The organism is Armatimonadota bacterium, from assembly GCA_020354555.1.
Classification (GTDB): Bacteria; Armatimonadota; Hebobacteria.
Window position 1 is genome coordinate 3,186,864 of sequence record CP070648.1, and the last position, 47,703, is coordinate 3,234,566.

Genomic DNA, 47,703 nt, shown 5'->3' on the forward strand with positions numbered 1-47,703 from the left:
CGACCGGGAGAACATCACGGTCACGCGCGAGGGCGTGGACGAACGTTTTCTTGCCCCGGGCCCCACCGACCCGCCGCCGGGCTGGCCAGACAGCTATGTGCTCTACGTCGGCAGCCTCGCTCCCCGCAAGAACCTCGCCTCGTTGCTCGAGGCTTACGCGGGGGCGCGGGCACAGGGCGTCCAGGAGCCGCTCGTGCTGGCCGGCGCCGGGGCGCCCGACTACGTGGCTGCGCTGCGCAGCGAGGCTGTGGCGTTGGGCATTATCGAGGATGTGATCTTCTCCGGCTACCTTGCGGACGATCTTCTTCCCGCTGCGTACGCGAACGCGCGCGCTTTCGTTTACCTCTCGCTGGACGAGGGCTTCGGGCTGCCGATTCTCGAAGCGATGGCGTGCGGTACTCCGGTGATTGCCTCGGCTTCATCATGCTTCCCGGAAATAGTCGGCGATGCCGGCGTGCTCGTCGAGCCGCGCGACGTTCAGGCGCAAGCGCGCGCGCTGGTCGAATTGCTGACCGATGAGAGCAAGCGACAGGAGCTGGCGGCGAAATCGCGCGAGCGCGCTCGCCAGTTCTCGTGGCGCGACGCGGCAGCACAGACGCTCGACGTGTACCTCAGGGCCAGCGGCGAGAGGTAGCCGTTCAGACCGGGACGCGCTTTCGGCGCGATGAACGACCGCGCGGTGCTGGCTACTGACCCCGCCCAACTCACAGGCCCGGAACGCTTCGGACACGCGGCGATTCTTGCCTGCCGCCGCGAGCGCTGGTATAATATCGGGCAGATCTCACCCGCTGGCGGCGAGGCAACGCCTCGTCCGTGCGCCTGGATCGAATCATCCATGTTCCGTCAACGCGCCCTTACCGCAGCCATAGGGCTGCCTCTGCTTTATGGCCTTCTGTTGCTCGACGGCTTCGAGTGGGCCTTCGGCCTGCCACTACTCGCGGTCGCCGTAGCGGTGTCTGTGTTCGGCGCGGATGAGTTCCGGCGCATGCTGCGCAATCGCGGTCTGCATCCGCCCGACGACATGGGCAAGATGATGGGCGCGCTGCCGCCTCTCTTCCTGTACTTCTATCACTACGACTACAATGACACGGTGCTGCTCATCCTCACGTTGATCATCGTAGTCGATGTGCTCATGCTCGCCCTCGCCCTCATCAGCGATATCAGCCGCCGCATGTCCGCGCGCTCCAAGCAAACAGCCCGGCAGCAACCCGCGCAGCAAGATCGCAGGGGCCCAAAGGAACAAGGACCACCACCGCCAGGCGGGACCCTCGGAGCCTTGCGTGACTTCTGCGCTATCGCGCTCGGGTCGCTGTACGTCGGCGGCCTGATGTCATATCTGTTGTTCCTCCGTCGCGTGGATGACGCCATCGCGCCGCCGTGGGCAGTCTGGCCGGTCGCCCTGCTCATTGCCGCCGTGTGGCTCGCCGATACCGCAGCGTTCGCCGCCGGCAAGCTTCTCGACGGCCCGAAGCTGTGGCCGCGGGTCAGCCCTGGCAAGACCATCGCGGGCACGATCGGCGGCATCGCCGCGTGCGCCGTCGTTTTCCTTGGTGCCGCCGCTGCCGGCGTTTTCGGCGGTCAGTTCTCGATCGGTCTCGGCCGGGCTGTGTGCCTGGGCGGGCTGATAGGCGCCGCCGGCCTGGGCGGCGACCTCGCCGAGTCCGCCATCAAGCGGTGGGCTGGGGTCAAGGATTCCGGCACCATCGTGCCCGGCCACGGCGGAGTCCTCGACCGGTTCGACAGCCTGCTGTGGGCCGCACCCGTGTTCTTCTACGTCCTCGCAGCGCTTCGTGGAGCACTGTAGCCGCGATTATCCAAGATGAGGTCGAAGTCGCCGCATGCTGCGCGGCCGCTCTCATGAACAGCCGTGCGCAGTCGGCCCCGCGCCACGAGAAGCCAGAGGAGCGGACCGGTTGCGCATATGGATGATGCAAGCCAGGCAATGACCGCCACCGCAATCTCGATTCTTGGTTCGACCGGCTCGATCGGGCGGCAGACACTGGAGGTCGTCGCGGCGTCTTCCGACCGCTTCCGCGTCGTCGCACTGGCAGCCGCGCGTAATGTGGAGGCACTGGCGGAACAAGCGCGCCGGTTCAAACCCGCTCTCGCGGCGGTGCTTGACGAGTCGCGCGCCGAGGAACTGGCTGACCGGCTGCACGGCACCGGCGTCCGCGTTGCGGCAGGCGAAGAGGGCCTGCGTGAGGTAGCGACGCTCCCTGATGCCGCTGTGGTCGTCGGCGCCGTTTCGGGCATCGCCGGCCTCGGCCCGGTGCTGGCGGCGATTGACGCGGGGAAACGTCTCGCCCTCGCCAATAAGGAACCCCTCGTCGCCGCCGGCAGCATCGTCATGTCACAGGTGCGGCGCTCCGGCGCCGAGATCATCCCGGTTGACAGCGAGCACAGCGCGCTCTTTCAGTGCCTGCTGGGCCACCGTCGCGAAGACATCAGGCGGCTCTTTCTCACTGCCTCCGGCGGCGCGCTCCGCGACCTGTCGCTGCAGGAACTCGAGGCCGTGACGCCCGGGCAAGCCCTGGCCCACCCGACGTGGCAGATGGGTCCTAAAGTGACGGTGGATTCCGCGACCCTGATGAACAAGGGGCTTGAGGTCATTGAGGCCCATTGGCTGTTCGAGGTCGCGGTGGAGCGCATCGAGGTCGTGCTGCATCACCAGAGCATCATCCACTCGCTCGTCGAGTTCGCGGACGGCGACACTCTCGCCCAACTCAGCCGGCCCGATATGCGCCTGCCGATTCAGTACGCGCTCGGCTACCCGGAGCGCGTTCCCGCACGGTGGGGCGCGTTGGAGATCGCCGAACTCGACGGCCTGACTTTCGGCCGAGTGGACATGGAACGCTATCCGTGCCTGCGGCTCGCCTATGAGGCCGCGCGACGCGGCGGCACGGCCCCTGCTGCCATGAACGCCGCCGACGAGGTAGCGGTCGAAGCGTTCCTCGCGGGGAGGATCGGCTACCTCGACATCGCACGGTTGATCGAACGGGTCCTTGATCGCCATGCGCCCGGGCCGGCTGATGTCCTGCAACAGGTCGTCGCAGCCGACAGTGAGGCGCGGAAGCTGGCCCAGGCCATTCGCGACGAGTTGGCGAGCCGCTGACCATGCGAGTGGCGCGTGCGCCCAAATGACGTGCTCGGGCACACAAAGGCGCCGGTTAATGGTATAGTCATATGTGTGACCCCCCGGGGTGGGGTGCGCTGTGCGCGGCGCCGGACTGCGTCGCCCGGCAGCGTGTGATGAGTCATCCAGGCCAGGGGCGCACTGATTTTGCGTGCCTCCATGTGACCCCTGGGGGCGAGACGAACACATGATGTTTTCCGGTCCTATGTCGATCGTACTCACCGTCGCTCTCTTTGCCCTTATCATCGTGTTTCACGAGTTCGGGCACTTCGTCGCGGCGAAGCTCGCCCGCATCCCGGTGTACGAGTTCGCTCTCGGCTGGGGGCGGCCGGTCCTGCTTTCATTCAAGTGGCGCGGGACACAGTACTCCTTGCGGCCCATTCCCGTCGGCGGCTACGTCCGCATCGCGGGCATGGAACCCGAGGAGGATGTCCCCGACGGGTTCGACAAGAAGCCCGTGTTCTCGCGGCTGGCGGTTATCGCCTCCGGATCGGGCATGAATTTCGTCCTCGCCATTATCCTGTTCTGGGTCATGGGAGTCGTCTTCGGTACGGTCGTCGGGCATACGACCGAGATCCGCCGCGTCATGCCTGGCACCCCAGCGGCCGCCATTGGGCTTCAGCCCCGCGACGTGCTGATTCACGCCGAGCCGGTCGCCCTTGTCGAGAAGATGCCGGAGGTCATGCCGGTTGCGACGCCGCCGAAGAAGATGAAGCTCGATGATCTGCGCGAGGTCATCAGCGAGCGCCCCGACATGCCCATCAGGCTCGTCACGCAGCGCGGCGACACGTACCTCGCATACCGCATCGTACCGCGTCCCGAGGAGGAAGAGGGCCTCGAAGAGCTGCCCAACGGCAAGACCCGCATCGTGACCCGCACGGTCGGACTGATTGGCGTCGTCTTCGTGCCGATCACGGAGCCGAAAGGCTTCATCGAATCGGTCGCCGACGGCTTCACCGAGGTGTATTTCACCACGAAGACGATGGTCATGGCTCTCGCGTGGATGATTATCGGCAAACTCCCGGCGGCTGTCGGAGGGCCCGTGCGCATCGCCGACATCATGGCGGACGCGCTCGCGGTGGGGTGGGGGCCGTTTCTGCTGTGGTCAGCGCTCATCAGCGTCAACATTGGAGTCATCAACCTGCTGCCGATACCCGCGCTCGACGGTGCCAGGATCGTCTTCATCCTCATCGGTGGCGTTCGGCGGCGGCCTATTGACAAGCGCAAGGAAGCGATCGTGCATTTCGTCGGCTTCGCGCTGCTCCTGCTCTTTCTGGCCTTGGTGACCTTCAAAGACGTCATCGTCCTCATCGAGAAGCGGTTCGGGTGACGGCAATGCGTTCGGCGCGCCGGGTAGAGGTGGGCAGCGTTCCTATGGGCGGCGGCGCCCCCGTGTCGCTCCAGTCCATGACGAAGACCGACACCCGCGACGTCGAAGCGACGCTGGCGCAGATCCGCGAACTGGAGCAGGCGGGCTGCGACCTCGTGCGCGTAGCCATACCGGACGAGGAAGCCGCGCGCGCCTTCGCACGCATCAGGCACGGGACGCAAGTCCCGCTCATCGCCGACATCCACTTCGACCACCGCCTGGCGCTCATCGCCCTCGAAAGCGGAGTGGACAAGCTGCGGCTGAACCCCGGCAATATCCGCAAGCCGGAGCAGGTCCGCGCCGTCGTTCGGGTCGCGCACGAGCGGCGCGTCCCGATCCGCGTCGGCGCCAATCTCGGCTCGCTGCCGCCTGACGTGCGCGCCAAGCACCGGAACGCGCTCCACGAACCACAGGGAGCTGCGCAGGCGCTGTTCGAAGCCGCGATGCAGCACGTACGCATCCTCGAGGATCTGGGCTTCGGCCACATTGTCCTCTCGCTGAAAGCGTTCGACGTGCCGACTGCCATCGGGGCCTACCGTCTGGCAGCGCGGGAAACAGATTACCCGCTCCACCTCGGCGTCACCGAAGCGGGGCCGCCCCCGGCAGGCACGGTGCGCTCGGCGGTGGGCATTGGCGCGCTGCTCGCTGAGGGAATCGGGGACACGATTCGCGTTTCACTGTCGGCGCCTCCGTTGGAGGAGGTCCGAGTCGGCCGCGAGATTCTGCGCGTGCTGGCGCTGCGGCCGGGCGGCGTGACGATTGTGAGCTGTCCGACATGCTCGCGCTGTGGCATGGATGTACAGGCGGCCGCGCATGAAGTGGAGCGGAGTCTGCGCTCCCTGGACGACCGTCTGCGCCGAGAAGCCCGAGAGCTGCGCGTGGCGGTCATGGGATGCGCCGTCAATGGCCCCGGCGAAGCGCGCGATGCCGATGTGGGGATTGCCGCGGATTCCCGCGGGGCCGTGCTGTTCAGCCGCGGTGAAGTCGTCGGCCGTCTTGATCCGGATCAGGCCGTGGCCACGCTCGTCGCGGAGGCTGAGCGTCTAGCTGGCGAACCCGTCCAGCCCTGACCCGCACGCTCCACGGCTCGCCCTCCTACAGAGCGAGGGCGACCAGAAGCGCGACCCCCAGCGCGGCGAGCGGCACCAGCACCGTCACCACGAAGATCTCCTTGTACGCATCCCGGTGTGTCATGCCCATGACGGCGAGCGTCGTGATGACGGCGCCGGAGTGTGGCAGCGAGTCGAGGCCGCCCGAGGCGATGGATGAGATTCGATGGAGCAGTGCCGGATCGACTCCGAGCCGTACGTAATCCGGTCCGAGCGTCTCCATGAAGATCCGCAGGCCCCCTGAAGCCGAGCCGACGAGCCCTGCGATGACGTTGACCGAGAACGCGGCGGAAACGAGCGGAGGAAGCTTAACCCCCATCACGAAATCGCCGAACATAGTGAACGCAGGCACTGCGGCGACTACCGCTCCGAACCCGATCACCGCGCTGGTATTGATGAGCGGCACGGCGGAATTCGCCGCCCCCTGGGCGAGCGTCGCGTTGGGCGCTTTGAGGCGGCGCCAGAATACCACTACCCCGACGACGCAACCCGCCGCAAGGCCGACGTTCACCCATGCCAGCGGCGGCTTGAGGGGCAGCAGCGAGGCGGTCACGATAATGCCGACAACCACCGCGAGCGGCACGAGTGACACGAGCCAATGCGGCATGTCCCGCGGATCCAGGTCGAGGCTGGCGACCTCGTCAGCCGGTCCCGGAACGAAGCCGTCCCCCGTCCGCGCGGCCTTGCGCCCTTGCCACCTGAGGTACGAGTATCCCAGAAAGAACATGACGATTGCCGCCACAATGCCGACTGCGGGAGCAGCGGTAGCGGGGGTTCCGAGGGCTTGCGATGGGATGATGTTCTGGATCGCGGGAGTTCCCGGCAGAGCCGTCATGGTAAACGTACCCGCGCCCAAGGCGAAGGCCCCCGCGAGCAGACGCTTGGGAAGGTTCGCGTGCTTGATCAATGCCAGCCCGAGCGGATACACCGTGAACACGAGGATGAAGACGTTCACCCCACCGTAGCTCAGGATGGCGCACGCGAGAACGCTGATAAGGAGCGCGTTGCCTGCCCCGAGCTTGCGCGACAGCACGTACGCCACTGACGTCGCCGCGCCGCTGTCGCCCATGATCTTACCGAAGATCGCTCCAAACAGGAACAGCAGGAAGAACGCTTGCACGAAGCCGGCCAGGCCCTGCGCGTACGAACCCATGAGCGCGTCGTCAAGCGACAGGCCGTTGGCCAGCGCTACCACGGCCGCACACGCCACGGAGATGATGAGAATGCTCACGCCGCGTAGAGCAAGGTAGATGAGAATCGCCAGAGCCGCTAGCACACCTATCATGCCGAGCATCGCCGCCTCCTTGTCGGATTCGGATAGCCTGGATTGGGGGTGGACACGAAACGCGGTCCGCGGGGACACGAACCCCCAGAAAACGCCACGCACCGTCGCGGGTGTCGGTTCGGCCGCCTCGTGGGCGCGCACCTGCGATGCCAATCGAGGATTGGTGAAGCTTCGCCGTTTCCATGCGATGCCCTGCCGCCTGCCCGACTTTGATTTCGTCAACATGCCGAGAGCAGCGCCCCGCGGGCAGGTCGCCGCGTTGACAGCATCACGTGTGCCCGGATATACTGATTGACAGGGTCCTGGTGGTGCTAGCGATACCCCGAACCGGGAAATCGTGCTCAACGACCTCATCCCACGGGAGTCTCGCGTGCCCCTCACAGCTTCACAGGAGAGGTGGCCGAGTGGACGAAGGCGCTCGACTCGAAATCGAGTATCCCGCTAACCCCGGGATCGTGGGTTCGAATCCCACCCTCTCCGCCAAGGAAGACCATCCGCGAATGCCGCAGGGCCCGTCGCCGAGCGCCTGAACCCCCACGAGCAATCTGTCCGAGCCGCTGCCGCTGCGAGTGGTTTCCGATGCGTGATCCGCCCCGCGCGCGCTGGGACAGGTCGTACGTATCCCATTTATGCCGCAGTTTGTGCAATCCACGACACAGTGTGAACTGCAGCGCACACATCCTGGATTGACTCGGCGTATCCAGTGCGGTAACGTTGGCGGTGGACAAGATACTGGAGGGCCTCCTCTGGACATCACTGTAGGCCACTCGCACGAATCGCAGCACTGAGTTAGCTCCCCAAAGCCGAGCGGAGTGACGCACCGCTCGGTGTCAGCACCCTCCACTGCGGCGCCCGGCCCGCGCACCGGGCGCCGCCCTCTTTTCGGTCTCCAAGGCACCCATCCCGGCAGCGGTCGTCTTGCGCCATGCCGGACGGCCCAACGCGCCGACGCAGTAGTCACACCCGCAGCATGTCGCCCCCGCATGCCTCACCGCACGAGCCCCGTGTCCGAGCCAAGCGAAACAGGGGTTTGCGGAATCATCTGTTTGTGGTATAATGCACGGCGACTCGGATGCGGCTGGCCTCTCGCTGGAGGTTTCTGTGGCCGTTTGCGGCCACAGCAGAGGAGGGAGCGATGGAGAAGCTGACAGAACGCCAGAAAGGCATACTGCGCGCGATCCACGAGATATACCAGGAAACCGGGGCCCCGCCGACGGTACGCGAGCTGGGCCAACGCGTCGGCCTCAGCTCGAGCTGCACCGTCCAGCGGCACCTGGACGCCCTGGAGCGGAAAGGCTACATCCGCCGCAACCGCACCAAGGCGCGATCCGCCGAGATCATCCGCAGCCCGGATCCTACGATGCTCCGGCGACCCAGCGTCAACGTCCCGCTCGTGGGCCAGGTGGCAGCCGGCCGGCCCATCCTCGCGGAGGAGAATATCGAGGAGGTCTATGCCTTCCCGGCTGACCTGGTCAGCGGGCAGGATACGTTCATGCTTCGCGTCAAAGGCGACAGCATGAAGGAGGACGGGCTATTCGACGGCGACCTGGCGGTCGTGGAGAAGCAGTCATCGGCGGACAACGGCGATGTCGTGGTTGCTCTGCTCGACGACGAGGCGACCGTCAAGCGGTTCTATCGGGAAAATGGACGCATCCGCCTGCAGCCCTCCAACTCGACGATGGAGCCGCTTTTCGTCGAACCCGACCGCGTCGCCGTCATCGGCAAGGTGATCCTCGGCCTGCGCCGGTTCTGAGCCCGCTCAGGTCTGGGGTCCAGGCTGGCGATGTGTCGCCGCACCGGGATGCTGGGGCAGGTTCTGGATCGCCCACGCCGAAGACATCTGTGTTGAGGCGAACTAAATGGGGGAGGACCGCGCCGCATTCCGTCTCTTCCGTCCTCTATCAATTGGCTTCTCTGATCCGCCATCCCGTCCGGAGGGGTGTCCGAGTGGTTGAAGGAGGCGGTCTTGAAAACCGCTGACCGAGCAATCGGTCCGGGGGTTCGAATCCCTCCCCCTCCGCCATCCTGACATGAATGTGTCGGAATGGCGGCAATGTCGGAGGCTCTGGCCTGGCCGAGTTCCGTCTTTGGCCGCGGCAGGCGCTGAGTGACTTGGCCGCGATCGCGGGGAATGCGTTTCCCGCGGCCCTTGTTGCGCTCGGACTCTCCTTGCCCTTGGCGGCGCGGCTCGACGAAGTCTACGGCGAGACCGTTTCCGAACCGCTGGAGCTCATATCGTGAGCCCTGTTAGGAACGCGGCGCCGACACCGTGACATCGAAATGACTCGGTGGCTGACGTGTCACTCCGGCCGCGGGACGCGCGCGACGCGCCGGGCATCGCCGCTGTCAGGCTGGAACGCCCAGGTCTCCCACGCCCGAGGCGTGAGCACGGTGATCGCGATCGCGCTGCCGGTCGGGTACCACGCCGGCATGCCCAGAATCCGACCCTCCGGGAGCTTGCCGTACAGCGGCACTTCCTGAGGCGCAGTCCCCTCCGCAATCGCTGCCTCGACATCCGCGGCGTAGAAATGACCGTTCATCATGTAAGCGAGCCGCTTGCCGTCGGGCGAGAACGCCGGGGCAGTGTATTCGAACGCCTTGGCGAATTCGAGCGGCATATGGTGGACGGTCTTACGAACTGCACCGTCCGGGCTCACGAGGATCACGTTCAACCCGACCGCCGCGTCCACGGGCCGCGAGTGCCCAGGCACTTCGCGTACAGCGCGCTGCATTTCCAGGACCGCGATCCAGCGGCCTGTGGAATCCCAGGCGGGCGCCATGAGCAATGAGTACTTGGCATCGTCCTCGACGTCGCGCATTATGGTCTTGGCCTCGCCGCCAGCAACAGGAACCACGACCAGAGCGTGCACTTCGCGCGACTGCTCGTCCTTCTGCCAGCCGGCGAGGGCAAGCTGCTTGCCGTCCGGACTCCATGCGCCCCCTTGGAATGAGAGCACTCCGAGACCAATCGGGCTCACGGATGCATTCCCCACAGCCACGACCGACGCGCGATAGCCCTGGTACGTGCCTGCCACGCCGGGGAAGGTCACATCCCCTGACATGGCGGCGAGGATGCGCGAGCCGTCGGGCGACCAGCTGGACAACCAGGCGACGTCAGACTCAAACTCCACTCGTCGGACATCGCCGTTCCCCCGGGCATCGGCGAGCCACAGCTCTTTCCCCTGTTGTCCATCCTGCTCCGAGCTGCGGAGGAAGGCAATGACCTCTCCGTTCGGCGACCACAATGGCGCTCGGCCGTCCGCCACGCGCACCGGCTCGCTTTCCTCTTCGCCCAACCGCGCCACGTAAACGGCATCATCGTAGATGTATCGCAACTGACCGAGCGTCCCATCGAGTTCCTCAACCTCGGCGCTGCGGCTCGTGGCGAACGCGATGCGACTGCCGTCCGGCGACCACGACGGCGTGTCCCAGGCGCAGCCGGCGTGGTGCGCGGCCGCCGCGAGCAAGAGCATAGTCCCAAACACATACGGCATGCGACAACATCGAATCATAAGCCTCACGCTGCTCCTTTCACTGAAGGGCCCTTGATTCGGCGACCGCGCGCCCTGTCCCTCTCGGAATGCCCGGTGCTTCCGGTCAACTCCGCGCAGGAAGCGCAAGGGAATGCCGGCCACGGCGTGAAAATAGCTGTCGGGGGGCGCGGGGAGGTGGGAGCGATGTTCCAAGCGATGAGAACCGCCGCAATGATCTGTGCAGTCGCGATCGGAGGAAGCGTGATGACGACGCAAGGGTACGGCTATGACCGGCCGGCAGGCAGCGTGCACGGCAGCCGGTCGCCGGTGGTGGCGCTCAACGGCATTGTCGCCACAAGCCAGCCATTGGCGGCACAGGTCGGGCTGGACATCCTGAAGGCCGGTGGCAACGCAATTGATGCCGCCGTCGCCGTTGACGCGACGCTGGGCGTCGTGGAGCCATCCAACTGCGGCATCGGCGGCGATCTGTTCGCAATCATTTGGGACGCAAAGACACAGAAGCTCTACGGGCTGAATGCCTCTGGTCGGTCGCCCTACGCGATGAACGCCGATGTGCTCAAGGAGCGCGGCCTGGATGCCATCCCCGCGCATGGGGCGCTCGGCTGGTCGGTGCCCGGATGCGTGGACGGGTGGGATCAACTGCTTAGACGCTTCGGCACGAAGAGCCTGGGCGAGCTACTCGCGCCGGCGATCCGTTACGCCGAGGCAGGATTCCCCGTCAGCGAGATCATCTCCGGCGACTGGGTGGAGGACGAGGCGATGATCCGCGAGCGGGCGAGCATGGCTGCGACATATCTGGTGGACGGACATGCGCCGCGAATGGGGGAGGTGTTCAGCAATCCGGCGCTTGCCGCGACCTATCGGTTGCTCGCCGACGGCGGCCGCGACGCGTTCTATCGCGGCGAGATCGCGCGGCGCATCGTCGCATACTCCGAGAAGATGGGCGGGCTCTTCACCATGCGCGATTTCGAGGATCACGCCTCGACGTGGGTTGACCCGGCAAGCACGACGTATCGCGGGTACACCGTCTGGGAGATCCCGCCAAACGGCCAGGGGATTGCGGTGCTGGAAATGCTCAATATCCTCGAGGGCTTTGACGTCGCGTCTCTGGGGCACAACTCCGCGGAGTACCTGCACTTGCTCATCGAGGCGAAGAAACTGGCGTTTGCGGACCGGGCGCGATACTACGCCGATCCCGAGATGGCGGAGGTCCCGATCGCCCAGCTCGTCGGCAAGGAATATGGCGAGCGGCAAAGAGCGCGCATTGATCCGAATCGCGCCGCGCTCGTCGTGCCGCCGGGGGACCCGTATGTCGTGGCTTCGGGGGACACCGTGTACCTGACGGTGGTGGACAAGGATCGCAACTGCGTGTCCCTGATCCAGAGCATCTTCTGGGGCTGGGGCTCGGCGGAGGTGCCGGACAACATGGGCTTCGCGCTCCAGAATCGCGGCATGTCCTTCTCCATGGATCCCGAGCACCCGAATTTCGTGCAGCCGCATAAGCGGCCGTTCCACACCATCATCCCCGCCTTCGTGACCAAGGACGGCAAACCGTTCTTCTCCTTCGGCGTCATGGGCGGCGATATGCAGCCGCAGGGGCACATGCAGGTCTTGTGCAACCTCATAGACCACGGCATGAACGTACAGGAGGCGGGCGACGCCGCGCGCTTTCGCCATTCGGGTTCGGCACAGCCCACCGGAGGCGACATGACCACGGGTGGCCAGGTCACCGTCGAATCCGGAGTGCCGGCCGCGGTGTGCGAGGCGCTGAAGGAAAAGGGGCACAACGTCAGTGTCAAAGCGGGCGGCTACGGGGGCTATCAGGGGATACTGGTTGATCCCGAGACGGGCGTATTGCACGGCGCCACCGAGGCGCGCAAGGACGGCTGCGCCGTCGGGTACTGATGAGGACGTTTTGACGCCCCTGACGCGGCATTGCGTATGGGCCTAATCCTCGCCATTGACCAGGGCACCACAGGGACGACCGCCGTCGTCGTGGGCGATGACGGCGCGGTGCGCGGCACCGGTTACGCGCCCGTGGTGCTGAGCTATCCTCGCCCAGGCTGGGTCGAGCAAGACGCGGAGGCGATATGGGATTCCGTCGCGGCCCCGGTGCAGAGCGCGCTCGACGGCGCCCGCGCGAAAGGCCCCGACCTCGCCGGCGTTGGAATCACAAACCAGCGCGAGACAGTCGTCCTTTGGGAGCGCGCAACCGGTCGCCCGGTCCTTCCCGCCATCGTGTGGCAGTGCCGCCGCACGACGGATATCTGCCGGCGTCTTCGGGCCGAAGGCCATGAGCCGCGCATCGCAGAGAAGACCGGCCTCGTTCTCGACCCATACTTCAGCGCCACGAAAATCCAGTGGGCGCTGGAGGCGCACCCGGAACTGCGGGCTCGATCTGCACGCGGAGAGATCCGCGCGGGCACGGTTGACTCGTGGCTGATCTGGAAGCTCTCCGGCGGATCGGCACACGTGACCGACGCGAGCAATGCCTCGCGCACGATGCTCCTCGACATCGGCAAGGCTGAGTGGGACGATCAACTTCTCGCGACGTTCGGCGTGCCGCACGAGATATTGCCCCAGGTCGTCGCGTCGAGCGGCGTCATTGCCGAGACGGCAGACACGGATGTGCTGCCGGCCGGCATTCCCATCGCCGGTATCGCGGGCGACCAGCAGGCGGCGCTGTTCGGCCAGGGGTGCTTCAGTCGTGGACTGGCCAAGAACACCTATGGTACGGGCTGCTTCCTGCTCTTGAACGCCGGCCAGTCGCGGCCACCCGGTGTGCCCGGGATCCTGACCACGATTGCGTGGCTCGTGCGCGACCAGCCGACCTATGCCTACGAAGGCAGCGTGTTCATCGCGGGGGCGCTGCTCCAGTGGCTGCGCGACGAGATGGGCATCATCTCCGACGCGGCGGAGAGCGATGCGCTGGCTCGTTCGGTTCCCGACACGGCCGGTACGTATATCGTCCCGGCGTTCGTCGGCCTGGGCGCGCCCTATTGGGAGCCGGCGGCGCGCGGCACCATAGTGGGCCTCACGCGAGGTACCTCGCGCGCGCACATCGCCCGCGCCGCGCTGGAGGCGATAGCTTACGAGGTGCGTGACCTCGTCGAAGCCATGACTGCCGCCCCGGAGATGCGCCTCGCCGAGCTACGCGCGGACGGCGGGGCGGCGGCAAACGACTTCCTGCTGCAATTCCAAGCCGATATCACGGATGTGCCCGTACAACGTGCGGCAACACTTGAGGCGACATCGCTCGGCGCAGCCTATCTGGCGGGCCTGGGCGTCGGTGTGTGGCAGTCGCTTGAGGCGCTGAGCGGCCTGTCGCGGCCAGCGCGCCGGTTCGAGCCGGCGATGGATGCGGCGCAGCGCGGAGGGCTGGTGGCCGGGTGGCGGCGCGCGGTGCGCACGGCGCTGGCATGGGCGCAAGCGGAGCCGGCCCGGGGGGAAGCGATGTCCTCACCGCCTTGATTCGACGCTCGTCCGCCAGGCTTCGGGGAGGAAGCGCTCGAAGCCTGCTCGCGGAGCCCTGGCAGCATAGTCGAAACGCGCCCAGCCGGCCGCCCAAGCAAGCGCCTGGGGTATTTACAAACGAGCGGAAATTTGCTATAGTTCGCGCCGGTGGCAAGCAAGCCGCCAGGCAGAAGGCAGTTGAATGCAGGCGCAGTTGGTCAGCCCCGCTGGCCTCCGGCTTGTGGTTCACGCCCTCGGAAAGGAGGCCAGTAGACATGGCCACGGGTAAGGTCAAGTGGTTCAATGATGCCAAGGGCTTTGGCTTCATTGAGACCGCGGACGGCGACGTGTTCGTCCACCACAGCGTGATCGAATCCGACGGCTTCCGCTCTCTTCAGGAGGGCCAGGAGGTAGAGGTCGAGATCGGTCAAGGCCCCAAGGGACTCAAGGCCCTGAAAGTGCGTCCGCTCTAATCCTCGACTAGGCAAGCTGTGGGACCAGGCCCCGGAGAGCAAGCGTACTCCGGGGCCTACTTGTTTCCAGGGCGCGCCGACCCAGGGCGCGCCGCGGATTCTCCGGTCCGGTGCGGAGCGACGCGATGGGCGAAAGCCGCACGTCCAGCCCGGCGATATGGTCGGGTCAGAGAAAGGAGCCGCTATGAAGACCGTTTTCGAGTCCGCTCGTGAGACTCCCGTGCGCCACGAGTCGCAGGCCCTCGTCGCAGGAGGCGGTCTCACGGGTGTCTGTGCGGCAATCGCCGCGGCTCGCGCCGGGGCGCGCACTTTGCTGGTGGAACACAGCCATATGCTCGGCGGCGTCGCGACGGCGGGCCTCATGGCCTCCTTCAACAATCGTTTCATCGCCGCCGATGGAACGCAGGTCGTGTGCGGGATCCCGGGCGAGATCGTTGACCGGTTGGTCGAGCTGCGCGGCGCGCGTCCCGATTGGCGTCGTCCCGATCTGCCCCATCTCCCGTTCGACCCTGAGCTGCTTCAGGTCGTACTCATCAGGCTGCTGCGCGATGCCAGCGTGCACGTCCTGCTCGGCACGACTGTCGCCGCCGCTCGCGACGAGAACGGCGTCGTCGCTGTCATACTGGAAGGCAAGGCGGGGCGGGAAGCGGCCCTGGCGGACGTTGTCGTGGACGCCACCGGCGAGGCCGTGATTGCGGCGCACCTCGGCGCGGACTGCGGGGAAACGCCTCCGGCGAGCGCCAGTCTTGAGTTTCGGATGGCGGGCGTTGATCTGCCTGCCTTCTTCGAGCACTTCCGCCAGCATCCCGAGGACTTCGCCGAGGACTACGACCTCGCCACGGAGTTCGAGGAGTTCGCGCGCAACTGGTCGGAGTTGGGGGTCTTCCACCTGCCCCACGGCGGCGGCGTCCGCATGCGTCCCATCCAGGACGCTATTGCTCGCCGCGAATACTGGAAGGAGCGCGGGCTGGCACACGGACTGGACGCATTCGGGTTTTACGCCACCGCGGACACGGATACTGTTATCGTCAACAGCAACTTCTACACTCTCGACAGCCTGGATCCGAGCGACCTGTCGAACGCGATCCAAGACGCGCGCGAGCGCTGCATTGAGACTGCGGACCTGTTGAAGCGCGTGATGCCGGGGTTCGAGCAGGCCTATGTGGTTGCCACCGCGCCCGAGCTGGGGGTACGTATCAGCCGCCGTATCCGGGGCCGCGCGACTCTGACACGCGAGCAACTGCAAAGGGGCGACACGTTCGAAGATGTGGTCGCTGTGCAGCCCCGGCTGCACAGCATCGCACACGGCGAGCGCCGCGTGGACGGCACCTCCGAGCTGCCTTACGGCATCATGCTGCCGCGCGACGTGGCGAGAATCCTGGTTGCAAGCGGGAAGACGGTGTCCACAGAGCCGCGGGGGGTGGTGCGGGCAATGGTCAGTTGCATGGCTCTCGGGCAAGCGGCGGGCGCCGCGGCGGCGCTGGCCGGTGCGGCCGGTGCTTCGCCGTCAAACGTGCCTATCCGGCGCATTCAGCAAGAGCTTCTCGACCAGGGCGCGTATCTGGGGCCCGAGGATCGCCTGGCGGAGTTGGGCTTGAAGTAGCCGCGGACCGGTTCGCATAACTGCGTGCCGAGGGGCGCCGGCTGCGAACAGGCTCCTGAATCACAGATAGTCCGCGACGCGCTTGACCTGCCGATCCCGGCTTGCGTCAATGGCGGCGAATAGCATCGCCGCGCTCCTAATGTTGTCGCGCAGCGACGTCTCGGGCTCCGGCCCGCCATCCAGCCAATCGAGGAAGTCGCGGATGATCGTATGGTGGCCCGACGGGTCGGCGGGAACCGACGGCACCTCCTCGACCTGTTCTCCGTCGCGAATAACGCGCACCACGCTGTCGGCATCCAGTACGACCGCACCGTTCTCGCATTCCGCGCGGTAGTACTCCTGGTGCCACGAGTTACTGACGCCTGCCTCTGAGCAGTTACCCTCATAGCATGCCCTGGCGCCATTGCTCATGTCCATGACGTAGAGCCCGGTCGAATTGCCCTTGAAGCTGCTCCACTCCGGGTTCCAGCCGATGCCGGCGATTGTCTCGCAGTCGGCGCCGCTCAGGTTGCGCATCATGTCGAGGTGGTGCACGCCGCCCTCGACGAGCAGCGCGTCGGCTATCTCGTGTCGGAAAGCCGCGCCCCAGGAGCCGTACTCCCGGTAGTCGGCGGCGAAGCGCGCCATGAGGTAGTTGAGCCGGCCCAGGCCGCGGTCGCGCAGTGCATGGCGAAAAGTGAGCATGCGCTGTGTGAACCGGTAGTTCTGCGTCACCGCCATCTTCAGGCCGCTCTCCGCGACGGCCTGGTATATCTCGCGCGTTACCTCGAGCGTGTCTGAGATCGGCTTCTCCGACAGAATGTGGATGCCGTGCTCGACTGCCAGCATCACCGCGTCGCGGTGCACCGCCGGGGGTATGACGACGGCGCAGAAATCGGCATCCACCCGGCCGAATGCATGCCGCATGTCCGTGAATCGCTGATCGGCCGCGAGGCCAAGCGCGTCACCCGACTCGCGCAGCGCCCGTTCGTTGATATCCACCAACGCCGCGACTTCCACGCGGTCCTCGAGGAACGGTTGAATGAAGTTGTTGATCCACGAGCGGGCGAAGCCGCCCGCACCCACCATCAGCAATCGCCTTTTCATCCCGGGTTCTCTCCTCTACTCACTGCGGGCTTGCGCGGGAGTGCGGCGCACGCGATGGTCGCCTGATGTCCCGGAGGAAGTATCGCACGCCGATGGCGGACTGGGCTCAGGCCACCGCGCCTTCCGCTGCCGACACCCGCAGCCTGCGGTACGCGCCTGCGGCTTCGAAGATCACCACGCCGGCGAGAACGAGCAGGACGACGCACGCGATTGCGAGGGTCCACTGTACTCCGCTCGGGCCGAAGAAGAACCCATAGGCCTGATACGCAAGCGCCGAGACCGTAATGCAAGTCATAACCATCGCCGGCACGAGCGTGTAGCCCGCAGGCTTGCGAATCCCTACGAGGTACGCCGAAATCACGAGCAGCGCGAGCGCCGCGATGAGCTGGTTCGCCGCGCCGAAGACTGGCCAGATCACCTGCCACTTGTTGCTGTAGCCCAGCCAAAGGGCCGGCCCCACCGTGACCAGAGTCGCACCGACGCGGCCGCCCACCTGTGGCACGTACTCGCCGATGGATTCTCTAATGATGAAGCGCGCGAGCCGCGTCGCCGTGTCGAGTGTAGTCAGGATGAACGTCTTGAGCATAATCATGCCGAACAACGTCGCCGCCGTCGCGGTAATGATGGGCAGGGACGCCACCAACGTGCCGTAGCCCTGTCCGAAGGCCACCATCCAGCCCTTGTCGCGCACGACGTCCTGCAGCACCGGCTGTCCCGGCAGCGCCGTTCCCTGCCACGCGAGACCTGCGCTGACGGATATGAGCGCCACGATGGCAAGCACCCCTTCGACGATCATCGCCCCATAGCCGATGCGTTTGCCATCGCGCTCGCGGTTGAGCTGTTTCGACGTCGTGCCGCCGGCGACGAGCGAATGAAAACCGGAGATCGCGCCGCAGGCGACGATGACGAAGAGCATCGGGAACAGCGCGTCGCCTCCGGCGCTGAACTGAGTGTAAGCCGGAGCGCTGATTGTGCGTCCGCCCACCATGATGCCGCCGATGCCGAGCGCGAGGCCAATGTAGAGCTTGTAGACGCAGATGTAGTCGCGCGGCTGAAGCAGAAGCCACACCGGGAGCACGGAAGCGAGCGCGCCGTAGGCTATGAGAATGCCGAACCACACCATGAGCGCGGTTTGCTCCGACAGCGAGGCGGGCAGCGAGATCGGGTGGAGGTAGCCGATGTAGATGGCGATGAAGTTGGCGCCAACCGCGAACAGCGTCGCCACCGCCAGGTTGACGCCGAACCTGCGGCTGACCCACCCGAAGAGCATGGCGATGAATATCAGCGAGAAGCTCGGTATAACCATCTGCGGCGCGGCGATGAGAGTGCGTGCGCCCGAGATGCCGAACACGGCGATGATGAGCACCAGCGCGGCCCACAGGAAGGCGGAGAAGATGAGGCTGGCGCGAGTGCCCATCGTGCGCTCCGCGACCTCCGCAACCGACGCCCCGCGGTTGCGCACCGACATCATCAGGCTCAGGTAGTCGTGCACCGCGCCCATGAAAACACAGCCGACGACGATCCAACCGGCTACCGCCATCCAACCGAATTGCACCACCGCCAGCACGGGACCGATGATAGGCCCGGCACCCGCGATCGAGGCGAAGTGATGCCCGAATAGCATGGCCGGCCTGCATGGAACGAAATCAACGCCGTCATTGACGTCGTGCGCCGGTGTCGCCGTATCACTGGGTTCAACGATGCGCCGTTCTAGGAAGCTTCCGTAGAAGCGGTAGCCGAGGTACAGGAAGACAATGGACAGGCCACACAAAAGGGGCGCGCTCATGGCACTCTCCGGGTAAACGTGACGCGATAGGCCAAGGCCTGCGCCAGTTTAGCAAGCCGTCGCTCGATGGTCAAGCGCGGTGTGCACGGGGCGTGACCTCAGAACCCCAGGATTGCGGGGAGAGAACTCCTCTCCTTTAAGGGAGAGGAATAAGGTGCGGGTGACAGGATATTGCCGCACACGAAAAGCGTCCGCAAGGTGCGCGCGAGCGCGCGCAGAACATAGGCGCCGTGAGCGAGTTGACCCCTATCGAGTGGCATGACGACCATGTGAGCATCCTGGATCAGACGCGCCTGCCTGGGCAAGTGGCCCACCTCGAGGCCCGTCAGCCGCAGGACGTCGCCGACGCCATATGCAGCATGAGCATTCGCGGCGCGCCCGCCCTGGGCGTGGCAGCATCCTTTGCCGCCGCGCTGGCCGCGGTTAACGCGCGCTCTCTTGACCTGGAACGGGCCCGCGCGAACGTGGATCAAGCGATCGCCTTGATCCGCTCGACCAGGCCCACGGCGCGCAACTTGTTCTGGGCGTTGGAACGAATGCAGGCGTGTGCCGCCTCGGCGCGCGATGCGAACGAACTGGCGGAGTCGCTTGTCCGCGAGGCACTTGCCGTTCAGCAGGAGGACCTGGAATCATGCCGGAGCATTGGCGACTTCGGGGCGCGGCTGGTGCCGGAGGGCGCGACGATCCTGACGCACTGCAATGCGGGCGCTCTCGCGACTGCCGGCTACGGGACCGCCCTCGGCGTTATCCGCTCGGCCCACCGCGCGGGGAAGAACATCCGCGTCCTGGTTGACGAGACCCGCCCGCTGCTCCAGGGCGCCCGGCTCACGGCGTGGGAACTCGTCGGCGAGGGCATTCCCGCGACCGTTATCGCTGACTCGGCGGCCGGCTGGTGCATGCAGCAGGGCATGGTGAATCTCGTCGTCGTCGGCGCGGATCGCATCGCGGCCAACGGGGATGCCGCCAATAAGATAGGCACCTATGCCCTGGCCGTTTTGGCGTGCCAGCACGGCATCCCGTTCTACATAGCCGCGCCGATGTCAACCGTTGACCTCACGCTTGCCGGCGGCCAGGACATACCGATCGAAGAACGGGCGGCCGAGGAGGTGAGCACAATCGCCGGCACGCGCGTCACGCCGGAGGGCGCGGCGATCTTCAACCCGGCATTCGATGTCACTCCTCACGGGCTGATTACCGCCATCATCACCGACAGAGGGGTGTGCGATCACCCCTTGTCCGAATCGCTTGCGAAATTGGCGTCGTAGGCGATCCCGCCAAGCGGCGGGCAGTGACGCACAATGGTCCGGCCCGCCGCTTGACACCATCGCGACTGCTGCTTAACATAGGCGCGAGCGGTTTCCAGCCATCGCCATACTCGGAGCGTAGAAATGGCCAGACAAGCACTCGCAGCAATCGCCGCAGTCCTGATCGCGCTCACCGCCGCCCCCTCGCGATCGGGCATCCTCGACCCGATCTCGCGACCTCGACTCGTAGGCAGCGAGGCGCTGAACCACCTCGTGGTTGATCTGCCGCGATTCCCGTACGGTCCCGGCGACGGCATCGTCGGTTGGGGCATCAGACGCACGTGCGGCACGACGTGGTCGCGCGTCCCGCGCTACGTCGCGTTCCTGGAACAGCGCGGAAAGCTCGATGGCGCGTGGCGCCCGCAGTGGGACCGCACGGCGCTGCTCACGGTCGGGGGACGGATGTATCCCAACTCATTCTCTGCTGCCGGTACCGGACGATACGGCGAGGCCACCAACCAGATCACCTTTGCCTACAGCGGTTGGACGACGATCGAGCAGCAGCAGCTCGCCGCGTACGTCAGCGCCGCCTATCCAACCATCAGATCCATCTACGGCCCTCCTGCCTCGAACATCACCGTCACTATCGTCCGCGACGGTCAGCTGCAGAACATCCTCGGCGGCGTGTACGTCCCTGCCACTAACGAAATCCGTCTGCCGCCGATGCAGGATCTCTCTCGCGACACCTACGTCCTTGCGTCGCTCATCGTCCGCGCCTTTCACGACGACCTGTATGTCGCACATGACGTGTGGGAGACGGGCTTCGCGCGCGCGGTCGCCCTGGTTGCGCATCTCCAGGTGGATACCAACTTCGATCTCTCCGGCGAGCCGTTCTACCTCATGCCGTTCTACGAGTTGCTCAATCAGCGTCCGCTGGCGAGTCCGACGGTTTTCCCACCCTCGGGCTATACCGGCATGACGTTCTGGCGCGTCGGCATGGCTCAAGCCGCCTGGCTCAAGGTGTACGCCGAGAATCCCAACTTTTTCCGCGACTTCAACGCCGCCTACTACGCGGAGTACAATCCCGGCGCGACGCCGCCGCTGTCGCAGAACGTCCAACGCTTACGCCAGATCGCGGCACAGGCAGCGCCTCAGGTCGAAGGGATGTTATTCGAGTACTGGTTCGCCAGGCAATTCGTTCTCGACACCGACGGCTGGCAGGGCGAGAAACTCTACCTCGTCGCCCTGCCCCAGAATGACAACATCACCGTCTTCCTCGAAGCCGACTACTACCGCACGACAAGCGCGGGAGACGAGCAGCCCCTGGCGGGCACCGGCAGCTTCCAGTACATCGGCTGGGACGGCAAGCTGTACGTCCCTGAAGCGGGCAACAACATTACGATACAGAACGGCCAGGGCTTCCTGGCGCCCAGCTTCTATAACATCGGCGGCGCGCAGCGTATCACGGTCGAACTCGCGGCGGTCGCACAGGTCGTCGAGTCATGGTTTCCGTACGGCGTCGTCACCCCGAACGGCGGGCATAACGAGTACTTCGGTGTCATCGTTGACGCCAACGGCGGGACGGTGAGCGTGATGCCGCCCGGTATACCGACCCCGTCCGCCAATGTCATCCGGGGCGTGTTCTCCGTGAACCAGCCGGAGGCTCTAGACTTCCTCGCGCCAACCGCGGTGGAATACCAGCCGCCCGTCGGACCGGCGAATCTGCGCCTGGCCAACACTGGTTTTCTGTTCTACGTCTTTGTGCTGCGCGCACACCCCCCGCAGTTGGGCATTGCTCAGCGGACGTTCCCCGCGGGATTGTCCATGGCAGCGCTGCCCGCAAGCCCGGACGAGTCAGATGCGGCGGAGCTTCTCGGCCTCCCGGCCGGTCAGACGCTGCTCTCGCGGTGGTCGCCCACGCTGGCCGGCGGCTATCGCTATGTCTTCTATCCCGACACGCCGCCCATCGAGCCAGGCCTCGGCTACTGGCTGAAGCTCAGCGCGCCGCGCACGGTGACCACACACGGCATGCTGCCGTCCGGCGAGTGCCGCTTGCATCTCCGCCAGGGCTGGCATCAGATCGCCAACCCGTTCAGCGCTGCAGCGCCCCTGACGGCGGTTAAGGTCAAGTTCGCAAACACCGCTCCGGTCACCCTTGCGCAGGCTCAGGGCAGCGGGATCGTCAGCAGCATCTTCCGCTATGCCGGCGGCTCGTACGTCGTGCCGCAAGAGCTTCCGCCCTACGAAGGCCTGTGGATTTACGTTTTCCCGAAGCAGGGATGCTATCTGATTATCTCGGAACCGTGAGGACGACAATGAGACGACGCTTCTCAGTGCAATATGCAGGGCTTGCCGCGTGCCTGTGCGCCGCCGTCGTCGTGGCGGGATGCGGCGGAGGAGGGGGGCAGGCCGAGCCGTTCACGTTGGCCGGCACGGTGACCAGCGAGTCCGGCCCCGCCATCGCGGGAGCCGTGGTGACCGCCACCGTGTCGGGACAGTCGCAGCCGGTGGGGGCAACGACCACCACCAGCACCGGGGTCTACGGTCTTGTACTTCCCCCGGCAACCTACGTCGTGGAAGCGAGCGCCGCCGGGTTTGTCGCCCAACAGCAGATCGTAACGATCACCGCGAGTCAGCCCAGACTCTCGGTCGACTTCAGCCTGAGCCCAGTCAGCGAACCGCCACCGACGCCGGCGACTGTCGCAGGCCGAGTCACCAACGCGGTCACGTCGGCGCCTATCTCGGGCGCCACGGTGACGGCGACGCTTCAAGGCCAGACGACACCGCTTGAGACGACCACCACTAATGCCGACGGGGAATACGGCTTCATACTCGGCGATGGCAGTTACGTAATCCGCGTCACTGCGGCTGGTTTCGTGTCGGCGCAGCGGACCGTCACGGTGACCCTGCCGGTGGCGAACCTAGGCGTTGATTTCGCCCTCACTCCGTCGTAGGCGACATGGCACGGTGTTCGCGCTGTGGCAAAGACAGCCGACTCATCGCCGAAGCGCTTGGCTTCTGCTGCGCTTGCCTGCGTGATGATTTCGAGGACGCCCGCGCGCACGTAGAAGCCACTCGCAGCCGCATCCGCGCGGAGTTCGACCTTCCGACGCGCGCACCTGCAACTCCCGGCGGAGTCGCCTGTTCCCTCTGCGTCCACCAGTGCTCGATGGCACCGGGCGAGGTGTCTTTCTGCGGCCTGCGCCGAGCCGATGACGAGGGACACCTGCACGGCCCGTCAGCCGGCCAAGGGCATTTCGACTGGTATCACGACCCGCTGCCGACGAACTGTGTCGCCGATTGGGTCTGCCCGGGCGGCACGGGCACCGGCTATCCCGAGTTCGCGTACTCGCCGGGGCCGGAGCGCGGCTACAAGAACCTCGCGGTGTTCTATCGCGCCTGTGGTTTCGACTGCCTGTTCTGTCAGAACTGGCACTTCCGCCAGGACGCCGGGCGCGCGCGACCGGCGCAGGAGTTGGCCGATGCGGTTGACTCGCGGACCTCGTGCATCTGCTACTTCGGCGGCGATCCAGGGGCACAGCTTCCACATGCGCTGCGCGCATCGCGACTGGCGCGTGACAAGGCATCGGGCAGGATCCTGCGCATCTGCTGGGAGACAAATGGGTCCATGAATCCGGCGCTTGCGGATGAGATGATGTCGCTTGCGCTGGCATCCGGCGGCTGCGTCAAGTTCGATCTCAAGGCCTGGGACGAGGGCCTGCACGTCGCGCTGACCGGTGTCACGAATCGGCGGACCCTGGAGAACTTCGAGCGCCTCGCAGCGCGGATCGCCGAGAGGCCGGAGCCGCCGCCGCTGGTGGCGAGCACGCTATTGGTGCCCGGCTATGTGGACGAGCGCGAGGTCGCGGGCATAGCCAGATTCATCTCCCGGCTCAATTCCGACATTCCGTACGCGCTCCTTGGCTTTCACCCCGACTTCTACATGCACGACCTGCCGCCGACATCGCGCCGTCACGCTGAATCATGCGTACGCGCGGCGCAAGACGCGGGGCTCAAGCGGGTGCGGATCGGGAACGTGCACGTGCTCGGCGCGGATTACTAGCGTCGGCATGCGCCTGAGGGGGGCGCCTGATGTCATTCCCAGTGAAGCGGCGAGCAAAAGCGAGCTGCAAAGCGAAGAATCCCGGCACCGCCAGAGATCACCTTCGCTGCCACACCGAGTTGCGCGGCGACCTCAGCGCTTCGGCGCTGCGTTCCGCGGTTGGACGCTGCCCAGACGCTATTTCCCCCACTTCGGCATCGGCGACAGCGCGTCCGGCTTCGGCGCCCGGGCACGGATCAGCAGCGCCTCGAGCATGCCGCGCGCCTGGTCGGGATGCTCGGTCGCCCAGATGATCTTCTCGTGGTCGAGCGCGTTGACGCGGTCATTCATCGCGCGCAGGGCGTCCACGCAGTTGATCAGCGCGCGATCCACGGGCATGCGCTCGGGGTTGATGTCAATGCCGAAGTAGCCCCGGTAGCCGTGCATCTTGAGGACGTACAGCGCCGCCTCGGCCTGCTCCGGCGCGATCACGCCGACATTGAGGTCCTGGTCGTAGTTCCCCAGCGGCTGGCTGTTCCAGTGCGTGTGCATGAGCTTGCCGTACTCGCAGGCGAGGCTAAATGCGTACGGAAGATCCTCATACCCCATAAGCACATGCCCGACCTCGGGGTTGAGGCCGACCATCGCGTGACCGTCGTCGAGCGGGCGGCGGTTGTCCTTGGTCTTGAGCATCCCCTCGACTTTTTGCGCCATGAGGACGCCTTCGGGCGTCGTGCCGTACAGTATCCGCCCGCGCGGCTCGTAAGGCTTCGGCTCCTCGGCGACGCGCACGCCCGGGACCGCATCCATCGCTTCCGCCAAGCCCTCGGCAAAGCGATCGCGCGCGGCGATAAGGTCCATGCCGAACGGATTCTCGTAGCCGTCAATCCCGGGCCACACGATGGCGAAGTCGGTGCCGAGTTCGCGGTTCAACTCGAAGGCTTCCTTGGCGCGGTTGATCGCGGCCTGGCGCGCCTTCGGTATCGGCGATGACAGCGCCCCAAACTCGAACTGCGACTCGAAGAACAGGTTGGGGACAACGGTGATGAGCCGGATGCCCATCGCGCGCTCGAAGTCGGCGAACAGGTGCAGGTTGTCGTGGTTGACCTCGTTGGGGTAGTGCGCTTCCAGTCCCGCGAGGCCGTACTTCTTCAGCTCTGCAGCCTTGTCCAGGATCTGCTCCATGGACATCGGCGGGACATAACGATCGTGGAATCGCCCGCCACCAGGGGCGAAGAACCAGACCCCCGCGCTGAACTTGAACTCCAGTTCGAACGACTTGAGGTGCTTAACCAACTCTTCGCCACTTCGCCGCTTCGCCTGCTCGCGCAAATCCATCAGGGCCATGGCACTCCTCCTGAGCCTTCCGGTCGTGCTTGCTGCTGCGCGGAATGCCTCAACCGATCGCGCCGACGTCCCCATGGCGCGACGCGGAATTCTTCAACGGAAATTGCCGCGTGTCCTGCACAAGTCATCGCGCAAGTGATGCGCCGGATGCCAGGTAAACCGACGCGCGCCGCGAACCGTAGTCTTCGTGGGGCCGGCCAAGCCGTCGTTGCTGGGAACAGCCGAGATGACATCCCGCTGGTACCTGCTGGTTGTCGTGCTCTTGCCGGCGGCCCTCGCCGGATGCGCGTCGCCGCGGCAGAATCTCGCTGCCGTGGGCGAATCGTGCATCGCTTGGTTCGCCAGCAAGGAATTGCGCTGGATGAAGGTCGCCGGCACGACACCCCGCGAAGTCCGCTCCTGTCCGCTTCCCGAGCCGGTCCTGGACTGTGCGCCCGCGACGCTCGGAGACGCGTGCGGCGTGGTCGCGTCCGGCGCGAACAACCTGTACGTAACGCGCACGTGGGCAAATGCAACAACGGCACTCGTCTCGGTTGCGCCTGATGTGGTGCGGGACATGTGTGCGCATGACCTCGACGGGGACGGGTGGGACGAAGTCCTCGTGCTCGCCGGCGAGCGTGCGACCGGGCGCGGCGAGCTTCGCATCTACTCTCTGCGCCATCGGCGTTGGATATGGCGCGGCCTCCGTCCCGAACTTCATCCCTGGAAGGTCCGCGCGGGCGATGTTGACGGGGACCAGTCGCCTGACGTCGTCGTCGGCGTGTGGAAGACAACTCGGTTCGATCCGGTCTGGGATAACCGGCCGTTCGTGTATCAGTGGTTGGACGGCGACTTGCACCCGAGCTGGCTGGGTTCTCGTCTGCCGAAGAGATTCACGGATTTCGAGCTGGCGGACACAGACCAGGACGGACGTGACGAGATCGTGGCGGTCGGGCGGACGGAGGACGGCAACTGCCTCTTCTCCTGCGAGCGCTACGGATTCGGCTTCTGGGGCGCATGGACGGGCCAGGTTGTGTCGAAGATCAGTCACGTGTCACCGGGCGGGAGCCCCGCGACTGTGTTTACGTCGGAAGGCGATTCGCGCCCGACGGTCTGGGCCTATCGGACGAGCGAGGATGCAGTGCGCGTGGAGCGCGTCGCCGAGCTGCGGGCCGCTCCGCAGGCATTCTGTGCACTCGATGACGCTCGACTTGCGTACGTGGATAGGGACCGGTTACGCGTTCTGACAGTCCGCAAAGGAGGTACATGATGCGACGCTGGCAGATCGTGGCTTTGGCGAGTCTGATAGTCATGACGGCCACCGGCTGCGGCGGGCGTTCTCGGCCGCAGGGGAGCGCTCCGACTACGACGGGCGGTGGCTCCGCACAGCGCGGCGAACCGGCGCCCGTAGTCGCGCGGATCCCGGCCTACGAGGTCGCGCCGGACATCTCAAACATCGTCAATCGCGAGCAGTTTGGAGAGTTCGCAAAGCCGGCGCGAGAGTTGCTGGCGCGAAATGCCTTCGTCTGCCTGCCGACGGATGAGGTGCAGCTCTATGATATCTACGAGCAGAACGACTACCTGCAGATCCCAAGTTTCATCACCACCGATTCGGTGCTCCAGATCTACCACATCTTCTTCGACTACACGTTGCGCACGACAGAGACTGAGAAACTCTACCCGGTGCTCGAGAAACTGACTACAGCTATGCTGTCGGAGGCGCTGAAGACCCACGAGCAGGCGCGCGACGCGGCGGTGAAGGACGCCGCCCTGCGGAACGTCGCGTACTTCCTGGTGCCGGCGAGCATCCTCGAGTTGAAGACGCCAAGAGCCCCGGGGGATGCGGCGGCCCTTGCGGAAGTCGAGCTGAGACAAATCACGGCGCACGGCGCTCGCAGGGCCAGCCCGATCTTCGGCTATGATTTGGATTACACGCAGTTCAACCCGCGCGGACATTACACCCGCACCGAGCGCTTCAAGCGTTTCTTCAAGGCGATGATGTGGTATGGGCTCGTGCCGTTCGCGTTCCCCGAGGTGGAAGCCGACGGCCGGGTCATCTGGAAGGAATCGTACAAGCGCTCGACGCTCCAGGCCGTGCTGGTTGTAAGAGACCTGCTTGCGGCGAAGGGCGGCGGCAAACCGGCCCGCGATCTGTGGGAGACAATCTACGAGCCGACGGCCTTCTATGTCGGAGCGGCGGATGATCTGTTCGCGGACGATGTCGAGCCGGTGATGCGCAAAGTGTACGGCAACGCGCCAAGCCTTTCGTCGTTTGCCGATCAGAGGAGACTCGATGACTTCGCGCGGCGGATTGCGAAGACGCGACCGCCGAGGATTGACGTCCAGCTCATCGGCATACCGGGCGGCATGCAGTACCGCTTCATGGGCCAGCGCTACATCCCCGATTCGGAGATCATGCAGCGGCTCGTCAAGTGGCCTGAGCGGCCGTGGCCGTTGGGCCTCGACGTCGCGGCGGTCCTCGGCTCCGACCGCGCCGCAACCATACTCGATGACGTCTACAAGGAGCCAGAGAAATGGGACGAGTACCTGCCCAAGCGGAGCCAACTCCGTCGGGAGTTCGATGCGCTCGACGAGAGCAAGTGGCTGTCGAATCTCTACTTCGGCTGGCTGTGGTCGCTCAAGGCTCTCGTGGCGGAAGCGCCTGAGGGCTATCCCTCGTTCATGCGCTCGACGGCCTGGCTCGACAAGAGCCTTAACACATTCCTCGGGAGCTGGGCCGAGCTGCGCCATGACACAATCCTCTATGCCAAGCCGTCCGGCGCCGAGTGCGGCGACGGAGAGGAGCCGCCGCCGCCGCCGAAGGGATACGTCGAGCCGAACCCGGAGTTCTACGGACGTATGCTCGAACTGACCCGGCTGTCGCGCGAAGGCCTGACAAAGCGCGATCTGTTATCGGAGAAGGTGCAGGACAAGTTCCGAGCGCTGGAGGACATGCTTGATTTCCTGCGCCGCGTGTCAATCAAGGAACTCGGGGGCGAGGAGCTGACGCGCGAGGAGTACGAGGAGATCGAGATCTACGGCGCGCGCCTCGAACACCTCACCCTGTCCGTGGCGGAGGGTGACATCCTCAGCGACACAGACAAGGACATGGCGGTCATCGCCGACGTGCACACCGTGGTCAACGAAGCGCTGGAAGAGGGCGTCGGGCATGCAGCCGAGGTCTACGTCGTGGTACCGATAGCCGGGAAGCTGTATCTGACGCGCGGGGCGGTCTTCAGCTACTACGAGTTCACCTGGCCGGCGAGTGATCGGTTGACGGATGAGAAATGGCAGCAGATGCTGCGCGACGGCAAGGCGCCCGACCGGCCGGTGTGGGCCAGGAGCTTCTACCTCGACAAGAGCCGCGACATCCCGAAGCCGAAGAAGGTCTTCTACTCCGGTGGCTGCTGAGCGATCACCGGCAATCGTGGCGGTAAGAACGCTGGCGTGGATCGTCGCCGCGGCGACGGCCATCGCGGGCGTCGTCATGTGGTTCGGCGCCGCGCGGCGGCCGGTCATGCTCGTCGCGGTCGGCGACGTTCTGCTCGACCGCGGCGTTGCCCGGCGCGTAGCTCGGGACGGGCATGAGTGTCTCACCGAAGCAATCTGGCCCTTCCTACGCGACGCGGACATTGCGGTGTGCAACCTCGAATGCCCGCTGGCGTCCGGGCGCGCCGCGGCGGCCAAGCCGATCATCTTCGGCGGCCCTGCCGAAGGGGCGAGTTGGCTGCGGGAAGCGGGCTTCGACGCGGTATCGCTGGCCAACAACCACGCGCTCGACCAGGGCCGCGATGGCCTAATGCGGACGATGGCAGGCCTGGATCGCGCCGGCGTGGCGTGGTTCGGTGCGGGAACGAACCAGGCCGAAGCATCCCGGCCGCGGATCATCCGCTGTCGCTCCAAACGCGTTGCGCTGCTAGGCTTCACGGTGTTCCCGGACGAGGGTGTTTTCTTCAATCCGAGCGCGCCCGGGACTGCGCGTGCGGACCCCACTGCCATTCGCCGTGCGGTACGCCTGGCGAGAGACCTCGGGGATCTGGTCATCGTCTCATTCCACTGGGGGAACGAGTTCCAGAATCTGACCTCAGATGCTCAGCGCCGCATCGGACGCCTGGCGGTTGACTCCGGCGCGGATATCGTCGTGGGTCACCACCCGCACGTCATCCAGGGCGCGGAGGTCTATCGCGGCGGACTGATTGCCTACAGCGTTGGCAATGTCGTCTTCGATCAGCACCGCCGCGGCGCGAATCACGCACTGTTGCTCCGCGCGACGTTCCACCGCCGCACGACAGACGTGTCGTTCGAACCCGTGCTGATCGCGGACTGTCTTCCCGTTCGCCCGGACGAGCAGCACGCACAAGAGATCTTGCGACGGTTCCGTTCCCTGTGCGAAGGTCTCGACACTCATGTTTCCCTGACCGGCGGCTCGGCTTCCATTCGTCTTCCAGCAAGAGGACGCGCGGGCTCGGCGGACAATTATTGAGCCCGACCCCCTGGGTCGGATCATCCATACTGCGATTGAGGTGGTGTATCCCGCACAGCGCGCATGCAGGCACGAATCATGCGCGCCAGCACAACGAGCATGCAACCTACGTCTGTCTTCTATGTCCGCACCGACGACGTGGAGGAGGACGAGCGCATCGCGCTGGCGGCACTGCAAGGGCTGGCCAATCGAGGTGCGCCGCGGCTGTTCCTCATTCACGGCGCCGCCGATGAGCACTGGCTGCACTGGTACGCCAGTTACGGCTTCGCGCCGGAGAAGCGCGCGTTCGACGAAGCCCTCCAAGCGTTGGGCGACTGTCTTAAGGGCGCCGTCGTCTGGGACGAGAAGCTACGCGACACAATCCCGCTTTCGCTTTCCATCGCCGGCGCGCGCGATGTCCTGCCTCTCAGCGCGCGATTGGCTGAACGGCTCAATCTGCCGGTCGTCGAAGACTTGCGCGGCCGCTGGCAGGATCGCGTGGCTGCCTATCGCTGGGCGCATGAGCAGGTATGGCCGAATTGCTCCAGAGACATCCTCGGCAGCTTCGGTGTGCGCGACGAGCCCGGCTCGTTCAGCAACCTCGTCTGCGACCTGCTCGTGGCCCGGCGCGGATTCGCTTCGAGCCTCGCCGTCTCAACCGATCTGCCGGACGAGGCCGCTCTCTGCGAGCGCTTCATGTCCGAGACGAACGATCTCGCGTTGGCGGTCGGTTGGCACACGCATCGCGATATCGAGGCGACCTACGTTGACGCCTGCTCGCGCCACGGGATGATTCAGATCTGCTCCTCCGGCGGGTCGAACATGTCGTTTCACCAGCACGTCGCCGCCCAGCAACTACTGAAGCAAGATCACTTTGACGAGGCCGGCATCGAACTGCGCAAGGCCGTCTATGTGACCTTCAACCAGACCGACGGCGACGCGCTCCACTCCATGTGCAACCTGCAGCAAGGGCAGTGGGGGAGCCCGTTGCGCGGCTCGATACCGATGGGCTGGTGGATTGCGCCGAAGCTGGCGCACGACCTTGGCCCGGCGTTGCTTGAATATTACTACCGCACCCGCACCGCCAACGATTACCTGGTTGCCGGGCCATCAGGAGCGGGCTACAACTACCCATCGGTGATGCCGAATCTCGACGAGTATCTGCGCACGACCGCCGAGTACATGAAACTGACGAACACGCGCGCCATCCACGTCATCAACCGCGTGGTCAAGCGCGTCCCGGGCGACAAGGTGCTCCATCGCACCGCCGCCGGCGATATCCCGCTGTCCATCGAGGACGGCGGGCTCAACGAGGAGTTGAAGAACACGTACGGCGCGGATTACCTCGATGATGACGTCGCGGAGAACTACGCTCGCGCACTACCGGGCTGCATCGGCTTCTTCCAGGGCTTCGAGACAGTAGTGGGGGAGGAGGACCGTTTCCCGGCAGGCGCGCCGTGGATCCCTACGAAGGTTATGGTCGACAGCCCGGCGCAAGGGCTGCGCGACATCGAGCGTTTCCTCGAAGGCAGATCCCTCCCGGCGTTCGTCTCGGCGACCATCAACATGTGCGGCCCGATGAATCGCAGCATGTTCGAGAAGTTGACGGAACTCGCGCGGGAGCTGCGCGCGCGCGGCCATCTCATCGTGCGCCCCGACGAGTTCCTCATTGCCTGCCGAAAGGCGCACTCATGAGAGTGCTCTACCGCGCGGACGGCAGCCCGGACATCGGGACCGGGCATATCGTTCGCGGGCTGATACTTCGGCGCCGACTTGAAGCCGCTGGCCTGCAAGTAACCTTCCTCACGCGCGACTTCCCCTGGGGTGTCGAGCGCCTGCGCAAAGCGGGGTGTGACGTGATCGTCATCCCGCGTGACGCGAGCGAGATGCGGGAATGCGACGCGCTGCGCGAGGCCGGGGGAATTGGATCCGCTCGAGTATGCGTGATGGACGCCCTCGAAACATCCGAGGCGCAGACCCGCGCCGTCGTTGAGCATGGTTCTCGCCTCGTGTGTCTCGATGACGTCGGGCCGGGGCGGCTTCACGCCAACGCCATCATCAATGTGCTCGAAGTGGAGCCCGAGCCCGACGCCCTGGCCGAGCGTGGGATCGCCCTCTACGAAGGGCCGGACTATGTCCCGTTGGTCGAGGAGTACGAGCAGCCGGGGATCGCCGAACGTGAGATACCGGAGAAGGTCCGGCGCATCCTCATTACTCTCGGCGGCGCCGATCCGGCGGGCCTTGCGCCCAAGGCTGCGCGCGCAGTGAAGCGGGCGTTTGAGAGCCGCAAGGCGGAGACGGCGTTCGAATCGCCCAGCGCTGTCTTGCTCATCGGCGCCGCTTCGCCCTCGCGCGATCGGGTTCTGGGCGCCATCAAGGGCGCCGAGGACCTGTTCACAATCGCCGACAGCCTGCCGTCGCTGCTGCCTGCGCTGAGGGAAGCGGATCTCGGCATCATCGCCGGCGGCCTGACCATGCACGAGGCGCTGGCGGTCGGCCTGCCGGCCATCGCGCTCTGCCAGCCCGTGCGCCATCAAGCGGAGCTGGCGCGGCGCTTCGCGGACCGCGGCGCGATGCTGACGCTGGGTGCGGCGTCGGATGTCCCCGAGGAGCGCATTGCCCAGGCGGTTCTCTCTCTCGCGCGCGATTTTGACCTGAGACGCCGGCTCGCCGCAGCGGGCCCGCGGCTCGTTGACGGCTGCGGTGCGGAACGCACGGCCGGCGTGATTTGCGACGTCGGCCGCGGGCGTCCGAGAACATAACCCCTTGCGCGGCTGCCCCTTGCAGGCATGGACGAAGTGACGCCCCCGGTGGTACAATTGCGTCGGCTAGGCCGAGCGGTACCACAACGTGCCACGTGGGGTCGCTGGGCTGCACGCGCAGCATGGCGGCGTTTCCCTTGGGATGCGCTGCGATGCAGCGCCGGCGAGTGGCAGAGGGAGCACGCATGTACGAGTACGGCGTCCTTCTGGCGTTGCTCGTGCTCGCGGCGATCGTTGCCTTCCCGATCTATGTACTCCACCGGCTGTCAGAGCTTGACCGGCAAATTCGGGAGCTAAAGCGTCAATCTGGTCAGCCGCCGCCACCCCCAGAGCCTGTGACGGAAGAGCGCGTCCCTCCGGCGCCCCCGATTCCGGCGGAACTGCCGCGGCCAAAGCCGCCTGTCCCCGAGCACATCACTCGCGTCCCCGCCGCCGCTCAACCGGCTGAATCAGTTGCGCCGTCGCCCCCTTGGCCATCGGTCCCGCAGGCGCCGGTGCCACAGCCGCCAACGCCGCCACCACCGCCGCCACCCGCAGCGCCATCGCGTCCGACGGTTCCGCGCCCGGACCTGGAATCGCTCCTCGGCGCGAACTGGCTGAGCAAGCTCGGCGTCATTGCCATCGCAATCGCAACCGCCTTCTTCCTCAAGTACGCGTTCGATTCCGGGTGGATCGGGCCGACGGCGCGCATCGCCATCGGACTCGTAGCTTCGTTCGCCTTACTCGGCCTCGGGCAGTTCCTGTTGACCAAGCCGCGCTACCGCGCGTACGCGCAGGTCCTGATGTCAGGCGGGATCATCATCTTCTTCCTCTCCGTGTACGCCGCCTATGCCCTGTATCACCTCATGGGCTTTTCGATGGCGTTCGCGCTGCTGACTCTTGCAGCCGTTGCCGCATCCGCTGTGGCCGCGGCGAACAACACGGAGGGTGTGGCGCTGCTGTGCATCGCCGGCGCGTTCGCGACTCCGGTGCTCATCCGCCAGGATGCCGCTGCGTCGAGCGACCTCGTCCGACTCTATGCGTACCTGGCCGGGCTCAACGTGTGGAGCGTGATCCTGGCGAGGTATCGCCCGTGGCGGTCGCTCACGGCCCTGTCATTCGGCGCGACGTGGCTCCTCTTCTTCGGGGCGGGCAAATTGCACGGGCCAAACTACCTCACGGTCGAGGCGTTCGCCGTCGCCTTCCTGTTCTTTGCCTGCTACAGCGGAATTGGCACCATGAGGGCAGAGCGTGAGCCGGCGCCGGAGATGCAGCGCGTCGGCGTTGCGCTCATTCTGGCGGCATGCGTCGCTTTCGCGGTGGCGAGCGCGCTGATCCTCGCCGACGAGCAAGCGCTTGGATTGCCGGCGCTCGTATGCGCCGGTGTGCTCGTCGCGGCGTTGCTGGCCGGCCTAGCCGCGGCGCTGCCCAGCCTCGGTGTTGAGGACAGCGCGGTGCGCCAAGCTTTCCGGTATCTGTCGGCGGCGGCGCTCGCACTGCTCATCGGGGTCAGCGTGTTGCAGGCGCCACCGGTGACACGCGCACAGGCGCCAAGCGCCTTCTTGTTCGGTGTTTTTGTCTATCTCATCTTTCTCGGTGTTTCCTTGCGTATGCGGCGCGCCGGTGAGCCGGAAGCGCCGGCGATCGTCATGCTCGCGGCAGATGTCGCGGTGCATATTGCAGTGGCCTTCCGCTGCCTCGCGCCGCTGAGAGTCTGGGGCGCTGAAGCGGCGCCGCTGTGGCTCCCCATCGCGGGCTGGGTGACGCTCGGCGCGTTGTGGATTGCGGCGCGGCAGGAGCACGAGAAACGCAAGTTCCCGGTCGCGGTGATGCTCTGCGCGCTGGCGCTGCCGCTGATGGCGCTCGTACGCGCGTTGGAGATAACCGCGCCGTGGCCGGCGGCGGCGGGACTCGCGTTGTTCTTCGGGGAGTTCCTGCTGGTATCCGGGACGTGGGTGGCGCTGCGCCGTTTCACGGCCGTGCCCGCTCTTCGCGGTGACCTCCTTGCTGCGTTCGTCAACGCGGCGGTGTTCTTTGGCCTGATCGCCGTGGCGACGAAGCTGCGCGCATTCGAGGGTCTCGTCCTGCTGTGCGGCGGCGCGCTCGCGTTCGCGGCGTATCACGCGTTCATCGGCGGCATGATCCTCCGCCGCGGGCAAGAGGGCCCGCTGCTTCGTTTCGTTTACCTCGGGCTTGCGCTGACCTTCGCGACTATCGCGATCCCGCTTCAGTTGCGCGCCGGCTATATCACGCTCGCGTGGGCCGTAGAGAGCGCGATCCTCGTGTGGACCGGCCTCAACGTCGGTGACACGCGGGTGCGCTGGTACGGTATCGCGCTGCTGGCGGTCACCGCAGGGAAGGCGCTGTTTCTGGACGCACCGATAGGCCCGGACCCGTTTCGCCTGCTCCTCAACAGCCGCATGCTGTCGGGCGCCTCCGCCGCGGCGGCGGCCTATGTTTCCGCGTGGCTCCTGTGGCGCGCGCGCGCCGACATAACTGGCGATGAGCGCCCCGTGCCGGCGCTCCTGGCGTTGCTCGCCAACACGCTCACTCTCATCTTCATCAGCCTCGACCTATGGGATCACTTCGGACGCGCCTTGCCGGTTGCCGCCGCGCGCAGCGCCCAGCAGCTCGCGTTGACCTTCTTCTGGAGCGTTTACGCCGTGGCGTTGATCCGGATCGGCGTCGCCATCCGTGACCGGCGCGTGCGTTGGGGTGGGATCATCTTGCTCTCCATCGCGGCGACCAAGTCGTTGTTCTTCGACCTTGCCGGCCATCCGGCGCCGTTCCGATTGCTTCTGAATGACCGGCTGCTCTCCGGCGCCGCCGTGGTCGCTGCCGCATACGTTTCGACCTGGTTGCTGCAACGCGAACGGGAGAACCTCACGCCCGATGAACGCGTGCTGCCCACCGCTCTTGCGTTCATCGCCAGCCTTTTCACGCTGATCTTCGTCAGCCTCGACCTGTGGGATTACTTCGGCCGCGCGGAGGCATTCGCGGAACGGCGCAGCGCGCAGCAGCTTGCGCTCTCCATTTTCTGGAGCGTCTACGCCCTCGCCGTGATGTCCGTTGGCATTTGGCGCCGCGTGCGGCCAGTTCGCCTGTTCGCGATGGCACTGCTGTACGTTTCGATCTTCAAGGTCTTCGCGTTCGACCTCGGTTTCCTCGAACAACCCTATCGCATCGTGTCCTTCTTTGGGTTAGGTGTGATACTTCTCGTGGTGAGCCTGCTCTATACGCGCTTCGAGGAGCGACTGAAGTGAAGAGAATCCTGGCTGTGACGCTGCTGCTCGCGACCGCGCCGGGCTGGGCGGACTTGACGCGTGCGGATTGGCGCGTCTCACGACCGATCGTGCTGCCGGACATCGCCGCGCCCCAACTGGTATATCTCCCTTTGGGCGAGAAGGCTTTGGCGCTGCGGTCATTGTCGGAGTATCGGATCGTGCGCGACGGCGGCGTCGAGGTGCCGTACCGGATGTTTACCGAGAGCGGTCAGAGCGAGATCAAAGTTCTCCCGGTTCGGTTGATCTCACAGGGGATGCGCGCTGAGCGGTGGCTTCAGGCAACGGTGGATGTGGGCCCGCAGGCGGCCGCGATAAACCAGGTTGAACTGCGGCTAGACGGAGACAACTTCCGCGGCCGCGTGCGTGTGGAGGGCAGCCATGACCGCGACCGATGGTGGCTGGTGCAAGGCAAACGGCTCGTGTACCGCCATGAGGCCCGCTTCGAGCAGACGACGGTGCCGCTGCCGCCCCATGACTATCGCTACCTGCGCGTCACGTTCGACCTGCTGCAAGGACGCCTGCCCACACTGCAAGACGTGCGTGTCGGCAGCGTTCTCACCATCCCGCGCACATTGATCGCGGTGGATGCTAAGCTGTCGCGCCGGGAGGATACGAAAAGGCGTCGCACCGTGATTGAGTTGCGCATGTTGCACCCGACTCGCGACCTCGCGCAAGCGCGGTTCACAGTCCAGGACCCGGCCTTCGACCGCCCAGTGACGATTGAATCCGCTGTGGACAAGGGGGCGTATCGCGGGGAGGGCTCGGGAGTTCTGCGTCGGCTCGAGGCGGGCGAACCGGTGGCGTTGGATCTTCAGATACCACGAGCGCGTCGGGTGCGTCTCGCCATCTCGAATGGCAACGATCGCCCGCTTGCGATTACGGCGGTGACGCTGCTGCGCGTTCGCCGCGGGCTCGTGTTGCAGGCCGAGCCCGCGGCGACGTATGAGCTGTGGTACGGGCGCCCGGGTGTGCCGGAGCCTGTGTACGACATCCAGCGGCTGCCGCTCACGACGCCGCCGTCAAAGCTCCCGTTGGCCGCATTGGGCCCGGAGCACAGGCTGCCGCCGAAACCTCCGCCCCCGCCGCCGTGGAGTGAACGCCATCCCGCATTGCTCTGGAGCGCTTTGTTGGCGGTCGTTACTCTCCTCGCGATCCTCGTCGTACGCGCGATGCGCGGCGCGAAGGGAGCGCCGCCTCAGCCATGAGGGTCTGTGCAGCAACAGCGCGGTGCTATTGACACGCCGGCGGCGCAACCGGTAATATACGATATCCGTTCAACAGCTTTCTGGACGGCATCCCACACGCCGGGCGGGTCCATGCTTCGTCCCTGTGTTTTCACCGACGAGATATCGCAAGATCTCGAGCATGCTCTTGACGTCGCCGAGGAGTTCGGCGTCCGCGCGGTCGAACTCAGGGGCGTGTGGGACGAGAGTATCGTCGAGCAGCCTGATGAAGAGGTGGCGCGAATCCGCGACATCCTTGTCGCACGCGGCTTCACGGTCGCCTCAATCGCAACCGGTTTCTACAAGTGCGACCTGCCGGGCTTCCCGGCGCGCGAGGGGGTGGACGAGCAGGCGGCGGCGGCGACGGTTGAGCAGCACGTAGCGATGCTCCGGCGGGCCGTGGAGTTGTGCCGGGTGCTCGATGCGCCGGTGATCCGCGGATTCGCTTTCTGGCGCCCGGCGCACGTGCCGGTGGGAATCGAGCGCGACGCGTCGGGCCCGAGCAACAAGCACTTGCGCGAGGCCGACGTCCCGCGTGAGGCCTGGACGCGCATGGTGGCCGCATTCGAGGAACCGGTGCGCATCATCGAATCGGCGGGTGTGGTGTTCGGACTCGAAAATGAACACGCGTGCGGCGTGGGCCGCGGCGATGAGACTGCCCGGTTCATCGAGGATCTCGGCTCGCCGAGCCTGCGCGTGGCATGGGATCCCGGGAATGCGTTTTTCTCTGGCGAGGTGCCGTATCCAGACGGCTACGACCACATCCGGCCGTATGTCGCGCATGTCCATGTCAAGGACGCCGCTGTGGAGCCGGACACGGGCAAGGCGCGCTGGGTGGTAATGGGCACCGGCGAGATTGACTGGCCACGCCAGTTCCGCGCGCTTATCGAAGGCGGATACGAGGGCGCGGTGTCGCTGGAAACGCACTACACGCCAGCGGGCGGGACGCGCGAAGACGGCAGTCGCCTATGCATGGCCGCGATGATGGACATGCTGCGCGACGCCGGGTGGCACCCGGATTAGGCCGATTGCCCGCGATGAGCTCAGACGTCGCGTATGGCGCTCGCCCCAGGTGTCGTGCGCAATCCTGACTCCTCCGGAATGCGGTTCTTGAGCGCGGTTCGCCCGGCATGGAGCGCTGCGTCAATGCAAGAACCACGTTCGTGCAGGCTGGTGATATGAAAATCGATCTCACCGACATAGCGCGAACGCCGGGCGCGCACGCTACACATCATTTCGAGGAAGCGTTGGCTCGCGACCCCGATGTCGACCTGGTCGAGCCCGCGCGGGGCAGCTTCTCGGTCACCAATACGGGCCGACTGCTGGTCTTGCGCGGGGCGATGACCGCGGCGGTCCGTCTGGAATGCGCCCGGTGCTGCGGGCCGGCCGTGGTGGCGCTGGATATACCGCTGAGCGAGGAGTTCAGCGCGCGGCCCGCTGCGGAATCGATCGAAGAGCAAACCATAGATGTCGAGGAGCCCGACCGAGCAGCGTTCCACGAGAACATCTTGGATCTAACCGAACTCGTGCGACAGAACGTTGTCATCAACCTGCCGCTGCAGCCGCTGTGTCGCGAGGGGTGCGCAGGAGTGTGCTCGCGCTGCGGCAGCGATCTCAACACGGGCACGTGCACCTGCCCGCCAGAGGAGCCGCACGGGCCGCTCGCCGAACTGAAGACGCTCATCGAACGTCCGGACTAAGGAGGGAACCAACTTGGCTCTGCCCAAGCGAAAGATCTCGAAGAGCCGCCGTGACAACAGGCGCGCGAACTGGAAGCTGACGCCGCCGAACTTCAGCAGATGCCCCCAGTGCCACGAATACCGAATGCCGCACCAAGCATGTCCGTCCTGCGGCTACTACTCCGGCCGCGCCGCCGTGCAGGTGAAGGAACGCAAGTCGCAGAAGTAACGCGCGATACGCGACGCCGTTTAGTTGCGCCTCGTGGCGGGATGCGAGGGCTGGCGGGGGAGTGGACAGGCGTGTTTGTCTCGAGCGAGCTATCGGCGAACCGATTGCGGACGCGAACTCTGAAGGAAAGGTGGCGAGTTGGGGACGAGAATAGCCATTGATGCCATGGGAGGTGATCACGCGCCGGCGGCGATCGTCGAGGCGGCAGTTCTCGCGACGCGCGATCTCGGTGTCTCTGTGGCGCTGGTGGGGGACGAACAGAGCGTGCGGGCAGAACTTGGCAAGTATGCCCCGCCACCCGGCAGTGTCGAAATTGTCCACGCGTCCCAGATTATCGAGATGCACGAATCGCCGAGCGCGGCCCTACGCGGTAAGCTCGACGCCTCGATGACGGTAGCGGCCAGGATCGTCGCCGATGGCAAGGCCGACGCCGTCGTGTCCGCGGGCAATTCGGGAGCCTTTATGGGTGCTGCCCTCTTGAACCTGGGCACCATCGAAGGCGTCTCACGTCCCGCCATCGCCACCGTCCTGCCCAGCACAGACGGCAGCGTCGTGCTCCTCGACGCCGGGGCGAACTGCGATTGCCGGCCCAAGCACCTCGTGCAATTCGCCTGCATGGGCGATGTCTACGCTCGTCGGGTGCTCCACGTAGACAACCCACGCATCGCGCTGCTCAACATCGGCGAGGAGCCGTCCAAGGGCAATGAGTTGACGAAGAGCGTGCACGAGGCGTTGAGCGCCACGGATCTGAACTTCATCGGCAACGTTGAGGGTACCGGGCTGATGAACGGCGGCGCGGACGTTGTGGTGTGCGATGGCTTCATCGGCAACATCGCGCTTAAACTGGGGGAGGGGTGGGCCGACCTTTTCGTCACCCTGCTCATGCAAGAACTGGCGCAGCTTCCGCCGACGATCCGAGACAGCGAGAGCTTCTCGTCGGCGCTCGAGGGCTTGCGACGCCGGCTCGACTACGCCGAGTACGGCGGCGCTCTGCTCCTGGGTGTCAAGCACGTCGTTGTCATCAGCCACGGGCGCTCGACGGCAAAAGCCGTGGTGAGCGCCATCCGCGTGGCCAAAGAATCAGTCGAGAACCGCGTCGTCGAGGGCGTCGCGTCCTGCCTGCGTGACCGCAACGTTGCAGCACGAGCCGAAGCAGCGAATACAGCCCGGGAGGATTCTCGCAGCAATTGACCACTACCATCCGTTCCGTCGGGATCACCGGCGTGTCCCTCTGCGTTCCCCCGCGGATCCTCACCAACCTCGACCTCGAGCGCATGGTGGACACCTCGGACGAATGGATTCGCACGCGCACAGGCATCGCCGAAAGGCGCGTCGCGGATCCGGAGGTCGCGACCTCCGATCTCGCGCTCGGGGCGGCGCGCGGGGCACTGGAGCGCGCGCGCCTTCAGCCCGAGGAACTCGATCTCGTCATCGTTGCGACGGTTACGCCGGACATGCAGTTCCCGGCGACCGCTTGCATCGTCCAGGACAAGCTCGGGGCCGCCCGCGCTGCCGCGTTTGACTTGGAGGCGGGCTGCACGGGCTTCGTGTACGGGGTCAGCCTTGCGAGCCAGGCGATCGCCACAGGCGGGGTCGCCAACGCTCTCGTCATCGGCGCGGAAGTGCTCACGCGTCTTGTGGACTGGACCGACCGCAGCACGTGCGTCATCCCCGGCGACGGGGCGGGAGCCGGCATCTTGCAGCCCGTGGAGGAGGGCCGAGGCGTCCTTTCCTTCGTGCTCCGCGCGGACGGGTCGGGCGGCGACGCGCTCAAGATGCCCGCTGGCGGGTCTCGCGTCCCTACCACTGCAGAGACGGTGGAGCAAGGGCTGCATTACGCCCGCATGGACGGCAACGAAATCTTCCGCTTCGCGGTGCAGGTGGTTGAAGAGGTGGCCGTCGAATGCCTGGCGAAAGCGGGGTTGACCCTGGCGGACGTGGATCTCATCATCCCGCACCAGGCCAACGTTCGGATCATCGAGGCGTGCGCCAAGCGGATGAACGTGCCGCAGGAGAAATGGGTCTGCAATGTTGATCGTTACGGCAACACGTCGGCGGCCTCGATCCCGATGGCGCTGGCGGAGACCGTCGAGGCGGGCAGGCTGACGCAGGGCCAGCTCGTGCTGCTGGTCGGCTTCGGCGCGGGACTGACGTACGGCGCTGTGGCGATGCGGTGGTAAGCGGGGACGGGGGAGTGATGCGCGAGGGGCCGGCGTTTCTTTTCCCCGGTCAGGGCTCGCAGCGGCCCGGCATGGGGCGCGACGTTTACGAGAGGTGGGAGGCGGCGCGCGCGGTATTTGACGAGGTGTCGCAGGCGGCCGGTTTCGACGTCGCCGCGGCGTGCTTCGAGGAGTCCGGGCAGACTCTCGAATCCACTGCGGCGGTCCAGCCGGCGATGCTCGCGGTAGAGCTAGGCTGTGCAGCGGTGCTAGATGAGGCGGGGGTGGAGCCGGCGGCGGCTGCAGGGCACAGCCTGGGCGAATTCGCCGCGTGGACCGTGTGCGGCGCGATGACGCGAGCGGATGTCGCCAGTCTCGTCGCGCTGCGCGGCCGCGCAATGGAGGAAGCGGCGCAGCGCCGTCCCGGTGCGATGGCGGCGATCCTCGGGCTCGAGCACGCCGATGTCGAGGCCGTGTGCGCTGACGCATCCGGCGCGGGCGTCGTCGTACTCGCGAACTTCAACTGCCCGGGGCAGGTCGTAATCTCGGGCGACCGCGCGGCGGTGCAGGAGGCGATCCGCCTCGCCGCGCGGCGAGGCGGGAAGGCGCGCGCGCTCCCCGTCGCGGGGGCGTTCCACTCGCCGCTTATGGCGCCGGCAGCCGAGAGGTTTGCCGAGGCCCTTGGCGAAGTCAAGGTCTTCGATCCGGCGCCGCCTGCGGCGGCCAATGCAACCGGCGACTGGGTGCGAAGCGCGGCGGAAGTCAGGGCGGCTGCTGCCGCCCAGATGACCAGCCCGGTGCTGTGGGAGAATTGCGTCGGCAGGCTGCTGGATCAAGGCATCCGCAGGTTCTATGAGGTGGGGCCTGGTAACGTCCTGGCCGGGCTGATGCGCAGGATAGAGCCTGGGGCGGAAGTGATTCCGGCCGGGGACGACGAATCCCTGCGGCGCATCACGGGGTAGTTGGTGAGCGAGTCTCGCATAACTGATCTTTCCGGCAAGATAGCACTGGTCACCGGCGCGCGGCGCGGCCTGGGCAGAGCCATTGCGCTGGCGATGGCGCGTGCCGGTGCTGACATCGTCGTCAACGATATCCCGGACGGCGCGGCCGAGGCGGAGGCGGTGGCGCAGGAAATCCAAGCTCTAGGGCGAAAAGCGCTGGTCGTCTCGGCCGATGTGTCGGACCCCGCGGCCGTGGACGGGATGGTGCAGCAGGCGGCGGACGGCCGCGAGGGGCTGGACATCCTGGTCAACAACGCGGGCATCATCCGCGATGCACTGCTGTTGCGCATCACCGACGAGGACTGGCAGCGCGTGATCGAGGTCAACTTAACCGGCGCGTTTCTGTGCACGCGCGCGGCGGTGAGGCATATGACGAAGGGGGACGGCGCGATCGTCAACATGAGTTCGGCGGTGGGGCTGACGGGCAACATCGGTCAGGCCAACTACGCCGCATCTAAGGCCGGCATCATCGGCCTCACCAAGAGCTGCGCGCGCGAACTCGCGCAGCGCGGAATTCGCGTCAACGCCATTGCGCCGGGCTTCATCGAGACCGACATGACGAGCCGCCTGCCGACACATCTGCGCGAGCGAGCGTTGTCGCACGTGCCACTCGCGCGATTCGGCTTTCCCGAGGAAGTGGCGGCCGTAGCGACCTTTCTGGCATCGCCGGCTGCCTCCTATGTCACCGGTCAGGTCATCTCGGTGGATGGCGGACTAGTCACCGCGTAGGGGGCGGTTCCCGATGCGGCGGATTGATGCTGTTGTGGTGTTGCCGCAGGGCTGCCCAACCGGGGAATTATGCTGCAGAACCCCGCCGCGGAGCAGTCTCGATGGCGCGGCTCTGGAGCGGCTCAAATGGCCGCATGGGTGATTCCCGAAACTGCGTAAGTGAAGAGAGCGCAGACGCGTCGGCATTAACGGCGCCCCAGGAGGTGGGTTTCGTGCAAGAAGAAGTCTTCGCCAAGGTGAAGAAGCTGGTGGCCGAGGAATTGAACGTTGACGAAAGCGAGGTCACGCCCGAAGCAACGTTCCAGGATGACCTCGGCGCCGACTCTCTGGCCTTGGTCGAGCTGATCATGGCGTTCGAGGAGAAGTTCGAGATCGAGAACATCCCGGACGAGGACGCCGAACTGATCAGGACCGTGCAGGACGCGGTAAACTACATCGTGCGGCGCAAGCAGGCCGAAGCAAGCGCCGCCTGACAATCCGCCGTGCGCTCCCCACGAGCGCAGCGGGGCGGCGCAGCATGCGCAGGCGAGTGGTCATAACGGGGCTGGGCGCGGTGACGCCGGTGGGGATCGGCGTCGAGCCCTTCTGGCAATCCTTGGTTGGTGGACGATCCGGCATTGCGCCCATCGAGGCGTTCGATGTCTCGGGTTACCCGACGAGGTTCGCGGGGGAGGTGCGCGACTTCGATGCGCTCCAGTTCATGGAGCGCAAGGTCGCGAAGCGCATGGATCGCTACTGTCAGTTCGCGGTGGCCGCTTCGCGCATCGCGCTCGAGGACTCGAAGCTGGACGTCGGCGCGCGCTCGGAGCGGGTTGGCGTCATCCTCGGCACCGGTATCGGCGGCACCTGGACCTGGGAGCAGCAGCACAGCGTCCTGCGCGATAAAGGGCCCCATCGCGTCAGCCCATTCTTCATCCCCATGCTCATCAGCGACATGGCATCGGGGCAGGTGGCCATCATGTTCGGCGCCCGCGGGCCTAACCTTGCGGTGGTCGGCGCCTGCGCCACCAGCACTCATGCCATCGGCGACGCCTACGAGATCATCCGGCGTGGTGACGCCGACGCGATGATCGCCGGCGGTTCGGAGGCCGCGGTAACGCCGCTCGGCCTCGCCGGCTTCTGCGCCATGAGGGCCCTCTCGACGCGCAACGACGACCCCCAGCGCGCCAGTCGCCCCTTCGACAAGGAGCGCGACGGCTTCGTCATGGCTGAAGGAGCGGGAGCCGTCGTCCTCGAGGCGGAGGAGGGGGCGCGCGAGCGCGGCGCGCGCATCTACTGCGAGGTCATCGGTTACGGGTTGACCGCGGACGCCTACCACGTGACGGCTCCGGCTCCCGCGGGCGAAGGCGGCGCTCGCGCGATGGCCACTGCGATTCGCAAGGCGGGCATCCAGCCGCGCGAGGTGGATTACATTAACGCGCACGGCACGTCCACGCAGTTGAACGACAAGCTCGAAACCGACGGCATCAAGAGCTGTTTCGGCGACGCCGCCCGCGAGATTCCGATAAGCTCCACCAAGTCCATGACCGGTCACCTGCTGGGCGCCGCAGGCGCAGTCGAGGCCATTGTGTGCGCCCTCACGATAACGCGCGGCGTCGTCCACCCGACGATCAACTACCAGCATCCGGATCCGGAATGCGACCTCGACTATGTGCCCAACCAAGCGCGTGAGGCGGACGTCAAGATTGCTCTGTCCGCATCGTTCGGCTTCGGCGGACATAATGCAGCGCTGTTGTTTCGTGCGTAGGACGCCGACGCGCCGTGAAGCGGCGCCGGCTTCACTGCGTGAGGCCCGCCCTTGCGTCGCGTCAACTGGCGGTCGCGGCCCCATGACTTGACGGCGCCGGCTGCAAGCGTCGACGCCGGGGCTGAAAGTCGGCGCGCCAGGGCGCGAAGTCGGGCAGGGAAACCAGCGCGGGAAACCGAACTCCATAATCGGACGTCGAAGGAAGCCCGGGTTCGAAGACCGCCAGGCGGCTGAGCGCACAGGTAACTTGGCCGCGGGAGAGATCTCAGATGAAAACGTGCCCTCGATGCGGCGTGGAAAACAAGCGCGAGAAAGCGGCGTGCTGGAACTGTTGGGCGCCGCTTGACGGGCCCGCCGGCGCAGCAGCGGCGCCCAAAGCCGCGACGCGCACGGTCTCGCTGGCCGTGCCATGGACCGCAGTGGCAGTGGTCGCGCTGGTGCTCGCGGCCGCGGCGGGGGCGTACTTCCTGCTCCTTAGGAGCGAACCGGCCGATGTGGCCGAACAGTATCTGCGAGCGGTCAGAAACGGCAACGAGGAGAAACGTGATCGCCTGTCGAGCCGCGACACAAGCGGGCAGAGCGTCCTGCCGCAGCGGTTGATGATTGCGGAATACGAGGTACAACGCGACGGGGTGATCGTCTCGGGCAAGCAGGCGGAGGTGCCCGCGTCGGTGCAGTTGACGCTGGATCCGGCAGTCGGACTGACTCAGCCTATACTTGTGGATCTCGCCGTAAAGCACCTTAAGAAGCATCCGGTGCGCGCAAACATGGTGCTGGCCAAGGAAGGGTTCAGTTGGCGCGTTGACCAGCAGCAGACGCAAATGAGGTTCACGGCAGCCGTCATGCGCGATGTCCCTCCTGCGCTTGCAGGACAGATCGCGGCCGTGTTGACCGGCAGGTTGACGCCCGTCCCGGCGCCGGAGCAGGGCGCGGGCAAGGCGCCACCCCGCGCCAAGGCGGGCCAGGGGCTTGCCAAGCCCGGTGCCGGGGGCCAGCCAGGCATGGGCGAGACCGGGTTGCCCGGTCGCCCCAGCCCCGGCGGCGGAGCGCCGACGAAGCCCGGTGGTTCGGGCGCTGGTCCGGGCAGCGGAGCGTAAGCTCAAGCCGGCGGCGATGACTGAGATGACGCGCCCAGGGGGCGGCGTGACGCGTAAGCCGTGGTCGAATATCGGCGCCCGACGCCGCGCGCTCTCAGGGTCCGGACGTTCGCGACCTGCCGCTTTACCTCCCCCCATAACGCCACGAGGAGCCCACATGGAGAAGACGTACAGGGTTACTGTTGTCCCGGAAACCCACTGGGACCGGGAGTGGTATTCGACATTTCAGGACTTCCGCATTCGCCTCGTTCGCCTTACCGACAAGCTCCTCGACATACTGGATTCCAACCCGCGCTACGACAGCTTCACCTTCGACGGCCAGACGGTCGTCATCGAAGACTACCTCGCCATCCGCCCTGAGAACCGCAAGCGGATCGCCGATTACGTCAAGCAAGGCCGTATGCTGGTCGGCCCGTGGTATGTCCTGCCCGACGAATTCCTGGTCAGCGGCGAGGCGCTCATCCGCAACCTGATGGCGGGTCACATGATCGCCTCTGCGTTCGGGCGTGTGATGAAGGCCGGCTACATCCCCGATCCATTCGGCCATATCGCACAGCTGCCACAGATACTCGCCGGGTTCGGCATCAACTCCGCGCTGTTCATGCGCGGCATGGGCGAGGAGGCGGAACGACTAACCAACGAGTTCTGGTGGGAGGCGCCCGACGGCACGCGGGTGCTTGCGGTTCATCTCCTCACCGGCTACTGCAACTTCTCCGGGTGGGGTTACGAGCGCCCCCCGGGCGGCGGGCGGGTCCTCAACCTCGAGCTCGCATTGTCTCGTGCCCGTCGTGAGGTGGACCGGCACGGGCCGAAAGCTGCAACCCAGCACATCCTGGCCAACAACGGCTGCGATCACGTTGAGCCCCAACCGGAGCTGCCCGATATCATCGAGCACGTCAACCGACACATGGATGACGCCGAGTTCGTGCACGGCACGTACGAGGATTTCGTAAGTGGGGTTCTTGAACAGCAACCGGAGCTCGGCGTGGTGTCCGGCGAACTGCACCAGGGCAAGTACCACCCTCTGCTGTCCGGTACTTTCTCCGCGCGGATGTACCTGAAGCAGGCCAACGAGCGGACGCAGACGTTGCTGGAGCGCTGGGCGGAGCCGGCGTCGGCCCTTGCCTGGCTGTGGGCCAAGTCATACGACGCAGCCTTCCTGTGGGAAGCGTGGAAGTTGTGCCTGCAGAATCACCCCCACGACTCGATCTGCGGATGCAGCATCGACCAGGTGCACCGCGAGATGCTGCCCCGCTTCGAGCAGGCACAGCAGATCGGCGAAGCACTGACCGCCGAAGGGCTGGATTTCGTCGCACAGCGTGCCGATACGCGCCTCGACCCCGAACGCGAGAACGCCCGCGCGCTGGTCGCGTTCAATCCGTTGGGGTGGTCGTGGTCCGGCGTCGTGTGCGCGAAGATGGAGCTGCCCGTGGCGACGAACCGGCTCCCCGATCGCTTCGTCGTGCGCGATGCCTCCGGCGCTGAAGTGCCATGCCAGATCTGCGGCGACCGCGTCGCCGAGCACCGCAGCGGCTTCCCCGCCGGGATGAACGTGCGGGAATTCGAGCTGTGCTTTGCCGCGGATCATCTGCCGGCTTTGGGATACAGGACATACTTCGCAGAGCCTGGGGAGCCCGCGGCTTCCGAGACCGATCTCATCGTCGCCGATGATCGGATGGAGAACGGCCGCGTTGGCGTTCACATCAATTCCAACGGCACGGTGGATATCGAAGACAAGGAAAGCGGGGCCTGGTTCTACGACTGCAACCTCTTCGAGAGCACCGAGGACGTCGGCGATGAATACGACTACTCGTACTCCCTGAACAGCGAAACCTTCACCACGGCCAGCGCTGCGGCCCGCATCGCGTTGATCGAGGCCGGGCCGGTGCGAGCCACCTTCCGCATCGAACTCGACTTTGCGCTTCCTGTCGGTGTAGAGACAGATCGCA

Annotated in this window: 37 protein-coding genes and 2 tRNA genes; 34 read left to right on the forward strand and 5 right to left on the reverse strand. The window is 65.8% G+C overall.

Annotated features, from left to right (window positions below; all coding sequences use genetic code 11):
- The 5 genes from JSV65_13045 to ispG all read left to right on the forward strand — a co-directional run.
- The coding region (locus tag JSV65_13045; GenBank protein UCH33489.1) for a glycosyltransferase family 4 protein at positions 1-634 on the forward strand (634 nt) is incomplete at its 5' end.
- A gap of 201 nt (positions 635-835) precedes the next feature.
- A complete protein-coding gene (locus JSV65_13050) occupies positions 836-1,804 on the forward strand; it encodes a phosphatidate cytidylyltransferase (GenBank protein ID UCH33490.1) in 969 nt (322 codons plus the stop codon).
- Positions 1,805-1,942: 138 nt separating this feature from the next.
- Entirely contained in the window at positions 1,943-3,112 is a 1,170-nt protein-coding gene (locus tag JSV65_13055; GenBank protein ID UCH33491.1) for a 1-deoxy-D-xylulose-5-phosphate reductoisomerase, read from the forward strand.
- 226 nt (positions 3,113-3,338) lie between these two features.
- Positions 3,339-4,463 carry a site-2 protease family protein gene (locus tag JSV65_13060; protein UCH33492.1) on the forward strand — a complete coding sequence of 375 codons (1,125 nt, stop codon included), beginning with the start codon at positions 3,339-3,341 and terminating at the stop codon, positions 4,461-4,463.
- 5 nt (positions 4,464-4,468) lie between these two features.
- Complete coding sequence (gene ispG / locus JSV65_13065) at positions 4,469-5,572, forward strand: flavodoxin-dependent (E)-4-hydroxy-3-methylbut-2-enyl-diphosphate synthase (GenBank protein ID UCH33493.1); 1,104 nt, start codon at positions 4,469-4,471, stop codon at positions 5,570-5,572.
- Positions 5,573-5,597: 25 nt separating this feature from the next.
- On the opposite strand, the gene JSV65_13070 is transcribed toward ispG, so the two are convergent.
- Positions 5,598-6,905, reverse strand: a complete 1,308-nt coding sequence (locus JSV65_13070) for a GntP family permease (protein ID UCH33494.1) — start codon at positions 6,903-6,905, stop codon at positions 5,598-5,600.
- Positions 6,906-7,286: 381 nt separating this feature from the next.
- Here JSV65_13070 and JSV65_13075 point away from each other — a divergent pair.
- The 3 genes from JSV65_13075 to JSV65_13085 all read left to right on the forward strand — a co-directional run bounded on the left by JSV65_13075 (position 7,287) and on the right by JSV65_13085 (position 8,919).
- Positions 7,287-7,379, forward strand: a tRNA-Ser gene (locus JSV65_13075).
- A 652-nt stretch (positions 7,380-8,031) separates the two neighbouring features.
- A complete protein-coding gene (gene lexA / locus JSV65_13080) occupies positions 8,032-8,649 on the forward strand; it encodes a transcriptional repressor LexA (GenBank protein ID UCH33495.1) in 618 nt (205 codons plus the stop codon).
- Between the two features lie 180 nt (positions 8,650-8,829).
- A tRNA-Ser gene (locus JSV65_13085) sits at positions 8,830-8,919 on the forward strand.
- Between the two features lie 277 nt (positions 8,920-9,196).
- Here the strand turns inward: JSV65_13085 and JSV65_13090 are convergent.
- Entirely contained in the window at positions 9,197-10,390 is a 1,194-nt protein-coding gene (locus tag JSV65_13090; GenBank protein UCH33496.1) for a PD40 domain-containing protein, read from the reverse strand.
- Between the two features lie 183 nt (positions 10,391-10,573).
- Between JSV65_13090 and ggt the strand changes: the two genes are divergently transcribed.
- The 4 genes from ggt to JSV65_13110 all read left to right on the forward strand — a co-directional run bounded on the left by ggt (position 10,574) and on the right by JSV65_13110 (position 15,919).
- Positions 10,574-12,295, forward strand: coding sequence for a gamma-glutamyltransferase (gene ggt / locus JSV65_13095; protein ID UCH33497.1), 1,722 nt, complete (start codon positions 10,574-10,576; stop codon positions 12,293-12,295).
- A 36-nt stretch (positions 12,296-12,331) separates the two neighbouring features.
- Positions 12,332-13,861, forward strand: a complete 1,530-nt coding sequence (glpK, locus tag JSV65_13100) for a glycerol kinase GlpK (protein ID UCH33498.1) — start codon at positions 12,332-12,334, stop codon at positions 13,859-13,861.
- Positions 13,862-14,118: 257 nt separating this feature from the next.
- The gene (locus JSV65_13105) at positions 14,119-14,316 is read left to right on the forward strand and encodes a cold-shock protein (protein ID UCH33499.1); all 198 of its coding nucleotides are present in this window, start codon (positions 14,119-14,121) and stop codon (positions 14,314-14,316) included.
- Positions 14,317-14,500: 184 nt separating this feature from the next.
- Positions 14,501-15,919: an FAD-dependent oxidoreductase gene (locus JSV65_13110; protein ID UCH33500.1), complete on the forward strand. Its 1,419-nt coding sequence runs from the start codon at positions 14,501-14,503 to the stop codon at positions 15,917-15,919.
- Between the two features lie 60 nt (positions 15,920-15,979).
- On the opposite strand, the gene JSV65_13115 is transcribed toward JSV65_13110, so the two are convergent.
- Positions 15,980-17,005, reverse strand: a complete 1,026-nt coding sequence (locus tag JSV65_13115) for a Gfo/Idh/MocA family oxidoreductase (GenBank protein ID UCH33501.1) — start codon at positions 17,003-17,005, stop codon at positions 15,980-15,982.
- 106 nt (positions 17,006-17,111) lie between these two features.
- Positions 17,112-18,791 carry a carbon starvation protein A gene (locus JSV65_13120; protein ID UCH33502.1) on the reverse strand — a complete coding sequence of 560 codons (1,680 nt, stop codon included), beginning with the start codon at positions 18,789-18,791 and terminating at the stop codon, positions 17,112-17,114.
- A gap of 239 nt (positions 18,792-19,030) precedes the next feature.
- On the opposite strand from JSV65_13120, the gene mtnA reads away from it, so the two are divergent.
- The 4 genes from mtnA (at position 19,031) to JSV65_13140 (ending at position 24,098) form a co-directional block, all read left to right on the forward strand.
- Positions 19,031-20,056 carry an S-methyl-5-thioribose-1-phosphate isomerase gene (mtnA, locus tag JSV65_13125; GenBank protein ID UCH36777.1) on the forward strand — a complete coding sequence of 342 codons (1,026 nt, stop codon included), beginning with the start codon at positions 19,031-19,033 and terminating at the stop codon, positions 20,054-20,056.
- Positions 20,057-20,179: 123 nt separating this feature from the next.
- Positions 20,180-22,342: a hypothetical protein gene (locus tag JSV65_13130; GenBank protein UCH33503.1), complete on the forward strand. Its 2,163-nt coding sequence runs from the start codon at positions 20,180-20,182 to the stop codon at positions 22,340-22,342.
- Between the two features lie 8 nt (positions 22,343-22,350).
- Positions 22,351-22,989: a carboxypeptidase regulatory-like domain-containing protein gene (locus JSV65_13135; protein UCH33504.1), complete on the forward strand. Its 639-nt coding sequence runs from the start codon at positions 22,351-22,353 to the stop codon at positions 22,987-22,989.
- Positions 22,990-22,994: 5 nt separating this feature from the next.
- Positions 22,995-24,098, forward strand: a complete 1,104-nt coding sequence (locus JSV65_13140; protein UCH33505.1) for a radical SAM protein — start codon at positions 22,995-22,997, stop codon at positions 24,096-24,098.
- 177 nt (positions 24,099-24,275) lie between these two features.
- Here JSV65_13140 and JSV65_13145 read toward each other — a convergent pair whose 3' ends face one another.
- A complete protein-coding gene (locus JSV65_13145; GenBank protein ID UCH33506.1) occupies positions 24,276-25,424 on the reverse strand; it encodes a TIM barrel protein in 1,149 nt (382 codons plus the stop codon).
- A gap of 226 nt (positions 25,425-25,650) precedes the next feature.
- Between JSV65_13145 and JSV65_13150 the strand changes: the two genes are divergently transcribed.
- From JSV65_13150 to JSV65_13235, 18 genes are all read left to right on the forward strand, one after another.
- A complete protein-coding gene (locus JSV65_13150) occupies positions 25,651-26,673 on the forward strand; it encodes a VCBS repeat-containing protein (GenBank protein UCH33507.1) in 1,023 nt (340 codons plus the stop codon).
- A complete protein-coding gene (locus JSV65_13155; GenBank protein ID UCH33508.1) occupies positions 26,670-28,814 on the forward strand; it encodes a DUF3160 domain-containing protein in 2,145 nt (714 codons plus the stop codon). The genes JSV65_13150 and JSV65_13155 overlap by 4 nt, the downstream gene beginning before the upstream one ends.
- On the forward strand, positions 28,804-29,886 hold the full coding sequence (locus tag JSV65_13160) for a CapA family protein (protein ID UCH33509.1): 1,083 nt from the start codon (positions 28,804-28,806) through the stop codon (positions 29,884-29,886). The genes JSV65_13155 and JSV65_13160 overlap by 11 nt, the downstream gene beginning before the upstream one ends.
- 99 nt (positions 29,887-29,985) lie before the next feature.
- Positions 29,986-31,560, forward strand: coding sequence for a hypothetical protein (locus tag JSV65_13165; GenBank protein UCH33510.1), 1,575 nt, complete (start codon positions 29,986-29,988; stop codon positions 31,558-31,560).
- Positions 31,557-32,627 (forward strand): hypothetical protein, encoded by a 1,071-nt coding sequence (locus JSV65_13170; protein UCH33511.1) that lies wholly within the window; start codon positions 31,557-31,559, stop codon positions 32,625-32,627. The genes JSV65_13165 and JSV65_13170 overlap by 4 nt, the downstream gene beginning before the upstream one ends.
- A 494-nt stretch (positions 32,628-33,121) precedes the next feature.
- Positions 33,122-35,869 carry a DUF2339 domain-containing protein gene (locus JSV65_13175; GenBank protein UCH33512.1) on the forward strand — a complete coding sequence of 916 codons (2,748 nt, stop codon included), beginning with the start codon at positions 33,122-33,124 and terminating at the stop codon, positions 35,867-35,869.
- Complete coding sequence (locus tag JSV65_13180) at positions 35,866-37,095, forward strand: DUF3999 family protein (protein UCH33513.1); 1,230 nt, start codon at positions 35,866-35,868, stop codon at positions 37,093-37,095. The genes JSV65_13175 and JSV65_13180 overlap by 4 nt, the downstream gene beginning before the upstream one ends.
- Positions 37,096-37,206: 111 nt before the next feature.
- Entirely contained in the window at positions 37,207-38,136 is a 930-nt protein-coding gene (locus tag JSV65_13185; protein ID UCH33514.1) for a sugar phosphate isomerase/epimerase, read from the forward strand.
- 155 nt (positions 38,137-38,291) lie between these two features.
- The gene (locus JSV65_13190) at positions 38,292-38,813 is read left to right on the forward strand and encodes a DUF177 domain-containing protein (protein UCH33515.1); all 522 of its coding nucleotides are present in this window, start codon (positions 38,292-38,294) and stop codon (positions 38,811-38,813) included.
- Between the two features lie 13 nt (positions 38,814-38,826).
- Positions 38,827-39,021: a 50S ribosomal protein L32 gene (gene rpmF / locus JSV65_13195; GenBank protein ID UCH33516.1), complete on the forward strand. Its 195-nt coding sequence runs from the start codon at positions 38,827-38,829 to the stop codon at positions 39,019-39,021.
- A 165-nt stretch (positions 39,022-39,186) separates the two neighbouring features.
- Positions 39,187-40,212 (forward strand): phosphate acyltransferase PlsX, encoded by a 1,026-nt coding sequence (gene plsX, locus JSV65_13200; protein UCH36778.1) that lies wholly within the window; start codon positions 39,187-39,189, stop codon positions 40,210-40,212.
- A complete protein-coding gene (locus JSV65_13205; GenBank protein UCH33517.1) occupies positions 40,209-41,201 on the forward strand; it encodes a ketoacyl-ACP synthase III in 993 nt (330 codons plus the stop codon). Before plsX ends, JSV65_13205 begins: the two co-directional genes overlap by 4 nt.
- 17 nt (positions 41,202-41,218) lie before the next feature.
- Positions 41,219-42,142: an ACP S-malonyltransferase gene (locus tag JSV65_13210; GenBank protein UCH33518.1), complete on the forward strand. Its 924-nt coding sequence runs from the start codon at positions 41,219-41,221 to the stop codon at positions 42,140-42,142.
- Between the two features lie 18 nt (positions 42,143-42,160).
- Complete coding sequence (fabG, locus tag JSV65_13215; protein UCH36779.1) at positions 42,161-42,910, forward strand: 3-oxoacyl-[acyl-carrier-protein] reductase; 750 nt, start codon at positions 42,161-42,163, stop codon at positions 42,908-42,910.
- A 134-nt stretch (positions 42,911-43,044) separates the two neighbouring features.
- Positions 43,045-43,383 carry an acyl carrier protein gene (locus JSV65_13220; GenBank protein ID UCH36780.1) on the forward strand — a complete coding sequence of 113 codons (339 nt, stop codon included), beginning with the start codon at positions 43,045-43,047 and terminating at the stop codon, positions 43,381-43,383.
- A gap of 44 nt (positions 43,384-43,427) precedes the next feature.
- Complete coding sequence (gene fabF / locus JSV65_13225; protein UCH33519.1) at positions 43,428-44,657, forward strand: beta-ketoacyl-ACP synthase II; 1,230 nt, start codon at positions 43,428-43,430, stop codon at positions 44,655-44,657.
- A 269-nt stretch (positions 44,658-44,926) separates the two neighbouring features.
- Complete coding sequence (locus tag JSV65_13230) at positions 44,927-45,754, forward strand: hypothetical protein (protein UCH33520.1); 828 nt, start codon at positions 44,927-44,929, stop codon at positions 45,752-45,754.
- 157 nt (positions 45,755-45,911) lie between these two features.
- On the forward strand, positions 45,912-47,703 hold a 1,792-nt coding region (locus JSV65_13235), incomplete at its 3' end, for a hypothetical protein (protein UCH33521.1).

What these genes read in the sequence shown, in the direction of transcription:
- JSV65_13050 (UCH33490.1), top strand. Translation starts at nt 836, where the DNA reads ATGTTCCGTCAACGCGCCCTTACCGCAGCCATAGGGCTGCCTCTGCTT.
- JSV65_13055 (UCH33491.1), top strand. Translation starts at nt 1,943, where the DNA reads ATGACCGCCACCGCAATCTCGATTCTTGGTTCGACCGGCTCGATCGGG.
- JSV65_13060 (UCH33492.1), top strand. Translation starts at nt 3,339, where the DNA reads ATGTCGATCGTACTCACCGTCGCTCTCTTTGCCCTTATCATCGTGTTT.
- ispG (UCH33493.1), top strand. Translation starts at nt 4,469, where the DNA reads ATGCGTTCGGCGCGCCGGGTAGAGGTGGGCAGCGTTCCTATGGGCGGC.
- JSV65_13070 (UCH33494.1), bottom strand. Translation starts at nt 6,905, where the DNA reads ATGCTCGGCATGATAGGTGTGCTAGCGGCTCTGGCGATTCTCATCTAC.
- lexA (UCH33495.1), top strand. Translation starts at nt 8,032, where the DNA reads ATGGAGAAGCTGACAGAACGCCAGAAAGGCATACTGCGCGCGATCCAC.
- JSV65_13090 (UCH33496.1), bottom strand. Translation starts at nt 10,390, where the DNA reads ATGCCGTATGTGTTTGGGACTATGCTCTTGCTCGCGGCGGCCGCGCAC.
- ggt (UCH33497.1), top strand. Translation starts at nt 10,574, where the DNA reads ATGTTCCAAGCGATGAGAACCGCCGCAATGATCTGTGCAGTCGCGATC.
- glpK (UCH33498.1), top strand. Translation starts at nt 12,332, where the DNA reads ATGGGCCTAATCCTCGCCATTGACCAGGGCACCACAGGGACGACCGCC.
- JSV65_13105 (UCH33499.1), top strand. Translation starts at nt 14,119, where the DNA reads ATGGCCACGGGTAAGGTCAAGTGGTTCAATGATGCCAAGGGCTTTGGC.
- JSV65_13110 (UCH33500.1), top strand. Translation starts at nt 14,501, where the DNA reads ATGAAGACCGTTTTCGAGTCCGCTCGTGAGACTCCCGTGCGCCACGAG.
- JSV65_13115 (UCH33501.1), bottom strand. Translation starts at nt 17,005, where the DNA reads ATGAAAAGGCGATTGCTGATGGTGGGTGCGGGCGGCTTCGCCCGCTCG.
- JSV65_13120 (UCH33502.1), bottom strand. Translation starts at nt 18,791, where the DNA reads ATGAGCGCGCCCCTTTTGTGTGGCCTGTCCATTGTCTTCCTGTACCTC.
- JSV65_13130 (UCH33503.1), top strand. Translation starts at nt 20,180, where the DNA reads ATGGCCAGACAAGCACTCGCAGCAATCGCCGCAGTCCTGATCGCGCTC.
- JSV65_13135 (UCH33504.1), top strand. Translation starts at nt 22,351, where the DNA reads ATGAGACGACGCTTCTCAGTGCAATATGCAGGGCTTGCCGCGTGCCTG.
- JSV65_13140 (UCH33505.1), top strand. Translation starts at nt 22,995, where the DNA reads ATGGCACGGTGTTCGCGCTGTGGCAAAGACAGCCGACTCATCGCCGAA.
- JSV65_13145 (UCH33506.1), bottom strand. Translation starts at nt 25,424, where the DNA reads ATGGCCCTGATGGATTTGCGCGAGCAGGCGAAGCGGCGAAGTGGCGAA.
- JSV65_13150 (UCH33507.1), top strand. Translation starts at nt 25,651, where the DNA reads ATGACATCCCGCTGGTACCTGCTGGTTGTCGTGCTCTTGCCGGCGGCC.
- JSV65_13155 (UCH33508.1), top strand. Translation starts at nt 26,670, where the DNA reads ATGATGCGACGCTGGCAGATCGTGGCTTTGGCGAGTCTGATAGTCATG.
- JSV65_13165 (UCH33510.1), top strand. Translation starts at nt 29,986, where the DNA reads ATGCAACCTACGTCTGTCTTCTATGTCCGCACCGACGACGTGGAGGAG.
- JSV65_13170 (UCH33511.1), top strand. Translation starts at nt 31,557, where the DNA reads ATGAGAGTGCTCTACCGCGCGGACGGCAGCCCGGACATCGGGACCGGG.
- JSV65_13185 (UCH33514.1), top strand. Translation starts at nt 37,207, where the DNA reads ATGCTTCGTCCCTGTGTTTTCACCGACGAGATATCGCAAGATCTCGAG.
- JSV65_13190 (UCH33515.1), top strand. Translation starts at nt 38,292, where the DNA reads ATGAAAATCGATCTCACCGACATAGCGCGAACGCCGGGCGCGCACGCT.
- plsX (UCH36778.1), top strand. Translation starts at nt 39,187, where the DNA reads ATGGGAGGTGATCACGCGCCGGCGGCGATCGTCGAGGCGGCAGTTCTC.
- JSV65_13210 (UCH33518.1), top strand. Translation starts at nt 41,219, where the DNA reads ATGCGCGAGGGGCCGGCGTTTCTTTTCCCCGGTCAGGGCTCGCAGCGG.
- JSV65_13220 (UCH36780.1), top strand. Translation starts at nt 43,045, where the DNA reads ATGGGTGATTCCCGAAACTGCGTAAGTGAAGAGAGCGCAGACGCGTCG.
- fabF (UCH33519.1), top strand. Translation starts at nt 43,428, where the DNA reads ATGCGCAGGCGAGTGGTCATAACGGGGCTGGGCGCGGTGACGCCGGTG.
- JSV65_13230 (UCH33520.1), top strand. Translation starts at nt 44,927, where the DNA reads ATGAAAACGTGCCCTCGATGCGGCGTGGAAAACAAGCGCGAGAAAGCG.